A 57671-nucleotide genomic window follows, 5' to 3' on the forward strand; every position below is an offset into this window, starting at 1 on the left:
CGAAGCCAAGGCCAAGTACTTCAAGGACGAGTGGCAGACCCGCAAGATCACCCAGCACGACGTGATGCTGAACGTGCGCGGTTCGCTGTTCAATCTGCCGGCTGGTCCGGTCCAGGTGGCGTTCGGCGGCGAGTTCCGTCGTGACGAGGTCTCTGGCGACGTGGACCCGCTGACCAAGGCCGGCCAGTTCGCCGCGCCCCAGGTCACGGCCCTGCCGCAGATTCTGAGCAAGGTCACCGAAGGCTATGTCGAGGCCAACATTCCGCTGCTGGCCGATCTGCCGCTGGCCAAGACCCTGTCGGTCGACCTGACCGGCCGCGCCACGCACTACAGCAAGTTCGGCAACGCCAAGCCCTGGAAGGTCGGCCTGGAGTACCAGCCTGACGACCAGATCCTGGTGCGCGTGACGCGCTCGGCCGACATCCGCGCGCCGTCGGCGGCGGAGTCCAACCCCAACACCGTGCAGACCTTCCTGCCGCTCAACGATCCGTTCAGCGGGAGCAACCATCTGATCGGCGCTCTGGCAGGCGGCAATCCGAACCTCGAGCTGGAGCGGGCCAAGACCACCACGGCCGGCGTGGTGCTGAAGCCGAACTTCCTGTCCGGCTTCCACGCCTCGGTGGACTGGTACGACATCACGGTGCGCAACGCGATCGACTCGGTCTCGGCGCCGAACATTCTGTCGGCCTGCGCCACCAAGAACCTGCTGTGCAACCTGATCACCTTCAGCGGCGCGGCCAAGGCCAGCCCCGTGGTGTCGGTGCTGTCCAACTTCCAGAACGTCGCCGAGCTGCACGCCGAGGGCTACGAGTTCCAGTCGGACTATACGATCCCGGACGTCTGGGACGGCGTGATGACCTTCCAGCTCAACGCCAACTACGTGAAGGACCTGAAGTCGATCGGCGGCACGGGCCTGGTCACCCGCATGAACGGCGTCACCGGCAACGCCGGCTCGCTGGCCGGTATCGCGGGCGTGCCGAAGTACAAGATCGACGGCGTGGTCTCGTACACGCGCCCGAATTGGGGCCTGGCCGCGCACGCGCGCTACATTCCCAAGAGCATCCTGGATCCGACCAAGGTCGGGCCCGAGGATGAGGGCTACAACGTCAACCTCGCCACCAGCATCACCACCAATCGGGTCAGCTCGCGGTTCTATCTGGACCTGTCCGGCTCGGCGCAACTGCCGGCGCTGTTCGGCAGCAGCAAGACCGAGCTCTATGGCGGGATCACCAACGTGTTCGACAAGTCCCAGCCGCCCGAGCTGCGCCTGTTTGGTAACCCGCTGCAGTACGACACGGTGGGCCGCGCCTTCCGAGTAGGGGTCCGGGCCGCCTGGTAGGCGCGAAGCCCGACCGCAGACGGCGCCGCTTTTCCTTCCTCCTCGGGCGGCGCCGATCTTCCTTCCATCCCGATGCGGGGTCCTGCGGGACCCGCATCGGGATTTTTTGTGTCGGAAGCATCGCGGCGCCGAGAGGGCGCAAAGCAAAACGCCCACCCCGAGGGGCGGGCGTTGCAACAATGCGCGGAAGAGAGCCTACCAGGCTGCTTCGTAGATCGCGCGCGCGTCGGCTTCGGTCAGGACGCGGGGATTACGCTCCAGGAGGCGCGTGACCTTCATCGCCGCCGTGGCCATGCGGGGGATGGCCTGCCGCTCGATGCCGAAGTCCGACAGGCGGCGCTTGATCCCGCAGGCGTCGGCCAGGGCGATGACCCGCTCGACGCCGGCCAGGGCGTCGGCCATCGGATCGCCGCTGGGCGCCACGCCCAGGGCCTGGGCGATGTCGGCATAGCGCTCGGGAGAGGCCTCGATGTTCAGGCGCAGCACGTGCGGCAGCAGCAGGGCGTTGGCCACGCCGTGGGCGATGTGGAACTCGCCGCCCAGCGGGTAGGCCAGGGCGTGCACGGCCGCGGTGTTCACCGGACCCAGGCACAGGCCGCCATAGTAGCTGGCGATCATCATCGCCGACCGGGCCTTCAGGTCGTCGCCATGCTTGCAGGCGCGCTCGATGTTGTCGGCGATCAGGCGGATGCCGCCCAGGGCGTAGACGTCGATCAGCGGATGAGCGAACCGATTGGCGTAGGCCTCGATGCAGTGGGTCAGGGCGTCCAGGCCCGTCGCGGCGGTCACCGAGGGCGGCATGGTCACCGTGAGGGCCGGATCCAGATAGGCCGCGTCGGGCACTAGGTGCGGGCTGACGACGCCCTTCTTCAGATCCTCGTCCTCGTCGCCGAGGATGGCGATCGGTGTGACCTCGCTGCCCGTGCCGGCGGTGGTCGGGACACAGGCCAGCCAGAGGTCGCGACAGGCCACCAGGTCGGTGCCCAGCACCTCCATGATGCCCTGCCGGCCGTCGTAGAGAGCGGCGACCAGCTTGGCGACGTCCATCGCGCTGCCGCCGCCCAGTCCGACGACGGCGTCGGCCTCGCAGGCGCGAGCGGCCGCTAGGGCCGCCTCGAATTCCTTGAGAGTCGGTTCGCCCACCAGGTCATGCCAGAGGGTGGCGCGGACGCCCGCCGCTTCCAGGGTCTCGACCAACGGCCGGCACAGGAACAGCGTGGGCTCGGTGGTGGCGATGAAGACCGATGTGGCGCGACGGGAGACGAGGTCGAAGGCGCATCGCTGCAAGGCCCCCGGTCCGAACGTGAGCGTTCCCGCGTTGACCATGCTGATGAGCCTTTGCTCGCCCGACTCCATCGGCCTTTTCCTTCTATCGCCTGCAAGAGGACTAGGGCTGGCGGAGGAGGGGCACTTGCTCGTAGAGGCACCCCGACTTGCACCGGCGCTGTGGCCGGCTCGCGGGCGCGGATGTCGTCGCGCGAAAAGAATGGCGCCGCTAAAGGCAAGGTCCAGGTCGCGAAGCGGTCTAGAAGGAGCGGCTGTTCTCTCGCGAGGACGTTACAGGCATTATACAGCGGACGAACCGGCGCCTTGGCGACGGCGAGTCCGAACCAGCGAACTATCAGGAGGCCCCCGTGGCTCGCCGTTCTCCCGTCCGCGAAGATCACGTCAGCGTGGCGCCCGACGGCGACGCCCGTGATCGAGCCGAGGCGGGGCAGGGGCGGATCAAGCGCTCGCCCGGCTATGTCGAGGAGGTCTTCGAGGTCATCCGCGCCGACATCATGTCGCTGGCCATTCCGCCGGACACGCGAATCTCGATCGATGATCTGGCGCGCCGCCTGGGCGTGTCCCAGACCCCGATCCGTGAAGCGCTGAGCATGCTGGAAGCGATCGGCCTGGTCACCAAGCGCCACTTCGCCGGCTATTGCAGCGCGCCCCAGCTGAACCGCCGGCAACTGGATCAGCTGTATGAAGCCCGTCTGCTGATCGAGCCGTTCGCCGCGCGCCGCGCCGCCGAGCAGATGGACGACACGGCGATGGCCGAACTGGTCGCCCTGGCCGACGCCATGACGCCGGGCGAGTCGCGCCAGTCCTACGACAAGTTCGCCGACCAGGATTCCGAGCTGCACGACCTGATCGCGGCGGGCAGCGGCAATCCGATCATCCGCGAGACGCTGTCGCGTCTGCACTCGCACCTGCACATCTTCCGCCTGCGCTTCCATAGCGAGGTGACGACCGAGGCGGTCAACGAGCACGCGGACCTGATCGCGGCCCTGACGTCGCGCGATCCTGACGCCGCCGAGAAGGCTATGCGCGAGCATATCCAGCGCTCGTACGCCCGCGTGGTGCCGTTCGCGGGCGAATAGCTCCGCGACAAGAACATCCGAAATCGATCTCCATCCCAAGACGTCGCCTGGGCTGGAGCGCCCGCGCGGCGTGCGTCGACATGCCTGTAGCGGCAGGAAAACCGCGCTTGCGCCTGATCCGGAAAATACTGCTTTCCATATTTCCTATATGATATAGGAAATTGCTCAGGGAGGGTACGCTCCCAGTTAGGGGAGGCGCTGCGTTGAACGTCTTCAATTCAAGCGATCTGACGGGCCGGTCGGCTCCTGGTGGATGGGCGGGCCTGTTCGCCAGCCAGATCGAAGCGATGGATTTCATCCCCGCCAAGCCAGACGCCTTCATGGCGGAGCTGGCCAGCAGCGACCTGGGGCCGCTGCGCATGGCGCGGCTGACCTGCGGGCGGACGACGATCGAGCGTGGCGCCTCGCGGATCGCCGCCCATAAGGGCAGGCCGACCTATCTCTTGATGCTGCAGGTGCGCGGCGAGGCCGAGGTCAGCCACTACGGCAAGGTCTCGACCCTGGCCGAGGGCGACTTCGTGCTGTGCGACAGCGCCGCGCCTATCAAGATCCGCTTTCTCGACGACGTCGAGACGCTGTTTCTCAAGGTCGAGGCTTCGGTCCTGAAGGAACACCTGCCATCGCCAGAATGCTTCTGCGGTCGCGCCTTGCGGACCAGCGAGGGCTTGACGGCGACGGCGACGGCCATGGCCCTGAACCTGTTCGGTCACCTCGAGGCCGGGCTGTCGCTGAACTATCGGGATCGTGTCGCGCGGCATCTGCTGGACATCGTCGCGACGGCCTACGCCCTGGCCTTCGACGCGCCCAGCTCGCGTTCGTCGGTCGTCAGCGGCCGCTGCGCGACGGTGAAGCTCTTCATCGAGCAGCACCTGCGCGACCCCGAGCTGACGCCGTGCTCGGTGGCCGCCGGCACGAAGCTGTCGACGCGCTACCTGCGGATGATCTTCGCCAGCGAGAACGAGACGGTGTCGGCCTATATATTGCGCCGGCGGCTGGAGCAGTGCGCCCGGCAGATCGCCGATCCCGCCTGGCGCGGTCACTCGATGACCGAGATCGCCTTCGGCTGGGGCTTCAACAGCGCCCCGCATTTCACGCGCACCTTCCGAGACCGATTCGGCCTCCCGCCGCGCGAATACCGCCGGCTGAAGCTGGAGCAGGAGGGCGGAGCCTTCGGGACCCGAACGCGACAAGCTGCCCGGGCGGCCTGATGCAACATTCAGACATGAGGTTGATGGTGACCACGACGGAAGCCCGCCGAACCACGCTCGCGCGCCCGGACCTGCTGCGCTCGCAGGCCTACTACGCCGGCGCCTGGCGCGACGCCGCTTCGGGCGAGACCATCGCCGTGACGGATCCGTTCTCGGGTGAGACCCTGGCCCAGGTGGCCCTGGTCGGCGAAGGCGAGATCCAGGCGGCGATCGCGGCGGCCGAAGCGGCGTTTCCCCGATGGTCACGGACCCCGCATCGGGAGCGGGGCGCGCTGCTGCGCCGCTGGCTGGAGCTGATCGAGCGCGACAAGGAAGATCTGGCGCGCCTGATCACCTTGGAGAATGGCAAGCCGCTCAAGGAAGCGCGCGCCGAGGTCGCCTACGGCGCCGGCTTTATCGAGATCTATGCCGAGATGGCGGCAGGCGTCCTGGGCGAGATCATCCCGCCGAACGCGCCCGGGCGACGGCTCTTGGTCGAGCGCGAGCCCATCGGGGTCTGCGCGGCGATCACGCCGTGGAACTTTCCGATGGCCATGCTGACGCGCAAGATCGCCCCGGCCCTGGCGGCGGGCTGCGTCATGGTCTGCAAGCCGGCCAGCGAGACGCCGCTGACCGCCCTGGCCCTGGCCGCGCTGGCCGAGGAAGCGGGTATTCCGCCTGGCGTGCTGAGCGTGCTGGTCAGCACACCGGCCCTGTTCGGCGACATCGTCACCGCCTCCAGCGCAGTTCGGAAGATCACCTTTACGGGATCGACCGGGGTCGGGGCCAAGCTGATGGCTGCCTCGGCGCCGACCATCAAACGTTTGTCGCTGGAGTTGGGCGGCAACGCGCCGCTGCTCATCTTCGACGACGCCGATCTCGACACCGCCGTCGAGACCGCGATGGTCGCCAAGTTCCGCAACGGCGGGCAGAGCTGCATCGCCGCCAACCGGATCTACGTCCAACGCGGCGTCTATGAGGCCTTCCTGGCGGCCTTCCAGGCGCGGATCGGCGCGCTGAAGGTCGGCGATGGCCTGGATCCAGCCACCGACATCGGGCCGCTGATCAGCGGCCGGGCGGTCGAGAAGGTCGAGCGTCATCTGGACGAGGCCCTGGCCGGCGGCGGCCGTCTGGTCCATGGCGGCCGCGGCGACGGCTCGCTGCTGTCGCCGCCGACCCTGGTGGCCGACGTCGCCAGCGACGCCCTGCTGACCCGTGAGGAGACCTTCGGCCCGCTGGCCGGGGTGATCCCGTTCAAGACCTACGACCAGGCGATCGCTCGCGCCAACGACACGCCGTTCGGCCTGGCGGCCTATGTCTGCTCGTCGCGTCCGGACACCATCGCCCAGGCGGGGCGCGACCTGGAGACGGGCATGGTCGGGATTAACACGGGCCTGATCTCGACGGCCGCAGCGCCGTTCGGCGGGGTCAAGTCCTCGGGGGTCGGACGAGAGGGCTCGCATCACGGGCTCTCCGAGTACCTGAACTACAAGTACCTGTGCCAGGCTGGCCTCTAGGTCGGGAGGACCAACGATGCGTCAATCCAAGAAGATCATCATCACCTGCGCGCCGACGGGCTCGATCCATACGCCATCGATGTCGCCGCACCTGCCGATCACACCGGACGAGATCGCCGAGGCCGCCATCGAAGCGGCCGCCGCCGGAGCCTCGATCCTGCATCTCCATGCTCGCGATCCCATCGACGGGCGACCGAGCCCCTCGGCCGAACACTTCGGCGCCTTCCTGCCGCGGATCAAGCAGGCCACCGACGCGGTGATCAACATCTCAACCGGCGGCAGCTCGACCATGTCTCTGGATGCCCGGCTGGAGGCGGCCTTCGCTTTCAAGCCGGAGGTCTGCTCGCTGAACATGGGCCCGCTGATCTTCGACTTCAGCGGCGCCGGCGCGCGGGTTGAGACCTGGCGGCACGATTGGGAGCGCGAGTACGTCGAAACCTCGCGCGGCCGGATCATGTACAACGACAACGTCTATATCGAGCGCATCATGCGCGAGATCGGGCAGGGGCTCGGCACGCGCTTCGAATTCGAGTGCTACGACATCGGCCATCTCTACACCTTGGCGCACTTCGCCGAGCGGGGCCTGATCAAGCCGCCATTCCTGATCCAGGGCGTGTTCGGCATCCTGGGCGGCATCGGACCGGACGTGCGCAACCTGGCTCACATGGTCACCGTCGCCGACAGCCTGTTCGGCGACGACTACGTCTTCTCTGCCTTCGCCGCGGGCCGCCATCAGATGCCCTTCTGCACCCAGAGCGCGCTGCTGGGCGGCAATGTCCGGGTGGGGCTGGAGGACAGCCTCTACATCGGCCGTGGCGAGCTGGCGAAATCCAACGCCGAGCAGGTGAGCAAGATCCGAGGGATCATCGAGGCCCTAGGGCTCGACGTCGCCAAGCCTGACGAGGCGCGCCAGATGCTGGACCTCAAGGGCGGCGACGCCGTCGGCTTCTGAAGTCGAAGCCCAAGAAGCCAACGAATACGGGAAGGAAGCGAAAGATCATGACGGACAAGGGCGTCTTCCTGGTGACGGGCGGCAGCCGGGGGATCGGCGAGGCGATCGCGCGATCGGCGGCGGCGGAAGGCTATTTCGTGCTGCTGACCTATGTCGGCCAAGTCGAACGCGCGCGCGCCGTGGTCGACGCCATTCGAGCGTCGGGCGGCCGGGCCGAGGCGGTGCAGGCCGACACCGGCGTTCCGGCTGACGTGGCGCGGATGTTCGAGGCCGCGGATCAGCACGGGACGCTGGCGGCCCTGGTCTACAACGGCGGTGTCACCGGGGGCGTGGGGCTGCTGGCCGACCAGACGGACGAGACCCTGGAGCGCGTCATCGCCGTCAACTTGACCGGCGCTCTGATCAGCTGCCGCGAGGCCGTCAAGCGCATGTCGACGCGGCTGGGCGGGCAGGGCGGCTCGATCGTCCTGCTGTCCTCGCGCGCCGCGAGCCTGGGCTCGCCCAACCAGCACCTGTGGTACGCGGCTTCCAAGGGCGGCGTCGACAGCTTGAACCTCGGCCTGGCCAAGGAGGTCGCGGGCGAGGGGATCCGCGTCAACTGCGTCTCGCCCGGTCCTATCGCCACCGAGATTCACGCGCCGGGCCGTCTCGACGCCATCCGCGACTCCCTGCCGATGAAGCGCGAGGGGACGCCGGAAGAGGTCGCGGCCGTCGTGATGTTCCTGGTGTCGGACGCGGCGTCCTATGTCGCCGCCGCCAACATCGAAGTCGCCGGCGCGCGCTGACCGTGGCGACGGACGCTTCCATTCCGGGCGACGCGCCGATCGTCGACTGCCACGCGCATGTCTTCACCCGAGACCTGCCGCTGGTCGCGGACGCCTGGAACGCGCCGGCCTACGACTACACGCCCCAGGACTACCTGGCCGAGCTGGATCGCCAAGGGATCCATTTCGGCGTGCTGTCGGGCCTGAGCATCTCGGGGACCTACAACGAGTACACCATCGCCGCCGCCAAGCTGAGCCCGCGTCTGCGGGCGACCGCGATCGTCGCGCCGGATACGGATCCCCACGTCCTGCGCCGCATGCGCGATGATGGCGTGGTCGGGATCCGTTTCCAGCTGGTCCGCCGGGCGGTTCTCCCGGACTTCACAGACGGGGCCCATCGTCTGCTGCTGCGCCGGGTGCGCGACCTCGACTGGCATGTCCATGTCGCCATCGAGGGGGAACGGATACAGCCGACCCTGGCGGCGCTGGAGGCTTCGGGCGTCAAGTTGGTGCTGGATCACTTCGCCCATCCGGAGCCCGCCAAGGGGATCGCCTGTCCAGGCTTCCAGGCGGCGATCGACGCCGCGCAGCGCGGTCGGGCCTGGATCAAGCTGGCCGCCGGCTTCCGCCTCGGCGGACCGGACGCCTGGCGCGACCCCGACCTGCCGCGCGCCGAAGCGATCGCCGAGGCCGCCGCCGCAGAGCTGATGGCCCGGGTCGGGCCCGAGCGACTGCTGTGGGGCAGCGACGCGCCGTTCGTCGGTTACGAGGGTTGCATGACCTACGACCGGGCTCTTGCGCAGCTGGCGAGTTGGGCGCCGGATCCGGCGGCGCGCAGGGCTTTGTCGGACACGGCCTTGCGCTTCTACTTCGCTTGAGACGGCAACTTCCAAAGCCGACCGGGACAAGCCGCCCGGCGGTCGCGGAATAGGCTGATCAGATACCGTCAGGCTGGACCTGGCGCGCGATTTCCGGCCTCGCGGCCACCTAACGAGAGACGCGGGAGCGCCCGCGCGGAGAGGATGAAACGCCGATGATGGGCTGGTACCGAGAGGCCGACCGCAAGACACGCCGCGTCTTCTGGACGTGCGGCGCCGGCTGGGCGATGGACAGCGCCGACGGGCTGGTCTTCCAGTACATGATCCCGGTCCTGGTCGCGGCTTTCGGCATGACCCTAGCCGAAGCCGGCTACATCGCCAGCGCCAACTACATCGCCGCCGCCGTAGGCGGCTGGCTGGGGGGCTGGCTTAGCGACCGCTTTGGCCGGGCGCGGATCCTGCAGCTGACGATCCTGTGGTTCTCGGTGTTCTCGTTCGTCTCGGGCTTCGCCCAGAACTACGAGCAGCTGTTCGCAGCGCGGATCCTGCAGGGGATCGGTTTCGGGGCCGAATGGGCGGTGGGAGCCGTCCTGCTGGGCGAGATGATCGCGCCCAAGCACCGGGGCAAGGCTCTGGGCGTCGTGCACAGCGGCGCGGCGATTGGTTCGGGCGTCGCGGCCCTGCTGGCCGGACCGTTCGCGGCGATGTTCCCGGCCGACATTGGCTGGCGCGCGGTGTTCTGGATCGGCCTGTTGCCCGCCATCCTGGTGTTCTTTGTTCGCCGGGGGTCGGACGACGCCGAGATCTATCGCGCCGCCCAGCAGCGCGCGGCGGAAACGGGCCGGCGGCCGATGATCGCCGACATCTTCGGCCGGCGGGTTCTTCGCACCACAGTCCTGGCCTCGCTGTTGTCGCTGGGCACGCAGGGCGCGGCCTTCGCCATCAGCGCCTACCTGACCAGCTTCCTGACCCTGGAGCGCCACATGAGCGTCTCCCTGGCGGGGACCTGCGTGATGCTCAACAGCGCCGGCGGTTTCTTCGGTTTCCTGGTCAACGCCTACATCTCCGACCAGGTCGGCCGGCGCGGCGCGTTCCGGCTGTTCGGGGCGGGCTTCATCCTGTCGGCGGCGATCTACCTGTTCGCGCCGGTGGGGGACTCGGCGACCTTCCTGATCCCGGCAGGTTTCGTCTACGGCTTCTTCCAGTTCGGCATCTACGCCTCGTTCGGCCCCTATTTCACCGAGCTCTTCCCGACCGAGGTGCGGGCCACCGGCCAGGCCTTCGCCTACAACCTGGGGCGCGGCGGCAGCGCCCTGTTGATCACCGGCGTCGCCATCCTGGCCAAGACCCTGCCGTTGAGCGTGGCGATGGCCGTGCTGGCGATCTTCGCCATGGCCTGCTCGTTCCTCACCACCCTGCTGTTGCCCGAGACCGCCGGCCGGGCGCTGCACAGTCTCGACGACGATCCGACCGAAACCACGTCCGAAGCGGAAGGCAAGCCTCTGCGCCCTGTCGAGCAAGACGCGGTCGGCGCGGCCAATAACGTCGGCTGAACCCCTATCGAGGACCCTTGAATGTACGATCCCAAGCTTGCGGAACTGACCTTCGAACTGCAGCAGCAGCTCGCTGACTACTGGCACGAAATCGACACCAACGGCGGTCGCGAGGCCCACGCCTACTACACCGACGACGCGGTGTTCCATGGCCAGAAGGCCTCGTACGAGGGCAAGGCCAAGATCCAGGCGTTCTACGATTGGCGCATCGCCCAGGGACCGCGCCTGGCCGTGCACAGCTTCACCAACTTCCGCGCCTGGTTTACCGGCGAGGATACCGCCGAAAGCAGCTGCTACCTCTTCCTCTACGCCGCCAACGGCGAGAAGATCCTGCCCAGCGCGCCGCCGATCTCGATCTCGATGGCCACCGATAAGTACCAGCGCGTCGGTGACCGCTGGCTTTGCACCTATCGCCGGTTCGAGCACTGGTTCGAGGGCGACACCCCGATCACCAATCCCAAGCTCTGAGCCGCCCAAGAAGAGAGGCCGACCATGTCCACGATGTACGCCGACGCCGACCCCCGTTCGCGGCTGGCGACCGCCAAGGCCGCCGCCACGCCCGCCGTCACCGACGGGTTCGGGGCCTCGTCCTATGCGCTGTTCGGCGACAGCCCGCCGCAGATCGACGACGACACCGGCCGCACGTGGCTGACGCGCGGGGCGAACTTCGTCGTCGCCTACACCCTGGCCAAGCCCGGCGCGGTGCTGAACCGTCAAGGGCAGGTCGATGAGTATGTCCTGCTGCTCGAGTCGCCTGGTCCTCGGGCCCTGGTCACCGCCGGAGGCGAGACGATCGCGGTGGGCGGCGAGCACATCGCCTTCATCCCGCCCGGCGACAGTCGGATCGAGCTGCCCGAAGGCGGCGAGGTCGTGCGGTTGTTCACCAGCGCTTCCGAGGATCTGGCGGCGCTGTGCTCGAACGCCGAGACCTACGCCAACGGCGCGCCCCACATTCCGCCGCTGGTTCGCTGGCCCGACCCGCCCGGCGGCTTCAGGATCCGCAAGTACGCGCTGAACGTGCCGGCCCAGGAGGGACGGTTCGGCCGGATCTGGCGTTGCACGACCTTCATGGTCAACGTGTTCGAGCCGGCCGGGCCGCGTGATCCCAACAAGCTGTCGCCGCACTTCCATGACGACTTCGAGCAGTGCTCGCTGGCCATGGGCGGCAGCTTCGTCCACCACCTGCGCTGGCCCTGGACCGCCAAGCTGTCCGATTGGCGCGACGACGAGCACGTGACCTGTCCGGCCCCGTCGGTGGCGGTGATCCCGGCCAAGGCGATCCACACCTCGGCCTCGGTCGCGCCGGGCATGGGCAACCTGCTGGTCGACATCTTCTCGCCGCCGCGCAAGGATTTCTCGGACATGGCCGGGTGGGTGCTGAACGCGGCCGACTATCCCGCGCCGGCGGAGGCGTGATGCACGCGCACAGTGAAGTCCAGCGTCGGTTCCGCCAGCGTCTCGAAGGTCGCGAGCGGTTGCTCGGCACGTTCCTGAAGACCGCCACCGGCCATGCGACCGAGATCCTGGGCGGCGCCGGCTTCGATTTCGTGGTCGTCGACGCCGAACACGCGCCGTTCTCGACCGGCGACATCGACCTGATGATGCTGGCCGCCCGCGCGGCCGGCATTCCCAGCGTGGTGCGGGTGGCGTCCAGCGACGAATCCAATCTGCTGCAAGCGTTGGACTGCGGCGCCGCCGGCGTGCTGACCCCGCACGTGACCAGCGCCGCCAGGCTGCGCGAGATCGTCTCGGCCTGCCGTTACCATGGCGGTGCGCGGGGCTTCTCCAACTCGCCTCGAGCGGGGGAATACGGCGCGCGCGGCTTCGCCGACCACATGGCCAACGCCGACGCCTCGACCGCGATCATCGCCATGATTGAGGACCCCGAAGCCGTTGATCAGCTGGACGAGATCTTCACGGTCGAGGGACTGACGGCGGCCTTCATCGGACGCGGCGATCTCTCGGCCCGACTGGGGGCGCCCCATGTCGGCGACCCGATGATCACGGCCATGGTGGCGCGGATCACCGAGGCGGCGCGGCGGCACGGCATTCCCTTGATCGCCCATGTGGGCTCGGGCGGCGACCCCGATGTGGCGCGGCTGGGCGAGGCGGGGGTCACCGGCTTCCTGGTCTCGTCCGACCAGGGCCTGCTGCGTCAGGGCGCGCTCGCCGCGCGCAAGGCTTTTGACGGTCAGGCCTAGTTCACGACATGGACATGCTTTTCGACACCCACGCCCACCTGATCGCCGATGATTGGGAGCGCTACAAGGCCCGGCCGTTCACGCCCGATCTGCCCGTTCCCGACCGTCCGGCCTACAGCGTCACGGTCGACGCCCTGATCGGCATGATGGACGAACACCGGGTGGAGCGCGCCTGCCTGGTCCAGCGCGGCCATGTCTACGGCTATGACAACAGCTACATCCTCGACGCCGCGCACGAGCATCCCGGGCGGCTGCACCCCGTGGTGATTCTCGACACCCAGGATCCGGCGACCCCGGCGCTCTACCGGGAGATGGTGCGTGACCATCACTGCCGGGGCTTCCGCATGGCCAACGCCCGGCCCTGGCTGTTGGACACCGCCTGGATGAGCTCGCCGGCCGCGATGGAGGTCTGGAAGGCGTGCGCCGATCTCGGCACGCCGATGACCATGATCATGTTCATGAACCAGCTGCCGTACCTGCTGCCGCTGGTAAAGATCATCGCCAAGCAGTTCCCCGACCTGCCGATCCTGCTGGACCACGGCGCCATGCCCTTCGGCATGACCCAATACGAGGTCAAGCTGGCGCAGGAGGCGGGGGAGGCGGTGGTCATGCCGCCGGCGCCGGACTTCGGCATAGACCGCACGATCCGGATCTTCGAGGACGTCCCGAACGTCTATTTCAAGATCACCGAGATCAATTTCGAGCGCTGCGTGGCCGCGGATGTGCGGGCCGCGCGCATCGTGCGGCGCATGGTCGACAGCTTCGGCCCCGAGCGGCTGATGTGGGGCTCCGACATCGGGCAGAGCATGCTTTGGAGCTACGTCGAGAAGACGCGGATGGCCCGCGAGGCGGCTGACTTCCTGAGCCCGGAGGAGCGGCGCGGCTTCCTGCACGACAACGCCGCGCGCGTTTATCGCCTGTAGGCCGGTTCATGCGACGCCGCGCCGACGAGGCGCGGCGTCTTGCTAGCGCGCCGCGGACCGAAGGCCCTGGACCAGGGATTGGGCGGCGATCGCGGCCTGGGTGCGGTTATGGACGTTGAGTTTGCGCATCAGCGCGGTCATGTGCGCCTTGACCGTGGCCTCGGCGATGCCGAGATCGAAGGCGATCTGCTTGTTGAGCAGACCCAGATTGACGCCCTCGAGCACCTTCATCTGGGTTGGCGTGAGTCCGCCAAGCGCGGCCTGCAGATCCTGGTCGGTAACGCGGACTTCCGTCGTGGTCATGCCTGATCCCCTGTCTCATCCCTGCGCATCCGTCGTGGCGGAGCGGCGCCCGTCTGTTTGTCGCCGATCTTGAGTCGGGCGATCCGGGTCGCGTGCAAGGATGGTAGCGCTATCTGTCGGACAGATTCAAGATATTTTAGAAATGTGAGCGCGAACATTGTAACGATAGCGTTGCAATCGCCAAATCTGTCATACAGGTTTGGCGTGTTGGGGCGTCTTGGATCAGGTCGTCGCGGCCGCCTGGCCGTCGGCCGGGGCGCGGGTGCTTTCAGTCAGCCGCGAATGGCCCGAAGGTGGCGTCAGCCGAACGGGAGATCGATCGATGAGCGAAGGCCGACTGGCGGACCGGGCCTATACGGGCATCGTCGAGATGATCAACAAAGACGGGCTGGAAGTCGGCGATCGTTTGCCGTCCGAGTCGCGCCTGGCGGAGATCTTCGGCATGTCGCGCACCGTGGTGCGCGAGGCGCTGGTTCGCCTGGCCGCCGACAGCATCACCGAGGCCCGGCGCGGGGCCGGTTCGTACGTGAAGAACCGTCCGTCCGACAAGCTGGGCGCCTACATGCCGTTGTCCGAGCTGCCGTCGACCATGGGCAGCTACGAAGTGCGGTTCGTGCTGGAGGCCGAGGCCGCGCGCCTGGCCGCGATGCGACGGTCGACCGAGGAGATGACCAGCATCGAGGAGGCGCTTTCGCGATTGCGCGCGGCGCTGCTGTCCAGCGCGCCCGCCCACGCCGAGGACATGGAGCTGCATCGCCAGATCGTGCTGGCCACGGCCAACCCCGCCTTCCTCGTCGCGTTCGAGGCGCTGGAGGCGGATGTCGACAAGATCATGCGCGCGGGGGTCGACATTTCGCGGTCTCGTCCGCCGGAAGCGATCGAGGCGATGATGCGCGAGCACGAGATGATCGTGGAAGCGATCCGGGCGCAGGACGGCGACGGCGCAGCGCTGGCCATGCGCTGGCACCTGTCATGCGGACGAAAGCGGCTGATGCCCTAGGTCTGCGGCGGTTCTGGGCGTCTGGAGCCAGGCGTGGGCGATGTCGCACAGGCGTTCTGGCGGCTCGGCGGCGTCGAGCGTGAAGACCGTCTCATCGGCGCCCGGACGCTCCAGGGTGGCCAGTTGGCTGTCCAGCAGGCTGGCGGGCATATAGTGGCCCGAGCGCTGGCTGAGCCGCCGGAGGAGCTCGTCGTGGCTGGCGTCCAGCAGCACGAAGCGCGTGGGGACCGGGATGGCCTCGCGCAGGCGTTCGCGGTAGCGGCGTCGCAGCGCCGAACAGGCCGCCACGACCGCGCCGCCCGAGGCGAGGGTGTCGCCGATGGCCGCGCCGAGCCGATCCAGCCACGGCCAGCGGTCTTCGTCGTCCAACGGTTGTCCGGCGCGCATCTTGGCGATCGCGCGAGCGTCGTGGAAGTCGTCGCCCTCCAGGAACGGGCAGTCCAGCCTTTGGGCCAGCAGCGCGCCCAGCGTCGACTTTCCGCTTCCGCTCACGCCCATGGCGATCACGGCGAGGCCGGCGGGTCTTGCGAGGCTGGATGATGGCGGCAAGCGGCGCCCCCGAAGCTGGCGGACGGGCAGGCGCATCGAAGCGACGCGCCAGGGTTGGGTTGGGTTTCTACCGGCGCGTCGGCGGAGCTGTAACTACGACCATGGTCGAGGATGGTGACGGGCGCCTCGCCCTCTAGTCTGCCGCCAAAGTAGATTTGGGGAGCGGCATGCGAGCGATCCTGTTGTCGGCGGTCTTGTCGGGGATGTGGGCGGCTTCGAGTCCCGCCATGGCGGCGGTCCCCTCCGTTTCGGCCCTGCCGATGACACCCGACGATCCTCGCGCGATCACGGTGAAGGCGGTGGGCGACGGCCGCGCCGACGACACCGACGCGGTCCAGAGGGCCATCGACGCCGCGCGGGACAAGACCGGTCACGGCCTGGTCTTCCTGCCGTCGGGCCGCTACCGCATCAGCCGCAGCATCCTGGTGCCGCCGGGCGTGCGCGTCTTCGGCGTTGGCAAGACCCGGCCGGTCTTCGTGCTGGGCGCCAACACGCCCGGCTTCCAGGAGGGCGTGGGTACGATGATCGTGTTCACGGGCGGCGACCAGTATCAGGTCGGCGACATTCCCGTGCCGGTCCCGACCGTGCGACCCGCCACGGCCAAGGTCCGCGACGCCAATTCCGGCACCTTCTATTCGTCGATGAGCAATGTCGACATCGAGATCGGCGACGGCAATCCGGCGGCGGCGGGAGTCCGGTTCCGGATGGCCCAGCACGCCTTCCTTAGGCATATGGATTTCCGCCTGGGGTCTGGCTTCGCCGGCGTCTACCAGGCCGGCAATGTCATGGAGGACGTCCACTTCCACGGCGGCCGCTACGGCATCGTCACCGAGAAGACGTCGCCCGCCTGGCAGTTCACCCTGATCGACTCCACCTTCGACGGCCAGCGCGACGCGGCGATCCGCGAGCATGAGGTCGACCTGACCCTGGTCAATGTGGCGATCAAGAACACGCCGGTCGGGATCGAGATCGACCGGGGCTACAGCGACAGCCTGTGGGGCAAGAACGTCCGCTTCGAGAACGTCTCCAAGGCGGGCGTCGTCATCTCGGCCGAGGACAGCGTCTTCACCCAGGTCGGCTTCGACAACGCCGTGGCGTCCAACACGCCGGTGTTCGCCCGCTTCCGCGACAGCGGCAAGACCGTGCCGGGTAAGGGCAAGGCCTATCGCGTGGCTTCGTTCACCTACGGCCTGACGCTGCCGGGTCTGGGCCAGATGGGGGAATATAAGACCCTTTCCGACATCACGCCGCTGAAGGCCCTGCCGACGGCCACGACGCCAGCGCTAAGGTCCCTGCCGCCGATGAGCGAGTGGACCAATGTCAAGACGCTGGGGGCCAAGGGCGATGGGACGGCCGACGACACCGCCGCGCTGCAGAAGGCGATCGACACCCATCGGGTGCTGTATCTGCCGACCGGCTTCTACATGGTCTCCGACACGCTGAAACTGCGTCCCGACACGGTGCTGATCGGCCTGCATCCGGCGCAGGCGCAACTGGTCATTCCCGACAACAATCCCGGCCACGTCGGGGTCGGGACGGTGAAGCCGATCCTGGAGACTCCGCGCGGCGGCGACAACATCCTGTCCGGGATCGGCCTCTTCACCGGGCGCGTGAACCCGCGCGCCTCAGCCCTGCTGTGGCGGTCGGGCGAAAAGTCTCTGGTCACCGACGTCAAGATCATGGGCGGCGGCGGCACGCCGACCTCGGACGGCAAGCCCCTGGGCGCGGCCCAGGCCCGCAGCGGCGATCCGGTGGCTGATGGCCGCTGGGACGCGCAGTACCCCAGCATCTGGGTCACCGATGGCGGCGGCGGGACGTTCGAGAACGTCTGGAGCCCCAACACCTTCGCCTCGGCGGGTTTCTACATCAGCGACACCAAGACGCCAGGTCACATCTACGAGGTCTCGGTCGAGCACCACGTGCGCAACGAGTTCGTGCTCGACAATGTCGAGAACTGGGAGTTCCTGGCCCCGCAGACCGAGCAGGAGGTCGGCGACGGCCCCGACGCGGTGTCGCTGGAGGTGCGCAACTCGAAGAACATCCTGTTCGCCAACTATCACGGCTATCGGGTCACGCGGTCGTATCATCCGGCCGAGACGGCGGTGAAGCTGCTCAACTCGTCCGACATCCGCTTCCGCAACGTCCACATCAACGCCGAGAGCGGCGTCGCCCTGTGCGACAAGATCGGCTGCGGCACCTATCTGCGGGCCAGCAAGTATCCCTTCGAGAACGCCATCCAGGACAAGACCTCCAAGCTGGAGGTGCGCGAGCGCGAGTTCGCGGTGCTGGACGTCAAGGGCGACCAGCCGGCGCCGGCTCCGGTCGATCCCAGGGTGAAGAAGCTGGAGACAGGCTTCTGGTCGATCTCCGGAGCGACGACGGGCGCGGACGGCGCGCTGTACTTCGTCGAGAAACGCTTCCAGCGAATTTATCGCTGGACCCAGGCCAAGGGCCTGGAGATCGTCCGCGACAGCTCTCTGGACCCGACCAACCTGGCGGTCGACCGTTCGGGCAATCTGCTGGTGGTCTCGTCCTACGGACCACAGGCCAGCGTCTACTCGATCGACCCGAACGGTCCGAAGGACGCGCTGACCATGATCGCGCCGACGGCCGCCGCGCCGCGCGCCGGGACCAAGACATTGCTGCCGGTCAACTGGTGGAACAACGGCGAGTTCAAGGATCAGTACGACCCGGCGAAGGGCGAGTTCACCACCCTGGCCGAGATGTTCGCCCGCGACGTCGGCGCGCCCAAGGCCCAGGAATATGTGTCACCCGACGGCAGCGTGTCGCTTCCCGCCTTCCGGGTATGGCAGCAGGGGCCGCCGGACCACGTCGGCTGGCGCTGGGCCGACAGCCTGCAGGCCCACGGCCTGATCGGCGGCGCGGTCGGCGAGCGGGTGTTTGTCACCAACGGCTCGGAGAACAAGACCTACAGCGGCCGGGTCGGCTCCGGCGGGACGCTCACCGACCTGAAGGTCTTCGCCAATCGGGGCGGGGAAAGCGTCGCGGTCGATGGCCAGGGCAATGTGTTCGTCGCCAACGGCCAGATCTTCCGGTACGCGCCCGACGGGCGTCAGGTCGGTCGCATCGACGTGCCGGAGCGGCCGCTGCAACTGATCTTCGGCGGCGAGGGCGGCAAGACCCTGTTCGTCCTGACCCATCATTCGCTCTACGCGGTGACGCCCTGAGGCGAGGGCGACGGGACTGAGACTTGCGTTTGTGCGCGACGGGGATCGAGATCCCGTCGCGGGTAGGGGAGTTCGGCATGAAGACCTGGCTTGGCGCTGTGAGCGCGGCGTCGATCGCGTTGGCCCTGGCGGCGAGTGGGCCTGTCTGGGCTTCGGTCTCGGTCTTCGCCACCGCGCCCGACGATCCCGCCGCGGTTGTGGTGAAGGCCAAGGGCGACGGCCGCGCCGACGACAGCGCCGCGCTCCAGGCCGCGATCGACGCCGCGGCCGCCAAGCCTGGCGGCGGTCTCGTCTTCCTGCCTTCCGGTCGTTACCGGATCAGCAAGACCCTCTTCCTGTGGCCGGGCGTGCGGGTGTTCGGCGTCGGGGCCACGCGCCCCGAGATCGTGCTGGGCGACGCCACGCCGGGTTTCCAGAAGGGCCTGGCCAACATGGTGATCGTCGCCGGGGCCAAGCCAGATCCGGCCCGCCGCGTGGCGTTCCCGCCGCCAGGCAGCGTGCCGTTCAACAAGGACATCCCGGACGCCAATTCCGGCACCTTCTACACCGCGATGAGCAACATCGACTTCAGGATCGGTCGCGGCAATCCGGCGGCGACGGCGATCCGTTTCCATGCCGCCCAGCATGCGTTCCTCAGTCACATGACGTTCGACATCGGTTCGGGCCTGGCGGGCCTCTACCAGATCGGCAACGAGGCCGAGGACCTGCACTTCAAGGGCGGGCGCTACGGCATCCTGACCGAGAAGCCGTCGCCGGCCTGGGGCTTCGTGCTGCTGGATTCGACTTTCGAGGGCCAGCGCGACGCGGCGATCCGCGAGCATGAGGCGGGTCTGACCCTGGTCAATGTCACGCTGCGCGACACGCCGATCGGAATCGACATCGACCGAGGCTACGGCGACTGGCTGTGGGGCAAGGACGTCCGCTTCGAGAACGTCTCGAAGGCCGGCGTGGTCATCTCCAACGAGCGTAACGTCTACACCCAGATCGGTTTCGAGAACGCGCTCGCCGCCAACACCCCGGTGTTCGCCCGCTTCCGCGACAGCGGCAAGACCACGCCCGGTCAAGGCAGGACCTACCAGGTCGCCGCCTTCAACCACGGCCTGACCCTGCCAGGACTGGGCCAGATGGGCGAGTACAAGACGACCGTGAAGGCCGAGGCTCTCGCGGCTCTACCGAAGGCGCGCGATCCGGCGATCCGGGCCCTGCCGCCGACGTCCGAGTGGACGAACGTGCGCGCGCTCGGGGCCAAGGGCGATAACGTCACCGACGACACCGCCGCCATCCAGAAGGCGATCGACACCCATCGCGTGGTCTACTTCCCGACTGGCTTCTACCGGGTCACCGACACCTTGAAGCTGCGGCCCGACAGCGTGCTGATCGGCCTGCACCCCAGTCTCACCCAGATCGTGCTGCCTGATCGCACCCCCGCCTACCAGGGCGTTGGCGCGCCCAAGGCGCTGGTGCGGTCGGCGGACGGCGGCGACGCCATCGTCTCGGGTCTTGGCCTCTATACCGATGGTCAGAATCCCCGCGCCACTGCCCTGCTCTGGACGGCGGGCGCGAACTCGCTGGTCAGCGACGTCAAGTTCCAGGGCGGTCACGGCACCAACCTGTATGATGGGACGCGCTTCAGCCCCTACAACGCCAACGCGTCGGCCGACGCCGATCCGGCCAAGCGCTGGGGCGGGCAATATCCCAGCCTGTGGGTGACCAACGGCGGGGGCGGTACGTTCTCGAACCTCTGGAGCCCCAGCACCTACGCCTATTCGGGCATCTACGTCTCCGACACCAAGACGCCCGGCCACGTCTACCAGGCCTCGGTCGAGCATCACCTGCGCTCGGAAATCAGCCTCAACCGCGTCGCCAACTGGGAGTTCCTGGCCCCACAGACCGAGGAGGAGGCGGGCGAGGGTGAGGAGACGGTTTCGCTGGAGATCCGCGACTCGCACGACATCCTGGTGGCCAACTATCACGGCTATCGCGTCACCCGGACGCGCCGTCCGGCGCCGGCCGCAGTCAAGGTCTACAACTCGCATGACATCCGCTTCCGCAACGTGGCGGTCAACGGCGAGAGCGGCTTCTCGACCTGCGACGAGAACGGCTGCGCGACCTTCCTGCGCCTGACCAAGTATCCGTACGAGAACGCGATTCAGGACGTGACCAGCGGCCTGGAGGTGCGCGAGCGTCAGTTCGCGGTGCTGGACCTGCCCGCCGCGCCGCCGCCGGTCACGCCCTCGGTCTTCCCCGCCGGGGCCAGGGTGGAGAAGCTGGCTGGCGACTTCTATTCGCTGGGCGGCGGAGCCGTGGACGCGGCCGGCACGCTCTATTTCGCCGACCGCCGCCACCAGCGCATCTACAGCTGGTCGGAGGCGCGCAAGCTGTCAATCGTGCGCGACAACACGCTGGACCCCATCAATCTGGCTGTCGACGCCTCCGGGAACCTGCTGGTGCTGTCGTCGGACGGCCGCGACGGTTCGGTCTACAGCTTCAAGCCGGGCAGTCCCGACACCGAGGTCCAGGTGATCGCGGCGACGCCGACCGCCGACCATCCCGGCGCGGCGACGGTGCTGCCGGTCAACTGGTGGAACAACGGTGAGTTCAAGGACCAGCTCGACCTCGACACCTATCAGTTCACGACCCTGGCCGAGATGTTCGCGCGCGACATGGCCCTGGCCAAGCCGAAGGAATACGTCTCGCCCGACGGCAGCCTGGTCCTGCCGGCCTATCGGGTCTTCCAGCAGGGACCGCCCGATCACCGGGGTCTGCGCTTCTCGGACTCGCTCGACACCTACGGCTTCACCACGGCCAAGCCTGGCCAGCGCGTGTTCGTCGCCAACAGCTCAGAGAACAAGACCTATAGCGGCCTCGTCGGACAGCACGGGGCGCTCACGGACCTGAAGCCGTTCGCGGACCGAGGCGGCGAGAGCGTCGCCTCTGACGGCGAAGGGCGCATCTACGTCGCCAACGGACAGGTGTTCGTTTACGCGCCGGATGGGCGAGAACTGGGGCGTCTGGACGTACCCGAGCGGCCCTTGCAGTTGGTGTTCGGTGGCCCAGACAAGCGGACCTTGTTCGTCCTGACGCACCACGCACTTTACGCCGTGCGGACCAAGTAGTCCCGCAATGGGAAATAAGGTCGCATGGGCCTACGACCATGGTCGTATAGTTAGCGGTCCCAACGTCTGACAAGTTCCTCCCAAGCCATCGAAGATGGTCTCAAAGAAAATTGGGAGGGTTGTAGGATGAGTGCTGTCGGTAGCACGCGAGGGGCGGCGTCCTTTTCGAACGCCTTGCTGGCGACCAGCGCGGTCGCGATGATCTTGGCCGCCGGATCGGCCCATGCGCAGGCGGCGCAGAGTGCGCCGGACGATAGCGTCGTGACCGAGATCGTGGTCACCGGCACGCGGATCCGGTCCGAAGGCTTCACCGCGCCGACGCCGACCCAGGTCCTGGGCACTGCCGAGCTGGAGCGCGCGGCCCAGCCGAACATCTTCACCGCCATCACCCAGCTGCCGTCGCTGCAGGGGTCGAGCGGCGCCACCACCGGCACCTTCAGCACCTCGAGCGGCCAGCAGGGCCTCAGCTCCTTCTCGCTGCGGGGCCTGGGCACCATCCGCACCCTGACCCTGCTGGACGGCCAGCGCGTCGTGCCCGCCAACGTCACGGGCGTTCCCGATATCAGCCTGTTCCCCCAGCTTCTGGTCGAACGGGTCGACGTGGTGACCGGCGGCGCCTCGGCCTCGTACGGCTCCGACGCGGTCGGCGGCGTCGTCAACTTCATCACCAACAAGAAGTTCGTGGGCCTCAAGGCCAACGTCATGACGGGCGTCACGACCTACGGCGACAACCACCAGTGGCTGGCTCAAGTCGCGGCGGGCAAGAACTTCATGGACGACCGCCTGCACGTGCAGGTCAGCGGTGAATACGACTGGGAAGAGGGCGTCCCAGCGGGCGGCTTCGGTGAGGACGCGCCGGGCAGCCGTGACTGGTACACCACGGCCACCCTGGTCAATCGCGGGATCACCAACGACGGTTCGCCGCAATATCTCTATCGCGAGCACGCTCAAGCCTACCAGTACACCAAGTACGGCCTGATCAGCTCGGGCCCGCTGCAAGGCACGGCCTTCGACCAGGCCGGCAACCCGTTCCAGTTCCAGTATGGCTCGAACGGCGTGCCGACCAAGGCCTCGACCGGTCCGACCGTCGGCCAGGTCGTCGGCTGCTACACGAACGGCGGCTTCTGCGTCGGCGGCGACCTGTCGGGCAACGTCGGCGTCGGCACCTCGCTGCAGTCGCGCATCAAGCGCATGAACACCTACACGCGCGTGGGCTTCGATCTCGACGCCAACAACGAGATCTACGCCACCTTCAACGCCGCCCGCGTGGAGAGCAGCAACCAGCCGAATCCGGGCGCCGCCACGACGGGCCTGACGATGTCGTGCTCGAACCCGTATCTGCCGGCCTCCATCGTCGCGGCCTGCGCCGCCAACGGCATCACGACCTTCACCTACGGCACCAGCAACGCGCTGCTGCCGCGCAACATCTCGGTGCATCCGACGCGCACCCAGTATCGCGGCGTGATCGGCGCCGACGGCAAGTTCAACGCCTTGGGCAAGGAATGGCGTTACGACGCCTACTACACCCATGGCCAGAACACGACGAACATCCACGTTCGCGACATCCTGCTCACGCCGCGCTATCGGGCGGCGGTCCAGGCGACGACGGTGAACGGGCAGATCGTCTGCGCGGACCCGATCGCTCGCGCCAACGGCTGCGTGCCGATCAACATCTTCGGTGGCAAGGCGCCCAGCGAAGCGGCCCTGGCCTACATCACGCCCAAGAACGGTCCTTACCAGCACTCGGTGCAGAAGCAGGACGTCGCCAGCATCAACTTCAGCGGCGAGCCCCTCTCGCTGTGGGCTGGTCCGGTCTCCCTGGCGTTCGGCGGCGAGTGGCGCAAGGAGCAGTACCACGTCCAAGGCGATCCCTACGGCGATGGCAATACGGACTCGCCGAACACGTCCGACTACCCCGCCGATCCGATCCTGAATGCGGCGGGCGCCAACTGGTTCGCGGGCAACTACCACTCCGGCGCCGGCAAGTACTCGGTGAAGGAAGCCTATGCCGAAGTGAACCTGCCGCTCATCAATTCCGACGCGGCGGGTAGGGCCAACCTCAACATGGCCGGTCGCTGGACCGACTACAGCACATCCGGCACTGTCTATACCTGGAAGGTCGGCGCGACCTGGGACACGCCGATCGATGGCGTCCGCCTGCGGGCCGTCACCTCGCGTGACGTCCGCGCGCCGAACCTGTCGGAACTCTTCGCCGCCCCGGTGACGACGACGCTCCCGAACTTCACCGTTCCCTCGACCCCCACGCCCCCGCCAGGCCAACCCGGCAGCGGCTCGCTGACGGTTCTGCAGAATGTGGTGGGGAACCCGAATCTGAAGCCGGAAATCGCCAAGAACGTGACAATCGGCGCCGTGCTCTCGAACCCGCAATGGCTGCCGGGTTTCAGCATTTCGGTCGACTGGTACAATATCGTCCTCAACGGCGGCATCTCCAGCCTGGGCGCTCAGCAGATCGTCAACTTCTGCTATGCGGGCCTCACCCAGTTCTGCGGCGCCTTCAACCTCAATCCGCCGTCGGCCTTCGTCAATTCCCAGACGTTCAACCTGGCGTCGATCAAGACCAGTGGCTTCGACATCGAGAGCAGCTACCGGTTTGAACTGCCCAGCGTCCCGGGCCGCTTCACGGTCCGTGGCATGGCCACCAACGTCCACAAGTTCGTCACCAATCCTGGCATCCCTGGCGCGGTCGCCGTCGATTCGGCTGGCCAGAACTCCGGCGCCACGCCGGATTGGAAGGTCCTGGCCATCCAGTCCTGGGACACCGACCGCTTCGCCTTCAGCGTTCAGGAGCGCTGGTTCAGCGATGGCCGGTTCGGCGGCACCACCACCGAGTATGTCGAGTGCAAACCCGGCAGTTGCCCTGTCTCGACCGGCAGCCGGCCGACCATCGACTACAACCACATGAGCGGCGCGACCTATGTCGACGTCAGCGCGTCGTACAAGTTCGGCGACGGCCTGCAGATCTACGGCAAGATCGACAACCTGCTGAACCGCGATCCGACCCCGTCGCCGCAGACCAATACGGGCCTGGACGCCAACCCGGCGCTCTACGACCTGCTTGGTCGGTTCTACCACGTCGGCCTGCGCTACAGCTTCTAGCGCCTGAGGCTCTCAAGTCCCGGGCCGCCCGTCTCCACCTCCCCCTGGGCGGCCTCGCCCGGGTCCGGATCGGCCAAGCGCTGGTTCGTGGCCCGGGCGTCTTTCTTCGATCGCGGGCCCGTCCGTCGGGCCTGTGCTACAGCTTCCGCGCCGCTTCGGCGCTTGTCGTCCGAACGGCCTTCCGGGAGACTCGGCTTGAATGACGTTGGCGGACGCGAGAGGGGCGCCCATTGAGTAGGCGGGACCGCGCCCGAGGCGCCACCATGGCCGACGTCGCGCAACTGGCCGGCGTCTCGCGCATGACGGTGTCGCGCGTGATCAACGACGGCGACAAGGTCCGGGAGGAGACGCGGGCGGCGGTCCTGGCCGCGATCCGCGCGCTGAACTTCGAGCCCAATCAGACGGCCCGCAACCTGGTCATGGCCGGTGAACTGCGGATCGGGGTGGTCTATTCCAATCCCAGCGCCGCCTTCATGAGCGACTTCCTGATCGGCGTGTTCGAGGAGGCGACCAGCGCCGGCGCGCGGCTGATCCTGGTGCGGGGCGAGGACGGACACGCGCCGTCGACGCGGCAGCTGCAGGAACTGTTGGGGACTGGCGTCCATGGCGTGGTCCTGGCGCCGCCCTTGGGCGAGTCCGCCGCGGCCAGGGACATCCTGCGCGCCGCCAACCTGCCCGTCGCGGTGGTCGCCGCCGGAGATCCGCCGAGCGACGCCATCAACGTCCGCATCGACGACCGTCAGGCCAGCCAGGCCATGGCCCGGCATCTTCTGGATCTGGGTCATAGGCGGATCGGCTTCATCACCGGCAATCCCGACCAGACCGCTAGCGCCGTGCGCCTCGAAGGCGTTCGCGCGGCGATCGCGCAGGTCGAGGGGGGCGAGCTGGTCGTGGCCCAGGGGGCCTTCACCTATGCCTCGGGTCTGAGCGCGGCCGAACAGCTGCTCGACGCCGACCCGCCGCCCACCGCGATCTTCGCCAGCAACGACGACATGGCCGCCGCGGCCGTGTCGGTGGCGCACCGTCGGCACCTGGACGTGCCGGGCGACCTCACCGTGGTCGGCTTTGACGACACCACCGTGGCCACCACGCTGTGGCCGCCGCTGACCACCATCCGCCAGCCGGTCCGCCAGATGGCGGCCGTGGCGCTGGACCGGCTGCTGCGCGCGCTGCGCTCGGCCGAGCCGTCCGCCGACACCTTCGCGGACTACGTTCTCGACCACGCCCTGATCGAGCGGCAGTCCACCGCGCCGCCCCAACACGTCACGCCGACTACGAGCGCGAAAGTCGACAAGAGGTCATCGCATGCCTGATCCATCCCTCGACATGGAACGCGCCACGGTCGGGCGGGTGACGCGGCGGCTGATGCCGCTGTTCTGCCTGATGTACCTGATCGCCTATATCGACCGGCAGAACGTCTCGTACGCCAAGCTGGAGATGGTCCAGGCGCTGGGTCTCAGCGAGGCGGCCTACGGCCTGGGCGCGTCGCTGTTCTTTATCGGCTACTTCCTGTTCGAGGCACCGTCGAACCTGATCCTGGCCCGGGTGGGCGCGCGCGTCTGGTTCGCGCGGATCATGTTCACCTGGGGACTGGTCACGCTGGCGCTGGGCTTCACCCAGAACCCGACGATGTTCTACATCCTGCGTTTCCTGCTGGGCGTCACCGAGGCGGGGTTCTTCCCGGGCGTGCTGTACGTCCTGACCCTCTGGTATCCGCAGGCGCACCGCGCGCGGATGGTGGGCCTGTTCATGATCGCCAGCGCCGTCGCCAACGCGGTCGGCGCGGCCGTGGGCGGACTGCTGCTGGATCTGGATGGTCTGATGAACCTCGCCGGCTGGCAGTGGGTGTTCCTGGTCACCGGCGCGCCGGCCGTGCTGCTGGCCCCGTACGTTCTGTGGCGGCTGCCCAACGGTCCTGCCCGGGCCCGGTGGCTGCCGGATGCCGAGAAGGCCTGGCTGGCCGACGTCCTCACCAAGGAGCGCGGCGGCGCGGTCGACGATCATCGCGGCGCGTGGAAGGCGATCTTCGACCCTCGCGTGCTGCTGCTGGCGGGGCTCTATATCGGCATGCCGCTGGGCGCCTACGGCCTCAGCTACTGGCTGCCGACGATCGTCAAGTCGTTCGGCGTGTCCAACACCGTCAACGGACTGATCAACATCATTCCCTGGATCATGGTCGCGGTGGCGCTGTGGTTCGTGCCGCGCCATGCCGCCCGCCACGGCGCCAGCGCCTGGCACATCGCCGGACCGTGCCTGCTGGGCGCGCTGGCCTTGGTGCTCAGCGTGGTGGTGCCCGGCGCGGCGCTGAAGTTCGCCATGCTGTGCATCGCCGCGCCGGCCATCTTCGCCGCCCAACCGGTGTTCTGGAGCCTGCCGCCCAGCTTCCTCAGCGGGCCTCGGGCGGCGGCCGGCATCGCGGCGATCAACGCCATCGGCAATCTGGGCGGCTTCATCGCCCAGAACCTGGTGCCGCTGGTCCGCGACGCCACGGGCAGCAACCTGGCGCCGATGCTAGCCCTGGCCGCCGTGTTGGTGGTGACCAGTCTGCTGATCTTCTACGCCATGGGCCGACTGGACAAAGCGCGGGCGGCGGTGGGCTGACGCGGGGCGTCAGCCAGCCACCGAGTGCAGGAACTCCAGCTTGGCCACCGGCTCCAGGGGACCGGCGGCCTTCAGGAGCTTGAAGCTGTCGTCGGCGGCCTCGACCGCATGGTCGATGTCGGCGTCGGTCATGGCCGTGGTCATGAACATGTTGTGCCAGGGGTGGAAATAGACGCCGCGCTTGAGCAGGGCGTTGTTCCAGAAGTAGCCCTTGGCCCCGGTGGGGTCGTCGTCGACCATGATCAGCGGCAGTTGGGCCGGGCCGGTCTGGCGCAGGCCAAAGCCGTGGCGGCCGGCGACGTCGTCGAGGCCGGCGCGCAGGCGTTCCCCCAGCGCGATGGTGCGCTCCAGATAGTCGGTCTCGCGGATCAGCTTCAGCGTCGCCAGCGAGGCGGCCATCGGCGCGGCCGAGAACCAGAACGAGCCGGTGGCGTAGATGGTGGCGGCGGCGAAGCGGGCGATGTCGGCGCCCAGTAGGGCCGAGATCGGATGGCCGTTGGCGATCGCCTTGCCCCAGGTCGACAGGTCCGGCTTCACGTTCACCAGCGACCAGCTGCAGTCACGCGCCAGGCGGAAGCCGGCGCGGACGTCGTCGACGATCAGCAGGGCGCCATGCTCGTCGCACAGCTCGCGAGCGCGGCGGGCGTATTCCGGATCGGGCAGTTCCTGGTCGACGAAGGTGTCGTGCTTGATCGGCGAGGCGAAGATCGCCGCCAGATCAGAGCCGGCCTCGCGCACAGCGGCCTCGAGGCTCTCGACGTCGTTGTACTCGTAGAACACCTGGTTGGCGCGATCGGCGGGCGTCGTGCCGTTCTTCAGCGGCGTGCACCAGGGCTGGGCGCCGTGATAGGCGCCCTTGGCCAGGACGATGGTCTTCTTCTGGGTGAAGTTGCGGGCGATCATCATCGCCATGGTCGTGGCGTCGGTGCCGTTCTTGCAGAACATCGCCCAGTCGGCGTGGCTGACCTGGGCGGTCAGGGCCTCGGCCAGTTCGACCATGGCCTGGCCAGGGCCCGTCATGGTGTCGCCGCGCTTCATCTGATCGACATAGGCCGCGTCGATCGCGGCGTGCCCGTAGCCGAACAGGTTGGGGCCATAGCCGCACATGAAGTCGACATAGCGATTGCCGTCGACGTCCCACAGATAAGCGCCTTCCGCCCGGTCGAAGAACTGCGGATAGTCGTCGGGCAGCAGCATGACCGACTGGTGGCCGTACATGCCATTGGGGATCACGGCCATGGCGCGCTCGCGCAGCGCGGTGTCCTTGCTGTTGGTCCAGGTCATGAGGCGCTCCGGCAATAAGATAGTTTTGACTATCATAATGGCTGAGGCATAGTGGCTGTCAATGTATCGGGGAGAAGCGGCATGAAGACCGGCTTGGCGTGCATAGGACTGACGACGCTGGACATAGTGGCGCGCGCGATCGACGCGCTGCCGGAGGGGGAGGGGACGATCCTGATCGAGGGGATCGCCTGCGCGCCGGCCGGCACGGCGGCGGGGGCCGCCCTAATCGCCGCCAAGCTGGGCATGCCGGTCAAGCTGGCCTCGGCGGTGGGCGATGACCTGATCGGTCGCTTCATCCGCATGGCGCTGGAGGAGGCCGGGGTGGATCTCACGGCGCTCGAGACCCTGCCGGGCCTGCCCAGCTCGACCACCGTGCTGGCGGTGGACTCGGCGGGACGGCGACCCAACTTCCACGCCCTGGGCGCGGGCATGCTGGCGGCGGCGACGCCGGCGGCGCTGGAGGCGGCGACGTCCTCGCGCTTCCTGCACTACGCCGGGATCGGCGGGCCTCGGCTGGATGGCGGAGCGGGGGCGGACCTCGTCAAGGCGGCGCACGAGGCGGGCGTGATCGTGACCTGCGACCTGATCTCGCCCCAGGCCTCGGCCCTGGACGAGCTGAAACGGCTGTTGCCTTACGTGGACTATTTCCTGCCGAGCGCGGCCGAGGCGGTGCTGCTGACGGGCCAGGACGACCTGTTCGCCGCCGCCGAGGTGTTCCTGGGCCTGGGGGCGCGGAACTGCCTGATCAAGAACGGCGGGCGGGGTTCGGTGGTCGTGCTGGATGGGGTCCGGACGACCTTGCCGGCCTATCTCATCAAGCCCGTGGACACGACCAGTTGCGGCGACTCCTACTGCGCCGGCTTCATCGCCGCGTTGGATCGCGGGTGGGCCCCGCTGGACGCCGCGCGCTTCGCCACCGCCACGGCGGCGCTGGTGGCGCAGGGCCTGGCGACCCTGGGCAAGCTGGAGAGCTTCGAGGCCACCGAGGCCGCCATGCGCCAGATGACCTTGAGCGAGGCCGCCTGATGGCCTCGGCGATGGACGAGGGCGCGCTGCGCCAGCGCATGGCCGAGGTGATGCAGGCCATGGACGACAAGGGCCTCAATCGCGGCACCTCGGGCAATGTCTCGGCGCGCTGTGGCGAGGCGATGCTGGTGACGCCCAGCGGCGTGCCGGCTTCACGCCTGACCGCTGAGCACATGGTGCTGGTCCAGCCCGACGGCTCGACCGACCCCGGCGCCCTGAAGCCGTCCAGCGAATGGCGGATGCACCAGGGGCTGCTGGAGCGCCGGCCCGACGTCGGGGCGGTCGTTCATTGTCACTCGCGTCACGCCACCATCCTGGCCTGCGCCAACAAGCCGATCCCGGCGGTCCACTACATGGTCGCCGTCAGCGGCGGGACCAGCGTGCCGGTCGCGCCCTACGCCACCTTTGGCTCCAGCGAGTTGGCCCGGATCGTCGTCGAAACGCTGGACGGCCGCTACGCCGCCCTGATGGCCAATCACGGCCAGATCGTCGTCGCCCCCAGCCTGGACTTCGCCCTGGCCATCGCCGAGGAGATCGAGGAGCAGGCGGCGGTCTACTGGGGAACGCTGGCGATCGGCGGTCCCACCCTGCTGGCGGACGAGGAGATGAACCTCATCCTCCAGCGCTTCAAATCCTACGGGCAGGGTCGATGAGCGTTTCCGAAGCCGTCGTGGACGTCGCGCCTCCCCCGGAAACGACCGTCGCCGTGACCTCGCCGCCCCGCGAGGCGGCCGCCGTCGGCCAGGCCATTGGCGTGGTGGCCTTGTTGATCGCCGGACTGCAGCCGGTGATCCTGGGCGCGATGGAGCGGGAAGGGCGGCTCAGCACGGCCCAGATCGGCCTGGCCGCGACGGTCGAGCTGATGGCCCTGGGTGTCGCCTGCGGCATCGCGGCGGCCGTACTCAAGCCCACCCGCATCCGGATGAAGATCGGCCTGGCCTGCCTGCTGCACGCGGCCGCCATGCTGGCCACGACCCTGACCAGCGGTGTCGGCGTGATCGTCACCCGCGCCGCCGCCGGGGCCTGCGCCGGGGTCATGCTGTGGCTGGCGATCGGAGTCATAGCGCGGTCATCGCGGCCGGAGCGGGCCTCCGGCGTCTTCGTCACCGTCCAGACCTTCGCCCAACTGGTGCTGGCGGCGGCTCTGCCCGCCACCGTGATGGAGCCTTGGGGCGTCAACGGCGCCCTGGCGTGCCTGGCGGTGATCTCGGTGCTGGCCGCCGTGGCCGCCCTGATGGGGCCCGACAGCCTGGCGCCGCTGCCCAGGTCCGAGGATGGCGGCCGGCTGGACGCCCGGTCGATGAGCGGGCTGACGGCGGTCTTCCTCTACATGGCTTTCATCGTCGCCCTGTGGGTCTATCTGGAGCCCTTGGCCGCCCAGGCGGGCCTGTCGCCGCGCGAGGCGGGGCTGGCCGTCGCCCTGGCGTTGGGCCTGCAGGTTCTGGGCGGCGCGGCCGCCACCTTCGTGGGCGACCGGGTGCCGCCGACGCGGATGCTGCTGGGCGTCGGGGCGATCAACGCCGTGATCCTGGCGACGTTGTGGAGCGGTCCGGCACGCGGCCTGTTCATCGCCTGCGTCGCCGCGTTCGGCTTCCTGTGGCTGTTCGCCCTGCCGTTCCAGACCCTGCTGCTGATCCGCATCGACCCTACCCGTCGCGCGTCGATGCAACTGGGCGCGGCCCAGCTGCTGGGCAGCAGCGCTGGGCCATTGGCGGCTTCGCTGGTCGTGGGGGATGGGCCGGTGCGGCGCGCCCTGGCCTTGTCCGGCGTCTGCCTGGCGCTGGCCCTGGCGCTGATCAGCCTGCTCGGGATGCGCCGCCGGACGCCGTGAGGTGCTGGTAGTACAGGGCCACCATCCAGCAGATCTCCTCATTGATCTGGTCCTCGTCCTGGTCCGGCTCTTCCAGGACCATTTCGGTGGCGGCGTACATCATCTGGGTCGTCAGGCGCGTGGCCGTGCGCAGGCGATCCTCGGCGACACCTGGATTGGCCGCCTTCAGCATGTCGAACAGCGTCTGGGCGACCATGTCGCGCGAGGCCGTCTGAACCTCCTGCAACACGGGGAGGGCCCTCAGCGCGCGCAGGATCCAGTCGCCGCCGGGGAATGCGCGGGTGATGGCGTTGATCCGCTTCTGCAGGTCGCGGTTCTTGGCCACCGACTCTTCGATCGAGGACGAGTTTGTGCCTCCGGCCTCGAGCCAGGCCAGGACCGCCTTGTCCTGAGCCTCCATCAGGCGTTGCGCCAGTTCCTTCAGCAGCGCGTACTTGTTGGGAAAGTAGCGGTAGAGCGCCGGCGGCGTCAGGCCGGCGCGCTCGCAGACCAGGTTGGTCGTCAGGCGCTCGAAGCCGACCTCGGCCAGCAGCTCGCCGGCCGTGGTCAGGATGACCTCGAACGTGTTCTTGCCGCGTCGCCGCGAGGGGCGCGACTTGGTGTCGAGCGAGAGCGCTCCGGTCTTGGCGACGGGGGTCTTGGCGACGGTCATCTTGGCGGCGGTGCTTCTTGCCATGGATGTCCTGATAGCAAGATTGCCCGCGCCGGACGAGGCGGCAAACCGCGTACGGGTCCGCCGCCCCATCACCCCCTAGTAATGATACCGCAGGAAGACGCCCAGGCTGCGCGGGCGGTTCATGCTGAGCAGGTCCTCGCCCAGGCTGTCGATGTTGGAGATCGACACGACATAAGTCTTGTCGAACAGGTTGCGGGCGAAGGCCCCGGCCTCGATCTTCTGGTCGGGCGAGCGCCAGCTGACCTGGGCGCCGACGATCCACACCGAGTCCTGAGACAGGCGCTCGGCGTTGGAATTGTCGAAATAGACCTTGGACGAATAGTTGGCGTCGGCGTTGGCGACGATCGACGATCCGTTGGCCAGCGGGGCCACCCAGGTGGCGGCGGTGTTGAACGTTACTTTCGGCGACTGCGGCAGGCGATTGCCGGTGAAATCCTGGCCCTCGCTGAAATACTCGCCGAACTTGGCGTGCAGCAGCGAGACGCCCGCCGTCAGGGTCAGGGGCTGGATCGGCCGCGCGGTGATCTCTGCCTCGCCGCCGTAGACCTTGGAGTTGGCGGCGTTGTCCAGCACCAGCACGGTCAGCCCGTTGCGCAGCGCTTGTGCGAAGACCTGCTGGTTCTTGTAGTCGTAGTAGAAGCCCGACACGTTCAGGCGCACGCGCCGGTCCAGGAACTCGGACTTCACGCCCACCTCGTAGGCGTCGAGCGTCTCGTTGTCGTAGGGCTCGACTTCCTCGGGCGTGGTGGCCAGGCCCCCGAAGAAGCCGCCGCTCTTATAGCCACGATTGTAGGTGGCGTAGACGCTGGCGTCCGGCGTCACCTCGTAGCGCAGGCCAAGGCGACCCGAGAACGCCGAGAAGGTCTTCTTCTGGTCCGAGGTCAGCAGGACGATCAGGCCGTCCTCGATCTGGCTCTGGTAGTTCATGTGCTTGTCGTCGGCCGACCAGCGCAGGCCGACAGTCCCGGTCAGCTTGTCGGTCAGCTTGTAGTCGGCCTGGCCGAAGACGGCGTAGCCCTTGGTCTTCTGGGTGTAGGGCCAGCCGAACACCGCGACGCTGTTCTCGGGGCTAAGGCCTGTGGGATTGTCAGGCGTGACGAACAGCGGGCGCAGGTCGCGCAGGGTGTCCTGACGGGTGTTGTCCTGGACCGTCTCGTCCATGAAGTAGCCGCCGACCACCCAGTTCAGCCGACCGGCCGGATTGTCGGACTGCAGGCGCAACTCCTGGGTGAACTGCTGCTGGCGGGAGCGGTAGTTGATCTCCAGCATCTGGGCCGGGCTGCCGTCGGTGTTCTCGACGTCGTTGCGATGGGCCCACTGCCAGGCGGTGACCGAGACCAGCTGCATGCCCTTGAACGTCCAGGTCGCCTGGGCCGAGGCGCCGAACAGGTCGACCTTGTCCTTGCCTTCCAGGTTGGCGTCGATCGCCCGGCTGTTGTTGTCGGTGTCGGCGTAGCCCAGCAGGTCGGTGCAGGCGCCGCCGCCATAGGCGCTCGGGGCGCACAGACCGTCCGAGCCCGTCGCGGCGGCGGTGGCGGGAAACAGGGCGCGGTGTTGCGGAGCGATGGCGTCGCCCCGGTTCACATAGCGATTGACCTGGGCCAGCAGCTCGAAGTCGTCGGTCGGCGTGTACAGCAGCGACAGCCGGCCGGCCCAATGGTCGGCGGCGTTGACGTCGTTTCCGGTCACGCGGTTGTAGGTGTAGCCGTCGTCCTTGACCCACTGGCCAGCGGCGCGGAAGGCCAGCTTGTCGGCGATGATCGGGCCGCCGACCGCCGCCTCGGCGGTGACGGCGTTGAAGGTCGCGTATTCCACCGAGGCGTCGGCGGTGAAGGTCTGGGTCGGCCGCTTGGTGGTGATGTTGATCGCGCCGCCATTGGTATTGCGGCCGTAGAGCGTGCCTTGCGGGCCGCGCAGCACCTCGACCTGGGCCAGGTCGAAGAAGCCGGCCATCTGGGCCAGGGGCGAGCCGATATAGACGCCGTCGACATAGACGCCGACGCCGCTGGAGGCGTTGGGGTTGAAGTCGCTGAGGCCCACGCCGCGAATGTAGATCTTGGGATTGGCGGCCGCGTCGTTGGCGCTGATCCGCATGCCGGGAGCCATGTTGTTCAGGCCCATGACGTTGGTGACGCCGCGCGAGGCCAGGGTGTCGGCGGTGAGGGCGGTGACCGAGACCGGAACGTCCTGCAGGTTCTCCGCGCGCTTCTGGGCGGTGACGACGATCTCGGCGATCGCCGTGTCGTCCTGGGCCGGCGTCGACGCCGTCTGGGCGACCGCGACACCCGACGACAGCGCCAGCATGGCGCACCCCATGAACAGAACCGCCTTCATCTCACGCTCCCTGAAATCCAGCACTTCGACCGGTTGGTCGCATTACGATAATAAAAACTATCTCAATGCAAGGGGCGCGAGCGCAAGCCGTCGGCGGGCGACAGGAGAGGCGGCGTGAGGCGGCGCCCGCTTTGAAGGCGGCCGTGGCGCGAAAGCGGACTTAAGGCGTGGTTATCGCCGCCGGGTCGCGAGCGCCCAGAGCGTCGCCGCCACCGAGGACGCCAGGGCGAGCTCGCCGACGACGTCCCAGGCCCCGTCGCCCAAGAGGGCGGCGATCAGGCCGAACAGGCTGAGTACGGCGATGAGGATCGGTGCGCGGAACACCTGCCAGAGCGTGAACTGCTGAGCGGTCTTCCTCATCGGGCGGGCTTTCGCTTGGCAAGCCACAGGTAGAGGCCCGATCCCAGGACGACGATCGTGGCGAGGTCCAGCAGCGCCCACAGGATCTTCAGCGCCAGGCCGCCATAGTCGCCGAAGTGCAGCGGCTGCGACAGAGACAGGGTCTTCACGTACCAGGGCGTGGGCGCGACCGCCGCGAGCTGGCCGGTGCGGGCGTCAATCAAGGCCGGAGTTGTCAGGTGCGCCGTCAGCGGCGTGTCGCCGTGGAAGAAGACCGCATAGTGGTGGTCGGTCGAGTAGGCCGAGCCCGGGAAGGCCACGAACTGCAGTTGCATGCCGGGCAGGGCGGTTCGGGCCCGGTCGACGGCGGCCTGCAGGGAGCTGCGATGGGCGGCGGGCGCGGGCGTGTCGTAGGCGCGTGTCAGCTCCTTCAGCGCCGTGTCCTTCCAATAGGCCAGGATCGGCGTGGCCAGGGTGTTGACGACGCCCGTGGCGCCGACCACCAGCAGCCAGGCCAAGGTCACCGCGCCCAGCAGGTTGTGATAGTCCAGCCAGCGGGTGCGCGCCTGCTTGCTGGCCCGCACAGTGCCGAACGGCAACCGGCGCATGAACGGGGCGTAGAGCACGACGCCCGAGACCAGGGCGGCGATCAGCAGCAGGCCCATCGCGCCCAGGAACAGCATGCCGGGCAGGCCCAGGAACATGTCGGTGTGCAGCTTGAGCAGAAACTCCATCACCGGGTGGCCGGCGACGGATGGGGCGGGATCGCCGCTGGTCTGGTCGATCGGCTGGAAGCTGTAGACGCCGGCCTTGCCGCCTGGCGTCACGCTGGTCACGTTCACGACCGGCCTGTCCTCGTCGAAGCTCATGAAGGCCGCGACCTCGCCCGGCTTGCGCGCGAGAGCGACCGACAGCACCTGGTCGAGGTCCAGCCTGGAGCCGTTCGGATGGGCCGGCGCCCAGGCCTGGCGCATCGCCAGATGCTCGATCTCGTGGGTGAACACCAGCGGCAAGCCGGTGACGCAGAGCATCAGCAGGAACACGGTGGAGATCAGGCTCGACCACTTGTGGACCCACGACCAGGCGCGAAGCGTCGAGGCCTTCATGTGGCGGATGCGCCGGAAAACAGGAATGCGAGACGGGACGACATCATCAATCTGAATTCCGAGCGTGCGTTGCGGTACCGCTAGATTCTCGAACCTACAACAGATCCTTCTCCGGCAAGGGAAAGCCGACCGTTTCGGGCATCGCGAGCGCGACCAAGCGGCGCCTGGTGAGCCAGATGCTCGATGGTTGGTCGGGGCGCCGGGGCGGCGACGCCTTATGTCGATCGCTCATATCGATATGAACAGACATGTGGGGCGCGCTTGAGGGCGCGCCCCTAAACCTGCGCCGTTCCGGAGTGGGGCGCCTTGGGCGCGCCGTCTCCGAGGGGAGTCGCGCGATGTCGAACAGGATGCCCTGGGCCGTGGTCATGGCCGTCTGCGTGGGTCTGGCGGCCTGCGGTCCCAAGCCTCAAACCAACCCTGGGCCGACGATCCAGGCGCTAATGGCCGAGGCTATCGATCCTTCGGCCGATGCGATCTGGGAAGCGGTCGGGACCGTGGTATCCGACAAGGGCGCGGTGGACCACGCGCCGACGACCGACACCGAGTGGAAGGCGCTGGAGGCGCGGGCCCAGACTCTGTTCCACGCCTCGCGGACGCTGGCGAGCACCCGGGCCGTCGGCGGCGCCGCGCACAGTCCCTTGGCCGACGCCGATGTGCCGGGCACCCGCACGCCGGCCCAGATCGCCGCCGACATCACGGCCAACCCCGCTGCGTTCGCCTCGGCGGCCGGGCGCCTGAACGACGCCGCGCGCGAGACGCTGGTGGCGATCAAGGCGCGCGACACGGCCGCGATCCTCGCGGCCGGCGAGCATATCGACGCGGCCTGCGAGGCCTGCCATGCGGCCTATTGGTACCCGCGCGGCCAGGCCATTCCGCTGCCGGACTACGAGACCTTCGGCCGGCAGGCGGTGAACCGGTAGGCGCCGTTCAGGCGCTTCGGGGGAAGCGCAGGTCCGAGACGAGCCCCGGTCGCGGTCGCCGCAGACGCAACGCGACGCCGATGTCCAGGCGCTGGGCGATGGCTTGGACGATCGCCAGGCCCAGGCCTGCGCCGGTCGACGCCTGGCTCGCGACGCCTCGGCTGAAGGGGGCGAACAGGCGCTCCAACTCGGCCTCGTCGACGCCGGGACCATGATCCCAGATCACGACTCTGACCGTCTCGCCGCCGACCGCGACGATGCGAACCTGGCCGCCGCCATAGGCGCAGGCGTTGAAGACGAGATTACGCAGCAGTTCGCCGATCAGCACCGGATTGCCCCTGGCGATCGGCAGGTCCGCTGGGAGCCGGGTCAGCAGCTCGACCGACGGAAAGGCGCGAGCGACCTCCAGCTGGATCGTGGTCAGCAGGGCGGCGAGGTCCGCCTCGCCCTCGGCCGCCGCGGCCTCGGAGCGAGCCAGGGCCAGGAACTGCGACAGCACCTGGCGCAGGTTGGCCGCCGCCTCGCGGGAGTCGCTCAGCAGGGCCTTGTCGCGCGGCGTGGTCGCCGAGCGCTCCAGCAGGGCCAGGTTGGCGACGATCACCGACAGCGGCGTGCGCAGCTGATGCGAGGCGTCGGCGGAGAAGCGTTCCAGCGCCCGTGTGAAGCGTTCCAGGCTGCTCATCAGGTGGTTGAACGCGCCGACGACGGGTGAGAGCTCGGCCGGCGCGTCGGCGGCATCGACCGGCGCCAGGTCCGGACGCGGCGCCTGGGCGCGCGTGGTTAGGTCGGAGGTCAGGCGGCGCAGCGGCGCCAGGCCCCAGCGAACGGCGGGCACGACCAGGGCGGCGGCGACGGCGGCCAGCAGCACCGGCAGGCCGATCAGATTGAACAGAAGTTCGCGTACGCTGGCCTGGCGGGAGTCCAGGCTCTGGGCCACCGCCACCACGACCGGTTCGCGGACCCCCGGGACCATCACCGTCGACTGGGCGATCCGCACGCTGTAGCCGCGCATCTTGGCGTAGCTGAAATTGGTCTCGTTGGGCGCGGGCGCGGGCGGGCGCGGCAGGTCGTCATAGCCGGTGACCAGCCGTGGGCCCTGGCGCACGGCGTAGAACACCGCGTCGCGCTCGGGACTGTCCAGTAGGCCCAGGGACCAGGGTGGCAGAGCGACCTTGGCCTGGCCGTCGCGCACGTCGATCTGGGCGACGATCGAGGCGACCGATCCGGCCAGCAGGCGATCCGACGATTTCTCCACCACCGCGTTGGCGGCCAGGGCGCCGGCCAGGGCCAGGGCCGCGCCCAGCAGGGCCAGGGGCGCGACCTGGGCCACCAGTAGGCGACCGACCAGGCTGGGACGGCCCCGGTTCAAGCGTCTGGACCTCACGGATCGAGCCGGTAGCCCACGCCCCGCAGCGTGCTCAGGCGAGGGCCGTCCGGTTGCAGCTTGCGCCGCAAGCGGCCGACATGGATGTCGAGGGCGTTGGGCGAAGGATCCTGCTCGTCGGGAAACACCTCGGCCGCCAGTCGGGCGCGCTCGACGACCCGGCCGGGCCGCGCGGCCAGCGCCTTCAGGGTCGCCCATTCGCGGGGTCGCAGGTCCAGCCGCCGCTCGCCGATCCAGGCGGCGCCGGCTTCCCAGTCGCAGGCCAGGGCGCCGACATGGACGGTCCGCGCCGCATAGCCGCTCTTGCGCCGGGCCACGGCCCGGACGCGCGCGACCAGCTCGAACGGGTCGAAGGGTTTGAGCACGTAGTCGTCGGCGCCCATGTCCAGGCCCGCGATGCGGTCGCGCACGGCATCGCGCGCGGTCAGCATGACGATCGGCGTGGGAACGCCCGCGCGCCGCAACTGGCCCAGGATCTCGAAACCGTCGATGTCAGGCAGGCCGATGTCCAGGATCACGGCGTCGAAGTCGGCTCCGGCCGCCTGCGCCAGGGCCAGGGCGGCCTCGCCGGTCTCGGCGCAGACGGCTTCGTGTCCCTCGCTCTCCAGCGTCGCGGTCAGCGAACGGCGAAGAGGCGGATCATCCTCGACAACGAGTATCTTCATCGGGGATGTAGGGACCGAACACGTCAGGAGAGAGCGCCATCCGACGCCGATTGCCACGGGAGGTCAAGAGACGGGGCGTCGCCGCCGGGCTGGGCGCGGCTGTCCTGATCTCGCTGGCGGGATGCGCGCCCGGCTCGCCGGGGCAGGCGACGCGGGCGGCGGACGTCCGCGCGGCCGAGCGCGAGGGCGAGGTCGTCGTCTATATCAACAACGACGTCCATCAGCGATTGGTCGAGGATTTCGAGCGCCGCTTTCCGAAGGTGAAGCTTCGGTTCGTCGTTCTGACCGCGCGCGACATGCAGATGCGGGTGATCGAAGAGGCTAGCAGCGGCAAGCCGGTCGCCGATGTCGTCTGGACCTCCGCCATGGACGCTCAGGTCAAGCTCATCAACGATGGCTACGCCCAGACCTATCGCAGTCCCGAGGCCGGGAACCTGCCCGCCTGGGCGCGGTGGCGCGACCAGGGCTTCGGCATGACCAGCGAGCCGATCGTCTTCGTCTACAACAGGCGGCTGCTAGAGGATCGCGAGGCGCCGCGAAGCCACGCCGCCCTGCTGGCCGCGTTGCGCGCCGATCCCGAGCGCTGGCGCGGCAAGGTGGCGATGTATGATCCCGAGCGCAGCGGCATGGGGTTCCTCTATCTGTCGAGCAACACCCAGTTCTATCCCGACGCCTGGGCCCTCTACGACGCCATCGCCGCCACGGGCCCTCGAACCTATGTGCCCGGCAGGCCCATGCTGGATCGCGTTGCGTCCGGCGAGCACCTGCTGGCCTACGACATGAACGGATCCTACGCCGACTGGTACGCGAGGAACCGCAGCCCCGACATCGGCTACATCGTTCCGGAAGACTACCATCTGTCGATTTCCAGGGTGGCCTTCATCACCCGCGCGGCCCGGCATCCCGGCGCGGCGCGGGTGTTCCTGGACTATCTGATGTCGGAAGCTGGGCAGCGTCGCCTGCTCGAGGCCCGGCTGACGCCGATCCGCCCGGGACTGGGCGGCGCCTCGCCGCCGGGCGGTCGCCCCATCCGCGTCGGCCCGGCTTTGTTGGCCAATTTCGATCAGGGCCGCCGCGCCGAACTCCTGGCCCGCTGGCGGGGCGCGACCGCCGAACGCTGATATGTGCTCTATATTTGTGCGTATCATGATCAAATATTGATCATTGTCGCGATGCGGTGACGCTTCTGCGCCTTTTCCGGGGAGCCAACGGCGAGCGCCAAGCTGTCACCGACCTGTCACGCGCCGCGAATGGTCGAAGATCGCGCGGGCGCATGTCGCCGCCTTCAGTTGAGTTCGGGTGACAAATTTTCCGTTGGGTTAGCTCCGCGGGAATTTTGTACCTATTTTCGCTGCTTTGACGGGGTCGGGCGAAGCGTTCGTATTGGTCTGGTTCTCGCGGAAGAGATCGGGTTTCGGCCCGACGCCGAAGGCGCAACCGCCCCGGAAACGCTCAGGCACCAAGGACCGCAGAACACGAGGACGCTGGAAAGCAGGATCGCTCCATCATTGAGCGGCCTCGCCGAAGGAGCAAGGGCGCGACCGCGCCTGAATCTCTCAGGCCAAGGGACAGCGGGGGCAGAGGAACCGCCTGAGCGGAGTCGCCGGAAGCTTGTCTTCCCGATGACGCGCGCCGAACGCCGCCAGGCAATGGCGGCGCGGGAGAGGGCGACTGTCGACCGCTGTAACAGAGGGGATCTCGTTTGACTTTTTCACGCCAAACCCGCCGAAGCCTGCTGCTGAGCTGCAGCCTCGTGCCCGCCGTGCTGGTCATGCACGGCGCGGCGTTCGCTCAAGACGCGTCCAAGGCCGATGACGCCACCAGCGTTGGCGAAATCATCGTCACCGCCTCGCGCATCGACCGCGCCGGTTTCGAGGCTCCAACCCCGACGGTGCGCGTCACCGCTCAGGACCTGAGCGTCGGCGCCCGTCCGAATATCGCCGCGGCTCTGAACGACCTGCCGCAATTCCGCGCCACGACCTCGGCCCAGACCACCGGCACCAACACGGGCGCGGGCAACGCGCCGGTCGACCTGCGCGGCCTTGGCATCAGCCGCACCCTGGTGCTGCTGGATGGCCGTCGCTTCTCGGGCGACAACGACCTGAACCTGATCCCGAGCATCCTGACCAAGGGTGTCGACGTGGTGACCGGCGGCGCCTCGGCCGCCTGGGGCTCCGGCGCTGTCGCCGGCGTGGTCAACATCAGCATCGACCGCAACTTCACCGGCCTGAAGATGGGCGTCGAGGCGGGCGAGTCCTCCTACGAAGACGCCAAGCAGATCCGCGTCGAGGCGGCGGCGGGCAAGAGCTTCGCCGATGGCCGCGGCCACTTCGTGATCGGCGGCGAATATCTCGACAACGATGGCGTGATCCCGAAGAACAGCCGCCCGAACATCGGCCGCTGGGCCACGGTGTCGAACGGCGCTGGCCGCTTCGTCCTGGCCCCCGACGTCGGTTTCTCGAACGCAGCCTATGGCGGCCTGATCATGTCGGGCGTGCTTAAGGGGCAGGCCTTCAATCCTGACGGCACCCTGCGCACCTTCGACGCCGGTACGGTGATCGGCACCAACTCGGTGGGCGGCGAAGGCCCGTCGAACGACGACCTGTCACCCCTGGTCACGCCGCAGAAGCGCTACGCCACCATGGCCAGCGTCACCTACGACCTGACCGACAAGATCAAGATGACGGCCGAGCTGCGTCGCTCGCGGATGTGGAACAACTACATCTGGTTCGGCGACCACAACCGCGGCAACCTGACGATCAAGTCGGACAACGCCTTCCTGCCGACGGCGGTGAAGACGGCCCTGGCCGCCGCCGGCCAGACCTCGTTCACGATGGGGCGCTTCAATACCGAGGCCTATCCGACGATCGACTTCGAGCGCGTCTCCACCCAGGGTACGCTTGCCCTGGATGGCTCGTTCGGCGATGGCTGGCGCTGGAGCGCTTACTACAGCCACGGCGAGAACGAGAACAACATCGACACACCTGGGTTCTTCCTGACCCAGAACTACGCCAACGCCGTCGACTCGGTGATCAGTCCGACCACGGGCCAGGCGGTCTGCCGCATCGCCCTGAGCGACCCGACGACCAACTGCGTACCCATCAACCTGTTCGGCCAGGGCGCGCCTTCCAAGGCGGCTCTGGACTACGTGACCGGCACGCCGAGCATGCGCGAAACCAGCAAGCTGGACGTCGGCGGCTTCAGCCTGCGCGGCGAGCCCTTCAGCCTGCCGGCCGGCCCGGTCTCGATCGCCGTCGGCGCCGAGGCCCGCAAGGAGTCGGTCGATCGCACCGTCGGCGCGCTGGATACGGCCAAGGCCTTCACCAGCTTCAGCTTCTCGGCCATGGCCGGCAGCTACAGCGTCAAGGAAGCCTTCGCCGAAGTGCTGGTGCCCGTCGTCCGCGACATCCCGGTCTTCAACAAGCTGGAAGTCAACGCCGCCGCGCGGGTCTCCGACTACAACACCACCGGCTCGATCTGGTCGTGGAAGCTGGGCGCCACCAACGAGTTCTTCCCGGGCTTCCGGGGGCGGATCACCAAGTCGCGCGACATCCGCTCGGCCAACCTGACCGAGCTCTTCACCACCAGCACGACCGGCTACAACACGATCGTCGACCCGCAGACCAATTCCAGCGTCTATGTGCTGACCAACGGCGGTGGCAACGCGAACCTGACGCCCGAGACGGCCAAGACCTTCACGACCGGCTTCGTCTATTCGCCGCCGTCGCTGCCGGGCTTCAACATCTCGGTCGACTACTTCGACATCGACATCAACAACGTGATCACCACGGTCTCGGCGCAGGACATCGTCACGCGCTGCGCCAACGGCAACACGGACATGTGCTCGCGGGTCACGCGTGACAGCAGCGGCACGATCACCCGGATCGTCTCGACCTACGTCAACCTGGCCAACTACAAGACCGACGGCGTCGACGCAGAGATCTCGTACGCGACCAACCTGGATCGCCTGATCCCCGACGCGCCGGGCCGCATCCGCGCCCGCTGGCTGATGACCTGGGTCAACAGCCTGACCACCAACGACGGGGTCAGCAAGATCGAGTACGTGAAATCGCAAGGCTACTCGTTCGGTCTGGGCACGCCCAAGACCCGCATGACCGCCGCGCTCGACTGGGCCGGTGAGGTGTTCAGCGCCAACGTCCGGGCCCGATACATCTCGCCGGGCAACTACAACAACACCGTCGATCTCGTGAACGGCCACATCAAGGCCTACACCTATGTCGACCTGGGCGTTCAGGCGCGGCTGCCGGAAATCCGCGGCCACGAGATCGAACTGTACGCCAATGCGACCAATCTCTTCGACAAGGACCCGCCGATCGGCTCGCTGTACTCGCCGTACTACGACGTCATCGGCCGTTATGTGACCGTCGGCGCGCGGATGCGTTTCTAAGCCTCGCCCGACACAGCGCCGCCGGCTGCGTACCCCCTCGCTTCCCCCTGCCGGCGGCGCACCCTCCTTATGGATGTCCCCTCCATGATCTCTCGCCATTCCCTGGCGCTGGCCCTCGCGGCCAGCGCGGCCGTCGTCGCGACCCCGCTGGCGGCCCAGACCATCACCCCGCCCGCCGCCATCGTCGTCGATGGCGCGCCGGCCATTCCGCAGGATCTGGTCGCGGCGACCGCGCCCTACCTGCAGGCCCGCCACGCCAACTTCCTGGGCTGGAACGCGGCCGACCACTCGATGCTGGTCAAGACCCGCTTCGGCGGCTCTGACCAGGTCCACGTCGTGGCCAAGCCCGAGGGCGACCGCCGGCAGATCAGCTTCGAGAACGAGCCGATCCTGGCCGCGGCCCTGTCGCCCAAGGGCGACACGCTGGTGGTCCAGAAGGATAAGGGCGGCGACGAGTTCTACCAGCTCTACGTGCTGGAAGCGGGTCGCCCGCGCCTGATCACCGACGGCAAGAGCCGCAACTGGTTCGGCGCCTGGTCGCACGACGGCAAGTTGGTCGGCTACGCCTCGTCGCGCCGTAACGGCGCGGACATGGACCTATACGTCGTCGATCCCAAGGATCCGAAGACCGATCGCCTGGTCGCCCAGGTGTCCGGCGGCGGCTGGAACATCGCCGACTTCTCGGCCGACGGCTCCAAGGCGCTGGTCTTGAACCGCATGTCGATCAACGACGCGGTGGTCTACGAACTGGACCTGGCCACCGGCAAGCTGAAGGCCCTGACCGATCCGAAGGCCAAGGCCTCGTACGTCGATCCCAAGTACGGACAGGACGGCGCGGTCTGGCTGACTTCGAACAAGGGCTCGGACTTCCTGCGCCTGGGCAAGCTGGACGCCAAGGGCGGCTTCGTCCCGGTGTCCAAGGAACCGCGCTGGGACGTCAGCGACTTCGCCGTCTCGCCCGACGGTTCGTTCGTGGTCTACGCGATCAACGAGGCGGGCGTGTCGCGCGTACGGGTCCTGGACGTCGCCACCGGCGCCGTTCGCCCCGTCACCGGCCTGCCGGCGGGCGTGATCCCCTACAGCATCGGCTCGGCCATCGACATCGCGCCCTGGGGCGAGATCGGGCTCAGCATGGCCAGCGCCAAGGTGCCGGGCGACGCCTTCTCGATCGATCCCAAGACCCTGGCCGTCACCCAGTGGACCCACAGCGAGACGGGTGGCCTGGATCCCAGCCTGAACGTCGAGCCCAAGCTGGTCGAGGTCGCCAGCTTCGACGGCGAGAAGGTGTCGGGCTTCCTCTACCAGCCCGACGTGGCCAAGTTCCCCGGCAAGCGTCCGCTGATCGTCGACATTCACGGCGGTCCGGAGGGCCAGACGCGTCCGGACTTCCTGGGCGGGAACAACTACCTGCTCAACGAGCTGGGCATCGCGCTGTTCTTCCCGAACGTGCGGGGCTCCTCGGGCTACGGCGCGCGGTTCGTGAATCTCGACAACGGACCGTTCAAGCGCGAGGACTCGGTCAAGGACATCGGCGCCTTCCTCAACACGCTGGAGAAGGATCCGGCCCTGGACGCCAGCCGCTTCGCGGTGAACGGCGTCTCGTACGGCGGCTACATGTGCTACGCCTCGGCCACGCACTACAGCCCCCGCCTGAAGGGCGCGAACTGCTACGTCGCGATCTCCAACTTCGTCACGTTCCTGGAGAACACCCAGTCCTACCGTCGCGACCTGCGCCGGGTGGAATACGGCGACGAGCGCGACCCCAAGCAGCGTGAGCAGCTGATGAAGATCTCGCCGCTGACCAGCGTCGACAAGATCACCATCCCGCTGCTGGTGGCCACCGGCGGCGCCGACCCGCGCGTGCCGGCCACCGAGGCCGACCAGATGATCAAGGCTGTCCGCGCCAAGGGCGGCGAGGCCTGGCACGTGCTGGCCAAGAACGACGGCCACGTTTTCCGCAAGAAGGAGAACGAGGACTACTACTTCTGGACCAGCATCATGTTCTGGCGAAAGACCCTGCTGGGTCAGTAGGGGCGGCGAGGGCGCGGACCTTAGGGACCGCGTCCTTTTCCTTGTAAGGATACAGGATCGTGTCGATCTCCTTGCGCTGGGCGGCGGCCGTGGCTTTGCTGCTTTCGGCCGGCCGGGCCTGGGCCCAGCCGGCGATAGACCATCACATGCATGTCCATTCACCGGCGATCCTCGAGATCCTGCCGGCCTATTGCGCCAGCCCGATGCGCAAGAACCCGTGTGACCAGCGCTTCGTCGCGCCGCTGACCGCCGCCGATGCTCTGAAGGCGATGGATGGGGCGGGTATCAGGCAGGGCTGGCTGATGTCGACGGCCTATCTGGCCGAGAGCCCGCTGGCGGCGCCGCTGCCGGACGCCGCGAACGTCGTGCGTCAGGCCAACGAGTTCACCGTCGGTCTTGCGCGAAGCCGTCCCGACCGCTTCGCCGCCTTCGTCAGCGTCAATCCGACGGCGCCCGACGCCCTGGCGGAGATCGCCCGCTGGAAGGGCGACCGCGCGGTGACCGGCCTGAAGCTGCATCTGACCAATTCCGGGGTCGACCTGCGTGATCCGGAGGAGGTCGCCAAGCTGGCGGCGGTCTTCCGCGCCGCGTCGGCCAACGGCTGGACGATCATGATCCACATGCGCACCGGCGCGGCCGATTATGGCGCGCGGGACGTGCGGGTGTTCCTGGACCAGGTGCTGCCGGCCGCTGGCGACCAGCCGGTGGTCATCGCCCATGCCGCGGGTTGGGGCGGGATCGACGCGGTCACCCTGGACGCTCTGGGCGCCTTCGCCGACGCCCTGCGGCGCGATCCGCGCCTGGGCCGCAACCTGCGTTTCGACCTGGCCCAGGTCTTTACCGACAGGGCGACACCCGAGGATCGCGCCCGAACGGCCGGCCTGATCCGGCGGATCGGTCCGGACCACTTCGTCGCCGGATCGGACTGGCCGTTCTCGGGTGATCTGAAGACCTATTTCGCGACCGCCTACGCCGGGCCTGAATTGACCCCGGCCGAGTGGGCCAAGATCCTCGAGTGATGACCTAGGGCGGCTACTCTTCAGCGACGACCGGGATCCGGACGGTGAAGGTGCTGCCCATGTTCTCGCCGCCGCTTTCGACGGTGATCGCCCCGCCGTGCAGCGCGACCAGTTGCTTGACTAGCGCCAACCCGATGCCGAGGCCGCCTTGGGCCTTGGCCAGGTGATCCTCGACCTGGGCGAAGATCTCGAAGATCCGCGACTGCATCTCCGGCGGGATGCCGATCCCGGTGTCCGTCACCCTGATCTCGGCCACGCCGTCATGGGCGCGCGCCGACAGGGTCACTGCGCCGCCGGGCGGGGTATATTTGGCGGCGTTGTTCAGCAGGTTGGCTACCACCTGCGCCAGTCGGGTGTGATCGGCGTCCAGCCAGATCGCCTGTCTGGGCGGTTCGAAGACGAACCGGTGGCCCGCGGCGTCCAGATTGTGCTGGCTGGCCTCGATCGCCGAGCGGAGGATCTCGCCCAGTTCGATCCGCTCCTTCTTCAGCGAGATCTTGCCCTGGCTGACGCGCGAGACGTCCAGCAGGTCGTCGACCAGGTGCGAGAGATGGGTCAGCATGCGATCCATGCGCACGCGGATGTCCTGGCTGCGCTCGGGCGAGATGTCCTTGTTCAGCAGGTGCAGGCCGCCGCTGAGGGCGGCGACGGGATTGCGCAGCTCGTGCGCCAGCACCGCCAGGAAGCTGTCCTTGTGCCGGTCCGCCCGCCGCAGGGCCTGGGCCGCGGCCTCCAGCTCGTCGCGTTGGGCCTGGATCTGCTGGCGCTGCCGATGCAGGTCGAAGAAGACATTGGCCTTGCTGCGCAGGACCGTCGGCTCGATGGGCTTCTGGATGAAGTCGACCGCGCCGGCCTCGTAACCCCGGAAGCGGCGTTGCAGGTCGGTCGTGCCGGCGGTGACGAAGATGATCGGGATGTGGCGGGCGCGTTCGCTGCCGCGCATGAACTCAGCCAGCTCGAAGCCGTCCATGCCGGGCATCTGCACGTCCAGCAGCGCCAGGGCGACTTCATGCGCAAGAAGCAGTTCCAGCGCCTCCTCGCCCGAGCGGGCCTTCAGGCAGGTCAGGCCCTCGCGTTGCAGCAGGGCCTCCAGCGCCAGCAGGTTCTCTTCGAGGTCGTCGACCAGGAGGAAGTTGATCGGTTTATCGGCCATCATCATGCGGGCCCCAGACTCGACAGGTACGATGCGATCGCATCGATGTTCATGGTGATCGCGGATGGGCAGGCCTCGAGGGCGGCCAGGGGCATGGCGGTCGCATAGGCCCCGGTCGGATCCTCGACGATCGCCACGCCGCCGGCGTCCTTCACGGCCTTGAGACCCGCCGCGCCGTCGTGATTGGCCCCGGTCAGAATGACGCCGACCAGCTCGGGGCCATAGGCGTCGGCCGCGCTTTCGAAAAGCGCGTCGATCGACGGGCGCGAATAGTTGACCAACTCGTCGGTGGACAGGGCCAGGGTGCGTTGTGTCTCGACTAGCAGGTGATAGTCCGAGGGCGCCAGATAGATCGCGCCGCCCTCGATGGGCTCCTTGTCCTCGGCCTCCTTCACGGCGATCCGGCACTTGGACTGCAGCAGCGGCGCCAGCGCGTTGTCGCGATCCGGCGGCACGTGCACGACCACCAGGATGGGGAGGGAGAAGCGCGCCGGCAGGGCGGGCAGTATGGCCAGCAGCGCCTGGACGGCGCCGGCCGAAGCCCCGATCGCGACGGCCTTGATGGGCGTCTCGGTCATCGCTCGCGCCTCTGGTAGATCTTCTCGCCCGCCACGAACTCGGAGAAGGCCGGGGCGTGGGCGGAGAAGCGCAGGCTCTCCTTCGAGCCCAGGCCGAGGAAGCCGTTGCGGGTCAGGGACTCCCGGAACAGGCCGATGGCGCGGTCCTGCAGCGGGCGATCGAAATAGATCATCACGTTGCGACACGAGATCAGGTGCATTTCGGCGAAGACCGCGTCGGTGACCAGGCTGTGATCGGAGAACACGACGCGGCTACGCAGGCTCTTGTCGAACGCCGCGCGCCCGTAGGCGGCTGTGTAGTAGTCCGACAGCGAGGACTTGCCGCCGGACTTGCGGTGGTTCTCGGTGAACTTGCGGATGCGGTCGAGCGGGAAGACGCCCGTCTCGGCCGCGGCCAGGGCTTCGGGATTGATGTCGGTCGCGTAGAAGATCGTGCGGTCGTAGAGGCCTTCCTCGCGAAACAGGATCGCCAGCGAATAGACCTCCTCGCCGGCGCTGCAGCCGGCGATCCAGACCTTCAGCGACGGATAGGTCCGAAGATGCGGCAGAACCTTCTCGCGCAGCGCCTTGAAGTAGGACGGGTCGCGGAACATGTCGCTGACCTGCACCGTCAGATAGTCGAGCAGGCGGGGCAGCATCGACGGGTCGTGCAGCACCCGATCCTGGATCGCCGAGATGGTCGGAAAACCCAGCTGGCCGCGCGCGTGGATCAGGCGGCGCTTGATCGACGCCCGGGCATAGTGGCGGAAGTCATAGTGATAGCGCTGGTGGAGGGCCTCCAGCAGAAGCTCGATCTCAAGGTCCTCGGTCATGGCGGTCACGGTATCGCTCACCGGGGCATCCAGACCCGGACCAGCGAGAGCAGCTTGTCCACATCGATGGGCTTGGCCATGTAGTCGTTGGCGCCGGCGGCGATGCAGCGCTCCTGGTCGTCGGGCATGGCCTTGGCGGTCAGCATCAGGATCGGCAGTTTTTCCCACCGTCCGTCGCCGCGGATCTGTCGAGCGGCGGTCAGGCCGTCCATCACCGGCATCATCACGTCCATCAGCACCAGGTCGATGGCGCGGGCGGGATCCTCGGCGGAACGGTCCAGGGCCTCGATGGCCTCCTGGCCGTTGCGGGCGATCTCGACGATGGCGCCGCGCGGCTCCAGCACGTTGGTCAGCGAATAGACGTTGCGGATATCGTCCTCGACGATCAGCACGCGGCGGCCTTCCAGCACCGCGTCGCGGTTGCGGGCCTTCTGGATCATCTTCTGCTGTTCAGGCGGCAGCTCCGACACCACCTGGTGCAGGAACAGCGAGACCTCATCGAGCAGGCGCTCGGGCGACTTGGCGCCCTTGATGATGATCGAGCTGGAATAGCGGCGCAGGCGCTGCTCGTCGTCGGCCGACAGGTCGTGGCCCGTATAGACGATGACCGGCGGGAAGGCGTGGTCGCCGTCCTGGCTGAGGGTCTCCAGCAGGGAATAGCCCGAGGCGTCCGGCAGGGAGAGGTCCAGCACCATGCAGTCGAAGGTCTGGCGCCGCAACTGCTCCAGGCATTCGGCCGCCGTGCCGACTCCCACCGTCTCGACGTCGCCGGACGACAGCAGCTTGCCGACCGCCTCGCGCTGCACCGGATCGTCCTCGACGATCAGGATCCGCCGAACCGTGCTTTCGAGCTTCGACTCCAGGGTCTTGAGCACCCCGGCCAGCTCGTCGCGCTTGACGGGTTTGACGAGGTAGCCGATCGCGCCCAGCGACAGGGCGGTCTGGCTGTGGTCGGCGGCCGACACGACGTGGATCGGGATGTGGCGGGTGGTGTCGTCGCGCTTGAGACGATCCAGGACCATCAGGCCCGACTCATCCGGCAGCCCCACGTCCAGAACCACGGCGCTGGGCTTGAACTGTCGAGTCAGCTTCAGGGCTTCCTCGGCGGTGGAGGCCACCAGGCACTGGAAACCCATCTCGCGCGAGAGGTCGCGAACGATGCCGGCGAACTTGTCGTCGTCTTCGACGACCAGCAGCAGACGGCGCGCGTCGGCCAGTTGCTCGCGATCGTCCTCGACCGTTTTGGGAAGCGGCGCGGACCGAGGCGCGCGGGGCTGGGGGGGCGGCGCGGCGGGCTCGCTGCGCGAGGGCTGCTCGCGCGGCGCTACCCGGGCGGGGTCGTAGGCGAGGGGGACGGTGACCGTGAAGGTGCTGCCTTCGCCCGGTCGGCTCTCCAGCGTGATCGCGCCGCCCAGCAGTCGCGCCAACTCGCGGGAGATCGACAGACCAAGGCCCGTGCCGCCGTACCTGCGGCTGATGGTGCCGTCGGCCTGACGGAAGGCCTCGAAGATGCTTTCCTGCTGCTCGGGCGGCACGCCGATGCCGGTGTCCTTGACCGCGAAGGCGAGGCGACCGTCGCTGGCGGGACGGATGTCCAGCCGCACGCCGCCGGTTTCGGTGAACTTGAAGGCGTTGGACAGCAGGTTCTTGAGAATCTGCTCCAGGCGCTGGCGGTCCGTCTCGATCACCTTCGGGCAGGCCTTGGCGACGTGGATCTCGAAGTCCAGCTTGCGGGCGTTGGCGACGGGTTGAAACATCTGGTTCAGATCGCCGGTCAGGCGCTGCAGCGCCAGGTTTTCCGGACGCACCTCGATATGTCCGGCCTCGATCTTCGACAGATCGAGGATGTCGTTGATCAGGGTCAGGAGGTCGTTGCCCGAAGACTCGATGGTCTGGGCGAACTTGACCTGCTCGGCCGACAGGTTGCCGTCGGGATTGTCGCTGAGCAGCTTGGACAGGATCAACAGCGAGTTCAGCGGCGTCCGCAGCTCGTGAGACATGTTGGCCAGGAAGTCCGACTTGTACTGGCTGGCTTGCTCCAGTTCGCGGGCCTTCAGCGAGACGGCGGCGCTGGTGCGTTCCAGATCGTCGCGCTGGGCCTCCAGTATCTGGGCCTGTTCCTCAAGCTGACTGTTGGTCTGCTCCAGTTCGGCCTGCTGCTGTTCCAGGCGGACCTGCGACTCCTTCAGCGCGCGGCCCTGTTCCTCCAGTTCCTCGTTGGAGACCCGCAGTTCCTCGCTCTGGACCTGCAGTTCCTCGGATTGACGCTGAGTTTCTTCCAGAGCGTCCTGCAGCAGCGAGCGATAGCGGGCCGAGCGCAGGGCCATGCCGATCGACTCCGCCGCGTTGGTCAACAGGTCTAGAACCCGATCGTCGACATCGTGCAGGAAGCCCAGCTCGATGACCGCGTTGACGGCGCCGTCGGCATGGGTGGGCACGAGCACCAGATGGCGGGGCTTGTCCTGGCCCAGGGCCGAACCGATGGTCATGTAGCCTTCGGGAACATCATGGATAATCGTCGCCTCGCCCTCGGCGGCCACCTTGCCTAGCAAGCCTTCCTTGAGATTGAACCGGGTTGGGGTGCTGGCGTCGGGCGGTACGCCCAGGGCCGCCACGCGGTTGAAGCGGCCGCCTTCGCCCTTGAACAGCGCGCCCGCCTGGAAGCCGAGGTATTGCGCCAGGAAGGTCAGGATGCTGTCGCCCAGGCCTTCTACGGATTGGTCGCCCATCATCGCGGAGGCCAGGCCGACCTGGCCCGCTTGCAGCCATTCGCCCCGGACGTGCGCGCGTGCGGCGCGGCGGACAAGATGGAAGACCAGGACCGTAAGCCCGGCGCCCAGCAGGCCCGAGAGCACGCCGCTGAACAGGGCCGTTTGATAGGCTCCATCCATTTCCGCCAGGCGGATGTCGCGCAGACGGTTTTCTTCCTGCTGCATGACGGCCAGCTGGCGTCGGACGGCGTCCATCTCAATCTTGCCGCGGTCGGCGGCGACGATGGCCAGCGCCGCCTGGGCGTTGTTGTTGCGGCGTAGGGTGACGGTTTGGTCAAGCTCGGCCAGCTTGGCGGTGATGTGACGTTTCAGCAGGCCGAGATTGTCCTGCTGGACGGAATTGTCGCGCGTGAGCGCGCCGAGCGCCTCGACCTTGGTGGCGACGTCGGTGACAGCGACCTGATAGGGCTCCAGGTACTTGTCGTTGCCCGTCAGCAGATAGCCGCGCTGCCCGGTCTCGGCGTCCTGCATCGTCGACAGCAGTTCGTCGATGGAGATCAGTACGTCGTGCGTGTGCCAGATCCTCTGGCTGTTCACGCGCAGGGTCTGGACGTTGCGATAGGCGATCACGCCGCTGACCACGAAGAAAGCCAGGACCAGCCCCAGCCCCAGCGCCGTCCAGAGCTCGACCCTCGAGCGTGAAGGCGACGCGCGGTGAGGTTTGTTCAACGACATGAGGAACTCGAAAACGAAAACGCTGGAGTAGGCGGTGCGATGGGACGGATGTCTATCGGATGGCTGGCGGTTCGTGTAGCGACGCCGGCGGTCGGCGGCGACGATCCGGCCTGGTCGACCACGCGCGTATCACGCCGGGACCTGGCGTCATGGAAATCAACAGCGAATACACGATACCCCCGTACGCGCTCCAGCGCGTGGGGCACAAACGCCGCCCTATGGCAAAGGTTCCGAGACGATCGTTTTTGACAGACGTCAGACCTTGGACGGTCTTGCGCGGCTAGACGCCGCGTCCGGCGTTCATTCGGCGCATCCAGCGGGTCAGCGCCGGATCCGGGTGAGCGGCCAGGATTTCCCGCAGGGACAGATCGGTCTCGTCCTGGCCCAGCTTGAACTTGGCGCTGATGTGGGTGACGCGCGCCTCGAAGGCGATGATCGCCCGCTCCATGGCGTCGTAGCGGGGACCGACATCGCGCGGGGCCCGGCCGGTTCGATCTTCCCGGTCCATGAAGCGCGTCAGGCGCTCCAGCGCTTCGTGGCCGAGGTCGGGGCGGAAGCGGATCTCGGCCTCGATGCGCGCCTGGGCGTAGTTCCAGGTCGGCGCCCAGGTCGGCGTCGAGACCAGGGCCGGCGAGACATAGGCCTGCGGGCCGGTGAACAGGATGGTCGCCGAGGGCGTGGCCTCCAGCGCGGCGTAAAGCGGATTGCGCCTGGCCATGTGGCCCAGCAGCGAGACGACGCCGCCTTCGGCGTCGGTGTTGGCCAGTAGGGGCAGCAGGGTGGCGACCCGCGCCGCCTGGTCGTTTCGGGGCGTGACCCAGGCGAGGGGAAACTCGTTGATCAGCGCGATCACGTCGTCCGGGCCGCCTCGGAAGGGATCGGGGGAGGGGGCGTCGGACGGCGTCGACTCGGACATGCGCTGTTCTCTCGGCGTCGCGTCGACCGCGGGCGACGCTGCTTTCCTGGGCACAATCGGAAAGCGCCTGGCGCCGAACAAGCACCAAGACTGAGACCGTCACGGGTCCAGCGCGACGATTGCCGTGGCGCTGGCATGGGCGCATGTTGGACCCATAAGAAGAAGACTAGTAATGAGTGGAGGGGGCCAATGGCGCGTCCGTGGAACATGGCGCTAGGCGAGGTGATCGATGCTTCGAAGCCGACGCCGCTCTACCTCCAGATCGTCCACGGCCTGATTCACGAGATCGAGCGGGGGCGACTGACCTCGGGGGCCTACCTGCCCAGCAGCCGGGGCCTGGCGACCATGCTGGGGGTCAACCGCAAGACCGTGGTCCTGGCTTACGAGGACCTGATCGCTCAGGGCTGGCTGACCTCTCACGGCACGCGCGGGACCATGGTCTCGGACGTCCTGCCCAAGTCAGCCCCGGCGCGGCCCGTCCGGCCTGAGCTGGCGGTGAAGAGCGTCGACGCCAAGGCGCCGGCCTACGCTTTCCACGCGCCGCCGGTCCGGCCCCTGGCCTTGCCCAGTGACACCCGCACGCGCCTGGACGAGGGCTCGCCCGACGGCCGGTTGTTCCCCGAGGAGGTGCTGGGCCGGGCCTACCGTTCGGCGATCCAGCGCGCCGCGCGGCACAACCGCATGCTCTATGGCGATCCGCGCGGATCGGCGGCGCTGCGAGATGGGATCGCCGCCATGTTGCGCACCGAGCGTGGCCTGGCGGTGGGCCCCGAGAACATCTGCATCACGCGCGGCAGCCAGAACGCCATCTTCCTGGCGGCCCGCACCCTGATCTCCCCCGGCGACACGGTCCTCGTCGAAAGCCTGACCTATGAGCCGGCCGTGGCGGCCTTCCGGGCCTGCGGGGCCAAGGTCGAGGCGGTCGGGCTGGATGACCAGGGCGTCGATGTCGAGGACGTCGAGCGCAGGTGTCGAGACGGCGGCGTGAAGGCCATCTTCCTGACCCCGCACCACCAGTTTCCGACTACCGTGGCCCTGCGGCCCGAGCGCCGGCTGCGCCTGCTGCTGCTGGCCCGGCAGTTCAACTTCGCGATCATCGAGGACGACTACGACCACGAGTTCCACTTCGAGTCGCAGCCGCTGTTGCCAATCGCCAGCTACGCGCCGTCGTACGTGATCTATGCCGGCTCGCTGTCGAAGCTGCTGCTGCCGGCCCTGCGGATCGGCTACATCGCCGCGCCCAAGGCCTTCATCGACGCGGTGGCTCATACGGTCTCGCTGACCGACGGCATGGGCAACGCCCTGACCGAGGACGCCGCCGCAGAGCTGATCGAGAGCGGCGAGCTGCGCCGCCACGCCCGCAAGGCCACACAGGTCTATGCCGCCCGGCGCCTGGCCTTCGCCGAGGCGGTTAGCGAGGCGTTCGGCGACCGCATCCGGTTCAAGACCCCCGATGGCGGGCTGGCCTTCTGGCTGACCTTCCCGGACGAGGGCGACCTTGACCGGATCGAGGCCAACGCGCCGGACCTGGGCGTGCGTCTGGCGTCGTCGCGCTCGTTCGCGACCCGCGAGGACGCGGGCCGGGGCCTGCGCATCGGCTTCGCCAGCCTGCGCGAGGACGAAGCCCGCAAGGCGCTGCGCACCCTCGCCAAGGCCGCTGGGATCTAGGCCGAGTATCGCGCCTTGCCGCCCACGAAGGTGTGCAAGACCTTCACGTCCGGGATCTTCAGCGGGTCGATCGTGGTCAGGTCCGCGTCCAGCACCGTCAGGTCGGCGTAGTAGCCAGGCGCGATCTTGCCGGTGCGGTCGTCCATGAAGCCGGCGAAGGCGTTGTTGATCGTGTAGGCGGTCAGAGCCTGCTCCATGCTGACCTTCTGTTCGGGCAGCCAGCCGTTCGGATTGGCTCCGTCGATCGTCCGGCGGGTCACCGCGCCGTAGAGGCCGGTCAACGGATCCAGCGGCGCGACCGGCCAGTCCGACCCGAAGGTCACGGTGGCCCCGGCGTCCATCAGCGACTTGAAGGCGTAGGTGCCCTTCAGGCGCTCGGCCCCGATGCGCTTGACGGCCCAGCGACCGTCGTCGATGGCGTGGTAGGGCTGGACCGAGGCGATCACCTTCTGCTTGGCGAAGCGCGGGATGGCCGCCTGGCTCAGATGCTGGGCGTGTTCGATGCGGAAGCGGCGATCCTTGACGCCGTTGGTCTTCTCGACCTCGGCATAGATGTCCAGAATGTCGTCGTTGGCCTGGTCGCCGATGGCGTGGGTGGTCACGTGCAGGCCGATCTTGTCAGCGGCCGTGATCCATTCACGCAGGTTGGCCAGGGTGGTCACGCGCACGCCCGACTGGTCGGGCGCGTCGTCGTAATGGTCGTGAAACACCGCCGTGCGCGAGCCCAGCGAGCCGTCGGCTAGGCCCTTCAGCGCGCCCCAGCGCAGCCAGTCGTCGCCGCGACCTTCCTGGGCGACGATGGCGGCCATCTTCTCCCAGTCGACCAGCGGCACGAAGGCGTAGAAACGCGTGTCGGTCTCGCCCTTGGCCCGCAGGCGGCGCAGCGACTCGTAGGTGCTCCAGCTGATCTCGGGATTGTGGATCTGGGCCACGCCCTTGCTGAGCGCGTGGGCGATGCCCTGGCGCATGATCGCGTCCGTGTCGGCGTCGCTGAGGGCAGGGATCACGCGCTCGACCAGCGCCTTGGCGTTGTCCTTGACCACGCCCGTCGGCTCGCCATTGGCGTCGCGGACGATGACGCCGCCCGGCGGATCGGGCGTATCGCGGGTGATGCCCGCCAGCTTCATCGCCACCTTGTTGAGCAGATAGAGGTGAAGGTCGGTGCGCGGCACAGCGACGGGCGTGTCGGGCGTGACGGCGTCGATCCACTCGTGAGTCGGCAAGGCGCCGCCCAGGCGCTGCTCGTCCCACGAGCCGCCCAGAATCCACTTGCCCGGCCGGGCCTTGGCCACCGCTCCGATGCGGGCGGCGAAGTCGGCGCGGTCGGTGGCGCTGAGCAGGTCGGCCTGCGACAGGGTCGTCGAGCCGATCAGGAAATGGGTGTGGTTGTCGGTGAAGGCTGGCATCAGGAACGCGCCCTTCAGGTCGACCACCTTGGTCGCCGAGGTGGCCAGGGCCTTGACCTGGTCGGTCCCGACGGCCGCGATCCGCTCGCCGACGATGCCGACCGCAGACAGCCGGACGCCGCCGCCGGGCGTCCACACCCGCGCATTGGTCAAGGCCACGTCCAGGCCGCGTTCGGCGGCGAGCGCGCGCAGCGGCAGAAGGGCCGCCAGGCTGGCGCCCGCGCTGAGAAGGCTGCGTCGATCGATCATGGACCCCTCGTCGTGTCTGTCAGTCGGGCCAGCCTGAGCGCTTCGCTCAGGGGCAGGAACATCCAATCCGTCTCTGCCCACGGGTCCAGCATTGATGGGCTTGGTCCCCTCGGCCTCCCATTTTTGGATGTTTTTGCTCCGCCATGAAAGGACAAGCCTCAGTCTCGCGGGCGCCGTGAGCAACGGCCGAGCGTCGCGAACAGGCGAGCCGGCCGTCGAGCACCGCGGGGCGAGGGGTTTTCAAACACAGAGGGCGTCGGTCATCTCGCCGGCGTCCCGAAACTAAGGGGATCGAGATATGCGTAAGACCACTCTTATGGGCGCGGCGTCGTTGTCGGCCTGCGCGATCGCCGCCGGCCTGTCGCTGGGCGTCGCGACAAGCGCCAGCGCCCAGACCGCCGCCGCACCGGTGACCGAGCTGGACGCCCTGATCGTGACGGCGACCAAGCGGAACGAGAGCGTGCGCGACGTCGCCATCCCGATCAGCGCGGTCAGCGGCGCCGACCTGCAGAAGATCAACGCCAACAGCCTGGCCGACTACATCGTCCGCCTGCCGGGCGTGACCTTCAACGACTACCAGCCGGGCATCTCCGAGGTGGTGGTGCGCGGCATCTCGGCGACGACCTATCACGAGCAGGGCCAGACCACGACGGGCTACTACCTGAACGAAGTGGTGGTGGTGGAGCCGGGCTTCCCGATCGGCATCCCCGATGTCGACACCTTCGACCTCGACCGCGTGGAAGTGCTACGCGGCCCGCAAGGCACGCTGTTCGGCTCCTCGACCCTGGGCGGCCTGGTGAACTACGTGGCCAAGACGGCCAACACCAGCCAGTACCAGGCGGCGGCCTCGGGCCTGCTGGGGACGACCAAGAACGCCGGCCAGGCCAACTACGCCATCAAGGCGATGGTCAACATCCCCATCG

Annotated in this window: 44 protein-coding genes and 2 riboswitches (2 of these 46 cut by a window edge); of the genes, 28 read left to right on the top strand and 16 right to left on the bottom strand. The window is 68.0% G+C overall.

Annotation, left to right across the window (positions count from 1 at the left end; all coding sequences use genetic code 11):
• Window positions 1-1339, top strand: the 3' portion of a protein-coding gene (locus K8940_RS09995; protein ID WP_223395197.1) for a TonB-dependent receptor domain-containing protein. Its footprint begins 1583 nt before the window's first position; 1339 of the gene's 2922 nt are visible here — the last part of the coding sequence; its start codon lies off the left edge, out of view; it ends in the stop codon at window positions 1337-1339.
• Window positions 1340-1534: 195 nt separating this feature from the next.
• Here K8940_RS09995 and K8940_RS10000 read toward each other — a convergent pair whose 3' ends face one another.
• Window positions 1535-2695 carry an iron-containing alcohol dehydrogenase gene (locus K8940_RS10000; RefSeq protein ID WP_223395198.1) on the bottom strand — a complete coding sequence of 387 codons (1161 nt, stop codon included), beginning with the start codon at window positions 2693-2695 and terminating at the stop codon, window positions 1535-1537.
• A gap of 278 nt (window positions 2696-2973) precedes the next feature.
• Here K8940_RS10000 and K8940_RS10005 point away from each other — a divergent pair, with 278 nt between their 5' ends.
• The 11 genes from K8940_RS10005 (at window position 2974) to K8940_RS10055 (ending at window position 13620) form a co-directional block, all read left to right on the top strand.
• Window positions 2974-3705 carry a GntR family transcriptional regulator gene (locus K8940_RS10005; protein ID WP_223395199.1) on the top strand — a complete coding sequence of 244 codons (732 nt, stop codon included), beginning with the start codon at window positions 2974-2976 and terminating at the stop codon, window positions 3703-3705.
• A gap of 203 nt (window positions 3706-3908) precedes the next feature.
• On the top strand, window positions 3909-4913 hold the full coding sequence (locus K8940_RS10010; protein WP_223395200.1) for a helix-turn-helix domain-containing protein: 1005 nt from the start codon (window positions 3909-3911) through the stop codon (window positions 4911-4913).
• Window positions 4914-4936: 23 nt separating this feature from the next.
• Window positions 4937-6409, top strand: coding sequence for an NAD-dependent succinate-semialdehyde dehydrogenase (locus tag K8940_RS10015; RefSeq protein ID WP_223395201.1), 1473 nt, complete (start codon window positions 4937-4939; stop codon window positions 6407-6409).
• Window positions 6410-6425: 16 nt separating this feature from the next.
• Complete coding sequence (locus K8940_RS10020) at window positions 6426-7361, top strand: 3-keto-5-aminohexanoate cleavage protein (RefSeq protein WP_223395202.1); 936 nt, start codon at window positions 6426-6428, stop codon at window positions 7359-7361.
• Window positions 7362-7408: 47 nt separating this feature from the next.
• Window positions 7409-8146 carry an SDR family oxidoreductase gene (locus K8940_RS10025; protein WP_223395203.1) on the top strand — a complete coding sequence of 246 codons (738 nt, stop codon included), beginning with the start codon at window positions 7409-7411 and terminating at the stop codon, window positions 8144-8146.
• Window positions 8147-8148: 2 nt separating this feature from the next.
• Entirely contained in the window at window positions 8149-9003 is an 855-nt protein-coding gene (locus tag K8940_RS10030; RefSeq protein WP_223395205.1) for an amidohydrolase family protein, read from the top strand.
• Window positions 9004-9161: 158 nt separating this feature from the next.
• On the top strand, window positions 9162-10496 hold the full coding sequence (locus K8940_RS10035) for an MFS transporter (RefSeq protein ID WP_223395206.1): 1335 nt from the start codon (window positions 9162-9164) through the stop codon (window positions 10494-10496).
• Window positions 10497-10517: 21 nt separating this feature from the next.
• Complete coding sequence (locus K8940_RS10040) at window positions 10518-10964, top strand: nuclear transport factor 2 family protein (RefSeq protein ID WP_223395207.1); 447 nt, start codon at window positions 10518-10520, stop codon at window positions 10962-10964.
• 24 nt (window positions 10965-10988) lie between these two features.
• The gene (locus K8940_RS10045; protein ID WP_223395208.1) at window positions 10989-11912 is read left to right on the top strand and encodes a hypothetical protein; all 924 of its coding nucleotides are present in this window, start codon (window positions 10989-10991) and stop codon (window positions 11910-11912) included.
• Window positions 11912-12697 (top strand): HpcH/HpaI aldolase family protein, encoded by a 786-nt coding sequence (locus K8940_RS10050; RefSeq protein WP_223395209.1) that lies wholly within the window; start codon window positions 11912-11914, stop codon window positions 12695-12697. The genes K8940_RS10045 and K8940_RS10050 overlap by 1 nt, the downstream gene beginning before the upstream one ends.
• A gap of 14 nt (window positions 12698-12711) precedes the next feature.
• A complete protein-coding gene (locus K8940_RS10055; protein ID WP_223395210.1) occupies window positions 12712-13620 on the top strand; it encodes an amidohydrolase family protein in 909 nt (302 codons plus the stop codon).
• Between the two features lie 42 nt (window positions 13621-13662).
• Here the strand turns inward: K8940_RS10055 and K8940_RS10060 are convergent, their stop codons facing one another.
• On the bottom strand, window positions 13663-13923 hold the full coding sequence (locus K8940_RS10060) for a helix-turn-helix domain-containing protein (RefSeq protein ID WP_223395211.1): 261 nt from the start codon (window positions 13921-13923) through the stop codon (window positions 13663-13665).
• Between the two features lie 322 nt (window positions 13924-14245).
• On the opposite strand from K8940_RS10060, the gene K8940_RS10065 reads away from it, so the two are divergent.
• Window positions 14246-14923: a FadR/GntR family transcriptional regulator gene (locus K8940_RS10065; protein WP_223395212.1), complete on the top strand. Its 678-nt coding sequence runs from the start codon at window positions 14246-14248 to the stop codon at window positions 14921-14923.
• Here K8940_RS10065 and K8940_RS10070 read toward each other — a convergent pair.
• Entirely contained in the window at window positions 14894-15421 is a 528-nt protein-coding gene (locus K8940_RS10070; RefSeq protein WP_411675600.1) for a gluconokinase, read from the bottom strand. The two genes, K8940_RS10065 and K8940_RS10070, sit on opposite strands and share 30 nt — an antisense overlap.
• A 278-nt stretch (window positions 15422-15699) precedes the next feature.
• Between K8940_RS10070 and K8940_RS10075 the strand changes: the two genes are divergently transcribed.
• The 5 genes from K8940_RS10075 to K8940_RS10095 all read left to right on the top strand — a co-directional run bounded on the left by K8940_RS10075 (window position 15700) and on the right by K8940_RS10095 (window position 27494).
• Window positions 15700-18660 (top strand): glycosyl hydrolase family 28-related protein, encoded by a 2961-nt coding sequence (locus K8940_RS10075; protein WP_411675590.1) that lies wholly within the window; start codon window positions 15700-15702, stop codon window positions 18658-18660.
• Between the two features lie 77 nt (window positions 18661-18737).
• On the top strand, window positions 18738-21776 hold the full coding sequence (locus K8940_RS10080) for a glycosyl hydrolase family 28-related protein (RefSeq protein WP_223395218.1): 3039 nt from the start codon (window positions 18738-18740) through the stop codon (window positions 21774-21776).
• 126 nt (window positions 21777-21902) lie between these two features.
• Entirely contained in the window at window positions 21903-24893 is a 2991-nt protein-coding gene (locus tag K8940_RS10085; RefSeq protein ID WP_223395220.1) for a TonB-dependent receptor plug domain-containing protein, read from the top strand.
• Between the two features lie 263 nt (window positions 24894-25156).
• Window positions 25157-26206, top strand: a complete 1050-nt coding sequence (locus K8940_RS10090) for a LacI family DNA-binding transcriptional regulator (protein ID WP_411675591.1) — start codon at window positions 25157-25159, stop codon at window positions 26204-26206.
• Window positions 26199-27494, top strand: a complete 1296-nt coding sequence (locus K8940_RS10095) for an MFS transporter (RefSeq protein ID WP_223395224.1) — start codon at window positions 26199-26201, stop codon at window positions 27492-27494. Before K8940_RS10090 ends, K8940_RS10095 begins: the two co-directional genes overlap by 8 nt.
• Window positions 27495-27503: 9 nt before the next feature.
• Here K8940_RS10095 and K8940_RS10100 read toward each other — a convergent pair whose 3' ends face one another.
• Window positions 27504-28778 carry an aminotransferase class III-fold pyridoxal phosphate-dependent enzyme gene (locus K8940_RS10100; RefSeq protein WP_223395225.1) on the bottom strand — a complete coding sequence of 425 codons (1275 nt, stop codon included), beginning with the start codon at window positions 28776-28778 and terminating at the stop codon, window positions 27504-27506.
• A gap of 81 nt (window positions 28779-28859) precedes the next feature.
• Here K8940_RS10100 and K8940_RS10105 point away from each other — a divergent pair, with 81 nt between their 5' ends.
• The 3 genes from K8940_RS10105 to K8940_RS10115 are packed head-to-tail and all read left to right on the top strand — an operon-like array spanning window position 28860 to window position 31635.
• Window positions 28860-29804 carry a carbohydrate kinase family protein gene (locus K8940_RS10105; protein WP_223395226.1) on the top strand — a complete coding sequence of 315 codons (945 nt, stop codon included), beginning with the start codon at window positions 28860-28862 and terminating at the stop codon, window positions 29802-29804.
• Window positions 29804-30457, top strand: coding sequence for a class II aldolase/adducin family protein (locus tag K8940_RS10110; protein ID WP_223395227.1), 654 nt, complete (start codon window positions 29804-29806; stop codon window positions 30455-30457). Before K8940_RS10105 ends, K8940_RS10110 begins: the two co-directional genes overlap by 1 nt.
• Window positions 30454-31635: an MFS transporter gene (locus K8940_RS10115; protein WP_223395228.1), complete on the top strand. Its 1182-nt coding sequence runs from the start codon at window positions 30454-30456 to the stop codon at window positions 31633-31635. The genes K8940_RS10110 and K8940_RS10115 overlap by 4 nt, the downstream gene beginning before the upstream one ends.
• Here K8940_RS10115 and K8940_RS10120 read toward each other — a convergent pair.
• From K8940_RS10120 to K8940_RS10135, 4 genes are all read right to left on the bottom strand, one after another.
• A complete protein-coding gene (locus K8940_RS10120; protein WP_223395229.1) occupies window positions 31601-32311 on the bottom strand; it encodes a TetR/AcrR family transcriptional regulator in 711 nt (236 codons plus the stop codon). The genes K8940_RS10115 and K8940_RS10120 overlap by 35 nt on opposite strands.
• A gap of 75 nt (window positions 32312-32386) precedes the next feature.
• Entirely contained in the window at window positions 32387-34645 is a 2259-nt protein-coding gene (locus tag K8940_RS10125) for a TonB-dependent receptor (protein WP_223395230.1), read from the bottom strand.
• A gap of 171 nt (window positions 34646-34816) precedes the next feature.
• On the bottom strand, window positions 34817-35005 hold the full coding sequence (locus K8940_RS10130; protein ID WP_223395231.1) for a hypothetical protein: 189 nt from the start codon (window positions 35003-35005) through the stop codon (window positions 34817-34819).
• Window positions 35002-36090, bottom strand: a complete 1089-nt coding sequence (locus K8940_RS10135; RefSeq protein WP_223395232.1) for a PepSY-associated TM helix domain-containing protein — start codon at window positions 36088-36090, stop codon at window positions 35002-35004. Before K8940_RS10135 ends, K8940_RS10130 begins: the two co-directional genes overlap by 4 nt.
• A 338-nt stretch (window positions 36091-36428) precedes the next feature.
• Between K8940_RS10135 and K8940_RS10140 the strand changes: the two genes are divergently transcribed.
• Window positions 36429-37013, top strand: coding sequence for a cytochrome c (locus K8940_RS10140; protein WP_223395233.1), 585 nt, complete (start codon window positions 36429-36431; stop codon window positions 37011-37013).
• Window positions 37014-37020: 7 nt separating this feature from the next.
• Here the strand turns inward: K8940_RS10140 and K8940_RS10145 are convergent, their stop codons facing one another.
• Together K8940_RS10145 and K8940_RS10150 are read right to left on the bottom strand one after the other, a co-directional pair.
• Window positions 37021-38382 (bottom strand): sensor histidine kinase, encoded by a 1362-nt coding sequence (locus tag K8940_RS10145; RefSeq protein WP_223395235.1) that lies wholly within the window; start codon window positions 38380-38382, stop codon window positions 37021-37023.
• 11 nt (window positions 38383-38393) lie between these two features.
• Complete coding sequence (locus K8940_RS10150) at window positions 38394-39062, bottom strand: response regulator transcription factor (RefSeq protein ID WP_223395237.1); 669 nt, start codon at window positions 39060-39062, stop codon at window positions 38394-38396.
• Between the two features lie 50 nt (window positions 39063-39112).
• Between K8940_RS10150 and K8940_RS10155 the strand changes: the two genes are divergently transcribed.
• From K8940_RS10155 to K8940_RS10170, 4 genes are all read left to right on the top strand, one after another.
• On the top strand, window positions 39113-40183 hold the full coding sequence (locus tag K8940_RS10155) for an ABC transporter substrate-binding protein (protein ID WP_223395238.1): 1071 nt from the start codon (window positions 39113-39115) through the stop codon (window positions 40181-40183).
• A gap of 267 nt (window positions 40184-40450) precedes the next feature.
• Window positions 40451-40541, top strand: a riboswitch (glycine riboswitch).
• Between the two features lie 3 nt (window positions 40542-40544).
• A riboswitch (glycine riboswitch) is annotated at window positions 40545-40636 on the top strand.
• A 128-nt stretch (window positions 40637-40764) separates the two neighbouring features.
• Window positions 40765-43470: a TonB-dependent receptor domain-containing protein gene (locus tag K8940_RS10160; RefSeq protein WP_223395239.1), complete on the top strand. Its 2706-nt coding sequence runs from the start codon at window positions 40765-40767 to the stop codon at window positions 43468-43470.
• An 84-nt stretch (window positions 43471-43554) separates the two neighbouring features.
• Window positions 43555-45501 (top strand): prolyl oligopeptidase family serine peptidase, encoded by a 1947-nt coding sequence (locus K8940_RS10165; RefSeq protein WP_223395240.1) that lies wholly within the window; start codon window positions 43555-43557, stop codon window positions 45499-45501.
• Window positions 45502-45560: 59 nt separating this feature from the next.
• Window positions 45561-46520: an amidohydrolase family protein gene (locus tag K8940_RS10170; RefSeq protein WP_223395241.1), complete on the top strand. Its 960-nt coding sequence runs from the start codon at window positions 45561-45563 to the stop codon at window positions 46518-46520.
• A 13-nt stretch (window positions 46521-46533) separates the two neighbouring features.
• On the opposite strand, the gene K8940_RS10175 is transcribed toward K8940_RS10170, so the two are convergent.
• From K8940_RS10175 to K8940_RS10195, 5 genes are all read right to left on the bottom strand, one after another.
• The gene (locus K8940_RS10175; RefSeq protein ID WP_223395242.1) at window positions 46534-47673 is read right to left on the bottom strand and encodes a hybrid sensor histidine kinase/response regulator; all 1140 of its coding nucleotides are present in this window, start codon (window positions 47671-47673) and stop codon (window positions 46534-46536) included.
• Window positions 47674-47675: 2 nt separating this feature from the next.
• Entirely contained in the window at window positions 47676-48251 is a 576-nt protein-coding gene (locus tag K8940_RS10180; RefSeq protein ID WP_223395243.1) for a chemotaxis protein CheB, read from the bottom strand.
• Complete coding sequence (locus K8940_RS10185) at window positions 48248-49063, bottom strand: CheR family methyltransferase (RefSeq protein ID WP_223395815.1); 816 nt, start codon at window positions 49061-49063, stop codon at window positions 48248-48250. The genes K8940_RS10180 and K8940_RS10185 overlap by 4 nt, the downstream gene beginning before the upstream one ends.
• A gap of 17 nt (window positions 49064-49080) precedes the next feature.
• Window positions 49081-52509 (bottom strand): response regulator, encoded by a 3429-nt coding sequence (locus tag K8940_RS10190; protein ID WP_223395244.1) that lies wholly within the window; start codon window positions 52507-52509, stop codon window positions 49081-49083.
• A gap of 280 nt (window positions 52510-52789) precedes the next feature.
• Complete coding sequence (locus K8940_RS10195; protein WP_223395246.1) at window positions 52790-53425, bottom strand: FMN-binding negative transcriptional regulator; 636 nt, start codon at window positions 53423-53425, stop codon at window positions 52790-52792.
• 189 nt (window positions 53426-53614) lie between these two features.
• Here K8940_RS10195 and K8940_RS10200 point away from each other — a divergent pair, with 189 nt between their 5' ends.
• Window positions 53615-55093 carry a PLP-dependent aminotransferase family protein gene (locus K8940_RS10200; RefSeq protein ID WP_223395248.1) on the top strand — a complete coding sequence of 493 codons (1479 nt, stop codon included), beginning with the start codon at window positions 53615-53617 and terminating at the stop codon, window positions 55091-55093.
• On the opposite strand, the gene K8940_RS10205 is transcribed toward K8940_RS10200, so the two are convergent.
• Window positions 55090-56748, bottom strand: a complete 1659-nt coding sequence (locus K8940_RS10205) for an amidohydrolase (RefSeq protein ID WP_223395250.1) — start codon at window positions 56746-56748, stop codon at window positions 55090-55092. The genes K8940_RS10200 and K8940_RS10205 overlap by 4 nt on opposite strands.
• A gap of 298 nt (window positions 56749-57046) precedes the next feature.
• On the opposite strand from K8940_RS10205, the gene K8940_RS10210 reads away from it, so the two are divergent.
• Window positions 57047-57671, top strand: partial view of a TonB-dependent receptor gene (locus K8940_RS10210; RefSeq protein ID WP_223395252.1) — the start only. Its footprint extends 1610 nt past the window's final position; the window shows 625 of its 2235 coding nt (coding positions 1-625); its start codon is at window positions 57047-57049; its stop codon lies off the right edge, out of view.

It is taken from the genome of Caulobacter segnis (assembly GCF_019931575.1).
Classification (GTDB): Bacteria; Pseudomonadota; Alphaproteobacteria; order Caulobacterales; family Caulobacteraceae; genus Caulobacter; species Caulobacter segnis_C.

Bases quoted from the DNA above. Each gene is read 5' to 3' on its own strand.
- K8940_RS10000 (WP_223395198.1), bottom strand. From the start codon at position 2,695: ATGGAGTCGGGCGAGCAAAGGCTCATCAGCATGGTCAACGCGGGAACG.
- K8940_RS10015 (WP_223395201.1), top strand. From the start codon at position 4,937: ATGGTGACCACGACGGAAGCCCGCCGAACCACGCTCGCGCGCCCGGAC.
- K8940_RS10020 (WP_223395202.1), top strand. From the start codon at position 6,426: ATGCGTCAATCCAAGAAGATCATCATCACCTGCGCGCCGACGGGCTCG.
- K8940_RS10025 (WP_223395203.1), top strand. From the start codon at position 7,409: ATGACGGACAAGGGCGTCTTCCTGGTGACGGGCGGCAGCCGGGGGATC.
- K8940_RS10035 (WP_223395206.1), top strand. From the start codon at position 9,162: ATGGGCTGGTACCGAGAGGCCGACCGCAAGACACGCCGCGTCTTCTGG.
- K8940_RS10040 (WP_223395207.1), top strand. From the start codon at position 10,518: ATGTACGATCCCAAGCTTGCGGAACTGACCTTCGAACTGCAGCAGCAG.
- K8940_RS10045 (WP_223395208.1), top strand. From the start codon at position 10,989: ATGTCCACGATGTACGCCGACGCCGACCCCCGTTCGCGGCTGGCGACC.
- K8940_RS10050 (WP_223395209.1), top strand. From the start codon at position 11,912: ATGCACGCGCACAGTGAAGTCCAGCGTCGGTTCCGCCAGCGTCTCGAA.
- K8940_RS10055 (WP_223395210.1), top strand. From the start codon at position 12,712: ATGCTTTTCGACACCCACGCCCACCTGATCGCCGATGATTGGGAGCGC.
- K8940_RS10060 (WP_223395211.1), bottom strand. From the start codon at position 13,923: ATGACCACGACGGAAGTCCGCGTTACCGACCAGGATCTGCAGGCCGCG.
- K8940_RS10065 (WP_223395212.1), top strand. From the start codon at position 14,246: ATGAGCGAAGGCCGACTGGCGGACCGGGCCTATACGGGCATCGTCGAG.
- K8940_RS10070 (WP_411675600.1), bottom strand. From the start codon at position 15,421: ATGGGCGTGAGCGGAAGCGGAAAGTCGACGCTGGGCGCGCTGCTGGCC.
- K8940_RS10075 (WP_411675590.1), top strand. From the start codon at position 15,700: ATGGCGGCGGTCCCCTCCGTTTCGGCCCTGCCGATGACACCCGACGAT.
- K8940_RS10080 (WP_223395218.1), top strand. From the start codon at position 18,738: ATGAAGACCTGGCTTGGCGCTGTGAGCGCGGCGTCGATCGCGTTGGCC.
- K8940_RS10085 (WP_223395220.1), top strand. From the start codon at position 21,903: ATGAGTGCTGTCGGTAGCACGCGAGGGGCGGCGTCCTTTTCGAACGCC.
- K8940_RS10090 (WP_411675591.1), top strand. From the start codon at position 25,157: ATGGCCGACGTCGCGCAACTGGCCGGCGTCTCGCGCATGACGGTGTCG.
- K8940_RS10095 (WP_223395224.1), top strand. From the start codon at position 26,199: ATGCCTGATCCATCCCTCGACATGGAACGCGCCACGGTCGGGCGGGTG.
- K8940_RS10100 (WP_223395225.1), bottom strand. From the start codon at position 28,778: ATGACCTGGACCAACAGCAAGGACACCGCGCTGCGCGAGCGCGCCATG.
- K8940_RS10105 (WP_223395226.1), top strand. From the start codon at position 28,860: ATGAAGACCGGCTTGGCGTGCATAGGACTGACGACGCTGGACATAGTG.
- K8940_RS10110 (WP_223395227.1), top strand. From the start codon at position 29,804: ATGGCCTCGGCGATGGACGAGGGCGCGCTGCGCCAGCGCATGGCCGAG.
- K8940_RS10115 (WP_223395228.1), top strand. From the start codon at position 30,454: ATGAGCGTTTCCGAAGCCGTCGTGGACGTCGCGCCTCCCCCGGAAACG.
- K8940_RS10120 (WP_223395229.1), bottom strand. From the start codon at position 32,311: ATGGCAAGAAGCACCGCCGCCAAGATGACCGTCGCCAAGACCCCCGTC.
- K8940_RS10125 (WP_223395230.1), bottom strand. From the start codon at position 34,645: ATGAAGGCGGTTCTGTTCATGGGGTGCGCCATGCTGGCGCTGTCGTCG.
- K8940_RS10130 (WP_223395231.1), bottom strand. From the start codon at position 35,005: ATGAGGAAGACCGCTCAGCAGTTCACGCTCTGGCAGGTGTTCCGCGCA.
- K8940_RS10135 (WP_223395232.1), bottom strand. From the start codon at position 36,090: ATGAAGGCCTCGACGCTTCGCGCCTGGTCGTGGGTCCACAAGTGGTCG.
- K8940_RS10140 (WP_223395233.1), top strand. From the start codon at position 36,429: ATGTCGAACAGGATGCCCTGGGCCGTGGTCATGGCCGTCTGCGTGGGT.
- K8940_RS10150 (WP_223395237.1), bottom strand. From the start codon at position 39,062: ATGAAGATACTCGTTGTCGAGGATGATCCGCCTCTTCGCCGTTCGCTG.
- K8940_RS10165 (WP_223395240.1), top strand. From the start codon at position 43,555: ATGATCTCTCGCCATTCCCTGGCGCTGGCCCTCGCGGCCAGCGCGGCC.
- K8940_RS10175 (WP_223395242.1), bottom strand. From the start codon at position 47,673: ATGGCCGATAAACCGATCAACTTCCTCCTGGTCGACGACCTCGAAGAG.
- K8940_RS10180 (WP_223395243.1), bottom strand. From the start codon at position 48,251: ATGACCGAGACGCCCATCAAGGCCGTCGCGATCGGGGCTTCGGCCGGC.
- K8940_RS10185 (WP_223395815.1), bottom strand. From the start codon at position 49,063: ATGACCGAGGACCTTGAGATCGAGCTTCTGCTGGAGGCCCTCCACCAG.
- K8940_RS10190 (WP_223395244.1), bottom strand. From the start codon at position 52,509: ATGTCGTTGAACAAACCTCACCGCGCGTCGCCTTCACGCTCGAGGGTC.
- K8940_RS10195 (WP_223395246.1), bottom strand. From the start codon at position 53,425: ATGTCCGAGTCGACGCCGTCCGACGCCCCCTCCCCCGATCCCTTCCGA.
- K8940_RS10200 (WP_223395248.1), top strand. From the start codon at position 53,615: ATGGCGCGTCCGTGGAACATGGCGCTAGGCGAGGTGATCGATGCTTCG.
- K8940_RS10205 (WP_223395250.1), bottom strand. From the start codon at position 56,748: ATGATCGATCGACGCAGCCTTCTCAGCGCGGGCGCCAGCCTGGCGGCC.